This window comes from Streptomyces sp. NBC_00029 (assembly GCF_045160505.1).
GTDB lineage: Bacteria > Actinomycetota > Actinomycetes > Streptomycetales > Streptomycetaceae > Streptomyces.
Window position 1 is genome coordinate 3,969,228 of record NZ_CP108292.1, and the last position, 55,926, is coordinate 4,025,153.

Sequence of the window (55,926 nt, forward strand, 5' to 3'; positions counted from 1 at the left end):
TCTCCTGGACGGGGCCCATGCTCGCCCCTCCGTTCGGTGTGCCCATGTCATGCCGTGGGGCGGTGACGGTAGCAGCCATGTCCGGACGGCCTCCCTTCACGGAGCGGGGACGGCGGATCCGGCCGGACCGCCGGAGGCGGTCAGTACGCCGGCACCCGCCGTCCGGCCGAGCGAGCCGGCCAGTGCGGCCGCGGAGGTCTCCAGTCCCGCGGACAGCACCGGCCGCCAGTTGACCGTCGGCCGGATCCGCCTGCCCGGGTTCTCGGCGTTGTACGCGGCGACCAGGTCGGCGTCCCGCCCGTTCACGAGGTTCCCGGTGCCCGCCAGCGCGCCGGTTCCGTCGCCGGTCAGCAGCCGGGAAACCTTCCCGTCTCCGGGAAGCGTCCAGTGGTTGTACTCGGCCACCACCTGGGCCCGCGCCCGGGAGCTGACGGAGTAGCTGAAGGCGTAGCCGTTGCGCGTGGTCGTGTCGAAGAGGTTGTTGTACAGGTGCACCTGTCCGACGCGGGCCAGCGGCGCACGCTGGACGGTCCCCCGGAAGATGTTGTGGTGCAGGGTGACCCGCAGCTTGCTGTCCTTGTCGCTGCTGCCGATGAGCATCGTCTTGTCGTGGTCGGCGAACCGGTTGTACGAGACGGTGACCAGGTCGGAGGCGTTGGTGATGTCGAGCGACCCGTCGTGGACCTGGTACTCGCGCCCGAAATGGGTGGGGTTGCCGCTGTCGAAGCGGGGGGCGTCGGTGAACGTGTTGTGGTCGGCCCAGACATGGGTGGCCCCCCTCAGGGAGACCGCGTCGTAGGCGGAGTTCCAGTTGCCGTCCGAACCGTCCGTGGGATCCCACTGGGGGAAGCAGTCGCGGACGTCGGCGAAGGCGAGGTTGCGGATGATGACGTTGTCCACGTTCTTGACCTGGAGGCTGCCGCCCGTCAGCCCCGCGCCGGTCCCGGGCACGCCGACGATCGTGGTGTTCGCCGGCACCGCGAACACGATCCGCGCCGCCTGCTTCTTCTGCGCGGCGGCCCGGGCCGACTCCTGCGCCCCGGAGGGCACTTGGGAGCGTCCCCGGACGGCCGGGTCGTACGCCTTCAGGTAGGAGGCGAGCGAATAGCCCGTGCCCTTGGCGTAGTCCTCGCAGCGCAGGGAGCGGCCGTCGTCGTCGGTGTTCGCATCGATGAGGCCCTTGACGCGAATGATGCGCGGCTCCGTCCTGGAGCCGCTGCTCAGCGCCTTGGCCAGCTCGGCCCGGGTGGAGACGGTGAACACCCGGGACGCGACGGCCGCCGAGCCGCCGGTGGTGCCCTTGCCGCTCGCCGCCCACCCGTCGCGTGCGGGGAGTACGGCGTGCGCCAGATCGGGGGCCGCGTGCGCACTCATCGTCAGGGGGAGGGCGCTGAGCGCACCCGCGACGGCGACGGAGGCGGCGGCGAGGACTGCCGTACGGCGGGTACGGGGGCGCCGGTGCGAGGGATCGGACATGGTGAGGTCGTTCCTTGCCTGGAGGGAGAGGGGGGAGGGTGCGGGAAGAGGTGCCGGGGGTGCGGCGGCAGGGTCGGTCCACGTTCACCGAGTAGGCGGTGGTGTCCAGCTGCGCCTTGCCGGTGAAGACCTCCGTGCCGGCCTCGACTCCGCTGAGGCAATCGGCCTCGCACGCCCGGCCGGGGAGCCCACGGTGCAGGCGACCGCTGCGGCGGTGGATCGCCGGCGGGTGAGTCGGTGCCGTCCTGGAGCTGTCATGGGGGTGGGCCTTTCCCTCGGTGACCTTGCACCCCTCAGTTGCCGCCCGCGCCCGATGCGTTGCCGTGATCCACACCACTCCCCTCCGGAAGACAAGCAGCCGGACTCCTCGACAATGCATGTGAGTTGACCCATTTCCGGGTGCGGTGGGGCGCCGGGGCGCGGTCGATCGGTTCGCGCAGGCCGGCCGGATGGTCGACGGGGAGATGCCGACGGCCCGGATGCGGGAGCGGCAGAAGGCGCGCCGGACGCCGGATGGGAACGGCCCGGGAAACGCCGAGATCCCGCCCGGTCTTTCGACCGGACGGGATCTCGTGACGTTCACGAGAGCTACTCGCGAACTGTCGTCTGTGGACCTGTGGGGATTTGAACCCCAGACCCCCTCGATGCGAACGAGGTGCGCTACCAGACTGCGCCACAGGCCCTTGCGACGTGTGAAACATTAGCATCCCCGCGCGGGTGCTCCAAAACCGATATCCCGGAGCGTCCGCGCAGGTCACCGATCATTCGTTCGCAGCGCGGGGGCGGTCCTCGCCCTCGTACTGGTCGAACAGCGGCGTGCGGCCCCTGCCCTGGCCGCGCGGGTGCGGGGTGGTGGCCTGGGGCTTCGGGTCCGGCTTGGGCGGGCCGGGCTGGGCGCGCAGGCGGGGTTCCGTCGGCTCGGCCGTGCTGGAGCGGGTCGCGCTCCAGGAGTCCGGGGCCGCGGGGCCCGTGGCGCGGGGGGCCACCGGGGCCGTCACGTACGTGGGCAGCGGGACCGGGACCGGCTCCCAGCTGTCACCGCGGGCGGGGCCGCGTTCGCGCTCGCGCTGCTGGTCCACCCACTCGGCGTGGTCGGTCTGCTCGACCAGCGCGCGCCGTCCGGCTTCCTGCGGGGACACCGGTGGAGCAGGGTCCGGTTCGCCGCCGGACGCGGCCTCGGGCTCACGACGGCTCGGACGGCTCTCCCTCAGCTGCCGCGCGGCCGCCTCGGCGCGCCGCCGGTCCATCGTGAACTCGTAGCGCCGCCGTTCCTGGACCCGCAGGTGCACGATGTACGTGCTCAGCAGGAGGGCGGGGACGGCCGGGGCCCACAGGAAGCGCAGGCCGCCCACCGCGGCGACGACGGCGCCGAGGGTGAAGACCAGGAAGAGGAGTGCGGTGGTGCGCCGGCGGCGCGCGAGGACCTGGAGGCGCTGCTCGCGCCGGGCCCGCTCCGCGCGCTGCTCCCGTTCGACGGTGGCCGGTCTCGGCTCCGCCCTGGTCGGGGGCACGACAAAGGCCCGGGCGTCGGCGTCGACGGAATCAACCGTTTCCGTCGCGGCGTCCGGGTCCGCGTGGGGCTGGGGCTCCGCCTGCTCGTCACCGCGCTCACGCAGCCCCTTGGCGTAACGGCGCTCCATTCCCGCCCGGCCGGAAAGCAGCCGAATGGCAGTGGAGAAGCGTTCCGTCGGACGGGCTTCGTTCAGCTCGTCCTGCCTCCGGAGCCACATGGGCACCAAGTAGGCGGCCCAGGCCCCGACAATGACTGCGTAGATGAGGCCGCTGCTGCTCACACCTCACACCGTAGAGGGGCGCGGCCGAGGGGATCGGCCAATTGAGCCGGTGTGTCGCACGATCTCGCTGATATCACGGACTTTTTTTGTGATTCTTCGGATCAGGTTATGGGCGAATCGGTTACCCGAGGCCATTAATTCGAACAGATATTCGTTTATCGCGGTTCGGCACGGCCCCGGACCGGCGCCCCGCTATTTCGGCGGGGACGGCGAGTGCCGTGCCCGGTGCCAGCGGCGCAGCAGCCCCTCCGGCACCTCCTCCACCGTGACCGCGTAGACGAGGTGGTCGCGCCAGGCCCCGTCGATGTGCAGATAACGCGGCCGCAGTCCCTCCTCGCGCAGACCCAGCTTCTCCACGACCCGCCGGCTCGGGATGTTCTCGGGCCGGATGCACACCTCGATCCGGTGCAGGCCGACCTTTCCGAAGCAGTGGTCCACCGCCAGCGCGACCGCCGTCGGCATCACACCGCGGCCCGCCACCTCGCGGTCCACCCAGTAGCCGATGTGACCCGCGCACATCGAGCCCCAGGTGATCCCGGCGACCGTCAGCTGGCCCACCAGCCGGCCCTGGTACTCGATGACGAAGGGCAGCATCCGTCCCGCGTTCGCCTCCGCCCGCAGATGGCGGACCATCTGGCGGTACGTGGGCCGCTGGATCACCGGCCCCCACGGCGCGGGCGGCGGGATCGTCGCCTCCCACGGCCGGAGCCAGTCGCGGTTGCGCCGGTTGACCTCGCGCCAGGCCTTCTGGTCCCGCAGCTTTATCGGCCGGAGCGTGACATCGCCGTCCGCCAGGACCACCGGCCAGGTCGGGCCGTTCAGCTCGTGCTCCCGGAGGGTGCCGCCGGTCTGGGGTGGTCGCCGCCCCGCATCTGGTCCACCGCGTGCGGCAGGACGCGGGACAGGACGGCGAGACCGTCGCGCACCCCGCCCGTCGAGCCGGGGAGGTTGACGATGAGGGTCCGCCCGGCCACGCCCGCCAGGCCCCGGGACAGGGCCGCGGTGGGCACCTTCGCCAGGCCTTCGGCTCGGATCGCCTGCGGGATGCCGGGGATCTCGTAGTCCAGCACGCGCGCGGTGGCGTCCGGGGTGCGGTCGGTCGGCGAGATGCCGGTGCCGCCGGTGGTCAGGATGACGTCGTACGCGGCGGCCACGCCCTCGCGCAGCGCCTGCTCCACGGGATCGCCGTCCGGGACGACCTGCGGGCCGTCCACCGTGAAGCCGAGCTTCTCCAGCGCCTCGGCCAGCAGCGGGCCGCCCTTGTCCGCGTACACGCCCTGCGAGGCCCGGTTCGAGGCCGTGACGACCAGGGCCCGGCCCAGCGGCTGCACGGAGCCCCCGGTGCCGGCAGGAACGTCGTCGCCATGGCTGTGGCTGTGCACCTCGCCGCCGCGCGGGGCATTCACGAGCGCGCCCAGTCGCCGGACTTGCCGCCGGTCTTCTCCTCCACCCGGACGTCCGTGATGACCGCGCCCTTGTCGACCGCCTTCACCATGTCGATCACGGTGAGGCCGGCGACCGCGACGGCGGTCAGCGCCTCCATCTCGACGCCCGTGCGGTCGGTCGTCTTCACGGTGGCGAGGATCTCGACCGCGTCGTCGGCGACCCGCAGGTCGACCTTGACGCCCGAGACCGCCAGCGGGTGGCACAGCGGGATCAGGTCGGGGGTCTTCTTCGCCCCCATGATCCCGGCGATCCGCGCGGTGGCGAGGGCATCGCCCTTGGGCACGCCCTCGCCGCGCAGCAGCTCGATCACCCGCGGGGCGACGAGCACGCGTCCACTGGCCCGCGCCGTCCGGGTGGTGACGTCCTTCCCGGACACGTCGACCATCCGGGCCGCGCCGGCCTCGTCGATGTGGGTGAGCCTGCTCTCGGTACTCATTGCTGCGCCGCTCCGCTCTGGGCCCCCGAGGAGCCTGTGTGGTGCAACACACGCTACCCGCACCGGCCCGGCTTCAGCTGAGCAGGACCACTTCCAGCTCGGTCCCGGGCTCCACCGAGGTGACGTCCTCCGGTACGACCATCAGGGAGTCCGCGTGCGCCAGCGCGGCGATCAGGTGGGAGCCCGATCCTCCGACCGGGCTGACCGTGCCGCTCTCGGCGTCGTACTTGCCGCGCAGGAACTGGCGGCGGCCGGCCGGGGAGCCGAGCGCCTTGTCCGCCGCAAGCACCGCCCGCACGCTCGGCCGCCGGACCTCGGAGTCCGGCAGCCCCATGAGGGTGCGGATCGCGGGGCGCACGAACAGCTCGAAGGAGACGTACGAGGACACCGGGTTGCCGGGCAGCGCCAGCAGCGGGGTGTGGTCCGGGCCGATCGTGCCGAAGCCCTGCGGCTTGCCGGGCTGCATGGCGAGCTTGCGGAAGTCGATCCCGCCGCCGTCGACGTCCTCGGCATCGGCGTCGCCCGAGCCGACGGACGACAGCGCCTCCTTGACCACGTCGTAGGCGCCGACGCTGACCCCGCCCGTGGTGACCAGCAGGTCGGCCCGGATCAGCTGGTCCTCGATGGTGGAGCGCAGGGTGTCGGCGTCGTCCTCGACGGCGCCGACCCGGTAGGCGATGGCGCCGGCGTCCCGCGCGGCCGCGGCCAGCGCGAAGCTGTTGGAGTCGTAGATGGTGCCCGCGGTGAGCGCCTCGCCGGGCTGGACCAGCTCGCTGCCGGTGGACAGGACCACCACGCGGGGGCGCGGCCGCACCCGTACGGTGCCGCGCCCGATGGCGGCCAGCAGGGCGATCTGCGGCGGCCCGAGGACCGTGCCGGCGGCGAGCGCGAGGTCACCGGCCTGTACGTCGCTGCCGCGCGCGCGGACGTGGGCCCGCGCCTCGGCGGCGCGGTGCACCCGCACCTCGCCGCCCGCGTGCTCCGGGGCGGCGCTCGCCGGGGTCATCCCGGCGGCCGCTCCGCCGCCGGTGCCGCCGTCGGTCCACTCGACCGGTACGACGGCTTCCGCGCCGGGCGGCAGCGGGGCTCCGGTCATGATCCTGGCAGCCTCGCCGGGGCCCACGGTGGGCAGCTCACCGCTGCCCGCCGCGACGTCCCCGACGACGGTGAGCACCGCGGGAAACTCCTCGCTCGCACCCTGGACGTCGGCCGTGCGGACGGCGTAGCCGTCCATGGAGCTGTTGTCGAAGGGCGGGAGGGCGACGGGCACGGTCACGTCCTCGACCAGGACACAGCCCTGGGCATCCAGCAGTTGGAGCTCGATGGGCTCCAACGGCCGGACGGCCGAGAGGACGTCCGCGAGGTGCTCGTCCACGGACCACAGACGGTGGCCGGTGTCCTGCGGTGCGGAACTGCTCAAGGTGCTACATCTCCTCCGTGACGTAACGGTGAAGCCAGGTGCGGAACTCGGGGCCCAGGTCCTCCCGCTCGCACGCGAGGCGGACGATGGCCCGCAGGTAGTCGCCGCGGTCCCCGGTGTCGTAGCGACGGCCCCGGAAGACCACGCCGTGCACCGGACCGCCGATGCTCTCGTCGGCGGCAAGCTTCTGCAGGGCGTCGGTGAGCTGGATCTCCCCACCGCGGCCCGGCTCGGTCTCCCGCAGTATGTCGAAGATCGCGGGGTTGAGGACGTAGCGTCCAATAACCGCGTAATTGCTGGGGGCGTCCTGGGGCTCCGGCTTCTCGACGAGTCCGGTGACGCGGACCACGTCCGCCTCGTCCGTGGCCTCGACGGCGGCGCAGCCGTAGAGGTGGACGCTGGCCGGGTCGACCTCCATCAGCGCGATGACGGTGCCGCCGGTGCGGGCGTAGATGTCGGCCATCTGGCGCAGCAGCGGGTCGCGCGGGTCGATGAGGTCATCGCCGAGGAGGACGGCGAACGGCTCGCGGCCGACGTGCGGCTCGGCGCACAGCACCGCGTGGCCCAGGCCCCGCGGATCGCCCTGGCGGACGTAGTGCATGGTGGCCAGGTCGCTGGACTCCTGGACCTTCTTCAGCCGGTCGTCGTCGCCCTTGGCGATGAGGGCCGACTCCAGCTCGTAGTTCCGGTCGAAGTGGTCTTCCAGGGCACGCTTGTTACGCCCAGTGATCATGAGGACATCGTCGAGTCCGGCGCCGACGGCTTCCTCGACCACGTACTGGATGGCCGGCTTGTCCACAACCGGGAGCATTTCCTTCGGGGTCGCCTTGGTCGCCGGAAGGAACCGAGTACCGAGGCCAGCGGCCGGAATCACGGCCTTCTTGATCACGGGGTGCAACATAGTCATGGCCAGAACGATAGTGGGGTTCTGTCGAACGCCGGACTGGATCGCAGCAGGTAGATACAGATATGACCCGATTCGGAAGGATATTTGATTTCGTCGTGGCAGAGAACCCGCCCACCGCCTCCGCCAAGGCCGGGCTGCGCCGAGAACTGCTCGCCGCACGCCGAGCCTTGTCCCCCGAAACCTGCCGTACGGCGGCCGCCGCACTCGCCGTCAGGGCCTTCGAACTGCCCGAACTGGCCGATGCCCGCACGGTGGCGGCGTACGTCTCGATCGGCACCGAACCGGGCACCCGGGAGCTCCTCAACGCCCTGCGCGCGGCCGGCAAGCAGGTCCTGCTCCCCCAGCTGCTGCCGGACAACGACCTCGACTGGGCCGCGTACGAGGGCCCGGGAAGCCTGGCCGAGGCCGCCCACCCGGGGAAGATGCGGCTGCTGGAGCCGGCCGGCCCCGCGCTCGGGCCGGACGCGGTCACCGGGGCCGACGCCGTGCTGCTGCCCGGGCTCGCGGTGGACGGCCGCGGCATGCGGCTGGGCCGCGGCGGGGGCAGTTACGACCGGGTGCTGGAGCGGCTGGAGCGCGCCGGGGCCCATCCGGCGCTGGTCGTGCTCCTCTACGACGAAGAGGTGGTCGCGCGGGTCCCGGAGGAACCGCACGACCACCCCGTTCAGGCGGTGGCGACCCCGTCAGGGGTGCGCCGCTTCCGTACGTGAAGACCTGATCCCGGCCCCGGGCCCTACGAGCCCGCGGGCTTGAGGGTCAGGGTGTCGACCGTGGCCTTCTCGACGGCGTCCTTGCCGAAGGGCCACTCCAGCAGTTCGCCCTTGGCCCACATCGTCGTCTGGTCCGTGTAGTGCGCGTTGTACGCGTGCCCGGAGGCACCCGTCAGGTTGATCCAGCGCGACTTGTCCAGGTCATTGAGGTTCACGACCATCCGCATCGACGGCACCCAGGTGACCCCGTAGCCGCTGGAGGCGTTCCAGCCGGTCGCGTTGACCGTGGCCTCGCCGCCGCCCACGTCCCACGGGCCGCGGTTGAGGAGCCACTGCATGAAGCCCGGGCCCTCGGTGCCGATCGTCTGGTTCTTCAGCGTCAGCTGGTGCAGCCGGCCCCAGCTCCAGGTGGACTGGTCCTTGCCGAGCTTGGCGGTCAGCTCCCAGCGGGCGTCGGCCATGGCCCGCGCGAACAGCTCGTCGCGGGTGGTGGTGGCCGGCTTGTTCAGGCCCTTGGCGGGCGCGCTCCACCACTGCGACTTCTCGTCCTTGACCAGGCGGCGGACCACCTCGAACCAGCGGTCGCCGCCGTCGGGCTGCGCCGAGTCCGCGTCGCGGGTGCCGCACTCACGGACCGTCTTGGCCAGGTCGTCGGCCGGGCCGGTGCCGTTGCCGAGGACGTTCATGCAGCTGCCCTCGAGCCGCAGTTCCTTGGGCATCTTGTCGCCGAAGGACAGCTTGAGGATGTTGCGCCAGACCGCGTTGAAGTAGGCCGCGGCGGCCGAGTCGGGCTCCTGCGTGTAGTTCCAGCCGTCCAGCAGCTTCTGCGCGGCGCGCACACCCGGGTCCGAGATCTCGATCTTCGCGAGCATCGGGGTCAGCAGCGCGGCGATCTCGCTGCTGTTGTCCATCTGCATGGTGCGCATGTCGTCGGTCGAGATCCGGCCGCCGTCCTTGATCTTCGCCTCGATGAGGTCGTTGATCCGCTGGCTGCGGGCGCCGTAGCCCCAGTCGGTGGTCAGCAGGTACGGGTACTTGCCCGCGCCGGTCCCGCTCTCCACCACGGCCTGGTTGGCGGTGACGATGTAGCCGCGGGACGGGTTGTACTCCCAGGGCATCTCGTTCTGCGGGATGTAGCCGGTGTTGCCGTCCTTGCCGCCCTTCCAGGCGTACTTGGAGTCCCAGCCCGGGGCGGGCATCCGGCCGTCGCCCTGGCCGCGGACCGGGATGCGGCCCGGGGCCTGGTAGCCGATGTTGCCCTTGGTGTCGGCGTAGATCAGGTTCTGCGAGGGGACCTCGAAGTCGGCGGCCGCCTTGCGGAACTCCTCGAAGGACTTGGCCCTGTCGAGCTTGAAGACCGCGTCCATGGACTTGCCCGGGTCCAGCGCCGTCCAGCGCAGTGCCACCGCGTAACCGTCACCGCGGTCGGGGGCGGAGCTGGCGACGGGGGCGCGGGTGCCGACCGTGGCGAGCTCCTCGCTGCGGTCGGAGACGAGCGGGCCGTTGTTGGTGGTGCGGACGGTGATCTTCTTGCTGGCACCGCCCGCGACCTTGATGACCTCTTCACGGGTGGCGAAGGGGAGCACCTTGTTGTCGAAGACGTAGCCCTCGGGCTTGACCTGCTCCAGGTAGAGGTCGGTGACGTCGGCACCGAGGTTGGTCATGCCCCAGGCGATGTCGGCGTTGTGGCCGATGATCACGCCGGGCATGCCGGAGAAGGTGTAGCCGGCCACGTCGTACTGGCACTGGGCCGAGACAGCGCGGCAGTGCAGGCCCATCTGGTACCAGACCGAGGGCAGCTGCGGGGACAGGTGCGGGTCGTTCGCGAGCAGCGGCTTGCCGGTGGTCGTGTACTTGCCGGCGACGACCCAGGAGTTCGAGCCGATGCCGCTGCCGTTGGGGCCGAGTATCGCGGGGATCTTGTCCAGGGAGTCCGCGAGGGCGCTCAGCTGGGTGCGCAGGCCCACGGTCGCGCCCTGGGCGGTGGCGTTGCCGGCCAGGCCGGTGGCGTTGCCGTTGCCGCTGCCCGTGGCGGTCGAGGTCTGGGTGCCGATGGTGTTCGCACCGCCCGAACCGGAACCGCTACCGGTTCCGCTGCCCTGACCGCTGCCCGCGGAGCCGCCCTGCGGGGTGTACTTTCCGCCCTCGACCTTGCCGCCCTCGACGATCGGCTTGTTCCGGTCGAAGGGGTACGGCGGGTAGAGCTCGTCGATCTGCGCCTGCGAGAGCTTGCTCGACATCAGCGCGCGGTCGATCTCGTCCTGCATGTTGCCGCGCAGGTCCCACGCCATCGCCTTGAGCCAGGCCACCGAGTCCACCGGCGACCACTGCTCGGGCCGGTAGTCGTCGCTGAGCTTCAGGGCGGCGTGCTCGACGGAGAGGTCCTTGCCGGACTTCCCCTTCAGGTACGCGTTGACCCCGTCGGCGTAGGCCTGCAGATACTTCTTGGTCTCCGGCGAGAGCTTGGTGTCGTACTCGGCCTGCGCGACCTGGCGCCAGCCGAGCGTGCGCAGGAAGGCGTCGGTCTCGACCTGGCCGGAGCCGAACATCTCCGAGAGCCGGCCGGACGTCATGTGACGCCGTACGTCCATCTCCCAGAACCGGTCCTGCGCGTGCACGAAGCCCTGCGCGCGGAAGAGGTCGTCGTCGTTGTCTGCGTAGAGCTGGGGAATGCCTCGGGCATCGCGCTTGACGTCGACGGCCCCGGTCAGGCCGGGTACGTCGAGGGAGCCGGTCGTCTGGGGGAAGGAGGCGCGCACGCTGTCCACGCTCCAGTACGCCCCGTAGCCGAGGCCCGCGAAGAGCGCCAGGACCAGGACGAGCACGATCAGACGGGCGCGTCGTCCCTTCTTCTTGACGGGAGGAGCGGTTTCGTTGGCGGGCATCGCTGTCCTTAGAGGGGCAGGGTGGTCCTGGGAGTGCTGGGAGCAACCATAGGCGCAGGACCGACTTCGTTGATCCGCCAGGGGTGGAGCTGACGAGGACAGGGGCGAACAGGCGTTTCACAATGTGGTTATCGCGTAAAGGGCGCGTCAAAGATTAGGTAAGGTAACGAACTACTTGCCGAACTTGTCGCCGGGAGGATCGATCCGCCGGGCGCATTGAGGAGGGCCGCCCGCTGACTGTCCACACGCTCAATGAGCTTTTGCTGGTCTGCTCGCTCGTGCTGCTCGTCGCCGTGGCGGCGGTACGCATCTCTTCACGCAGCGGCCTCCCCAGCCTGCTCATCTACCTCGGCATAGGCATCGCGATAGGCCAGGACGGCATCGGCAACGTCGTATTCGACAATGCCGAGCTGACCCAGGTCATCGGCTATGCCGCGCTGGTCGTGATCCTCGCCGAGGGCGGTCTGGGCACGAAGTGGAAAGAGATCAAGCCGGCCCTGCCGGCCGCGGTCGTGCTTTCACTGGTGGGCGTCGCGGTGAGCGTGGGCGTGACGGCGGCGGGGGCGCACTACCTCGTCGGGCTGGAATGGCGCCAGGCCCTGCTGATCGGCGCGGTCGTCTCCTCCACCGACGCCGCGGCGGTCTTCTCCGTGCTGCGCAAGGTTCCGCTGCCTTCCCGGATCACGGGCGTCCTGGAGGCCGAGTCCGGATTCAACGACGCCCCGGTCGTCATCCTCGTCGTGGCCTTCTCGACCGTCGGCCCGGTGGACGAGTGGTACGTCCTGATCGGCAAGATCGCCCTGGAGCTGGCGATCGGCATGGCGATCGGCCTGACCGTGGGCTTCCTGGGCGCCTACGGCCTGCGGCACGTAGCGCTGCCCGCCTCCGGCCTCTACCCGATCGCCGTGATGGCCATCGCCATCGTGGCGTACGCGGCCGGCGCGATCGCGCACGGCTCCGGCTTCCTCGCGGTGTACCTGGCGGCGATGGTGCTCGGGAACGCCCGGCTCCCGCACTGGCCCGCCACGCGCGGATTCGCCGACGGGCTCGGCTGGATCGCGCAGATCGGCATGTTCGTGCTGCTGGGCCTGCTGGTCACCCCGCACGAGCTGGTCCGCGACTTCTGGCCCGCCGTGGTCATCGGGCTGGTGCTGACGATGGTGGCCCGGCCCCTGGAGGTCTTCATCAGCCTGCTGCCCTTCCGGATCACCTGGCAGGAGCAGGTGCTGATGTCGTGGGCGGGTCTGCGCGGAGCCGTGCCCATCATTCTGGCGACGATCCCGATGGTGTCCGGGATCGAGGGCAGCGACCGGGTCTTCAACATCGTCTTCGTTCTGGTCGTCGTCTACACCCTGGTGCAGGGGCCGACGCTGCCCTGGCTCGCGCGCAAGCTGAACCTCGGCAACGGGGACGAGGGCGCCTCCGACCTCGGGATCGAGTCGGCGCCGCTGGAGAAACTGCGCGGACACCTGCTCTCCTTCTCGATCCCGCCGGCCTCGCGGATGCACGGCGTCGAGGTGAGCGAGCTGCGGCTGCCGCCGGGGGCCTCGGTCACGCTGGTGGTCCGGGACGCGAAGAGTTTCGTACCGGCGCCGTCGACGGTGCTGCGGCACGGGGACGAGCTGCTCGTGGTGGCCACGGACCCGGTCCGGGACGCCGCGGAGGCGCGGCTGCGCGCGGTGGCCCGGGGCGGCAAGCTGGCCGGCTGGCTTGGTACGGGCGGATCCGCTCCTCATTAGAGCGGCGTTCTAATTCAGCCAATTTCGCTGAGCTATGTCCGACTTTGCCCGCTTTCCCGGGCTCTTTGCGCGTGAAGCGGCCGTTAATCCCAGGTGAAGGCACCCCTTGTCACCGAATTCACAGGGCGTGGTAGTGCAATTCCCTGTACGATGAAGGCACACCAGATCGAACCAACTCTGCCTGACGCAGAGCTGGCGCGACCGCAAAGCGGCCGTGGCACCACCCGCAGTGGGCGCCCAGGTATCACTCGGTTCTGCGCAAGAGGACAGCTCTCGGGGCTCCCACATGTACGGGTGCGGTCGCTCACAAGGCGAAGCACCGTCCGCAGACGGGGACGCTCTACCAGGCAGCGGAAAGGCAAGGCCGTGACATCCGCGGTCACGACCGACACGTCCGCCCGCCCCGGATACGGGCAGCTCCTGCGCACTCCCGGCGCCCTCGGCTTCGTACTCCCCGGCTTCGCAGCACGACTCCCCTTCGGCATGCTGACGATCAGCATCCTGCTGCTGGTCCAGCACACCACCGGTTCCTACGCCAGCGCCGGCGTCGTCGCCGCCGTCACCGGCATCTCCATGGCGCTGTCCGCGCCGCTGATGGGCATCTTCACCGACCGCTTCGGCCAGACCGCCGTCCTGCTGCCCGTGGTCCTCGCGCACTCCGCCGCCGTCACCGGCCTGGCCGCGCTCGCCCTGGCGGGCTCGCCGGTCTGGCTGCTCGCGCTGGCCGCCGTACCCACCGGCGCCTCGGTGCCGCAGGTCGGTCCGATGGTCCGGGCGCGCTGGGCCGCCAAGCTGGAGGGTTCGCCGCTGCTGCCGACGGCCGCCGCCTTCGAGTCCGTCACCGACGAGTTCACCTTCGTCGTCGGCCCGGTCCTCGCCACCGCGCTGTGCACCGGCGTCCACCCGGCGGCCGGCCTGGTCACCGAAGCCACGCTGACCCTGCTCGGCGGCCTGCTCTTCGCGGCCCAGCGAGCCAGCCAGCCCAAGACGCACGCCCCGTCGCTCACCGGCGAGAAGCGCGCCTTCGCGCTGTCCTTCCCGGGCCTGCGCGTCCTGATCTTCGCCTTCCTCGGGATCGGCGCCGTCTTCGGCGGCATGCAGGTCTCGCTCGCCGCCTTCTCCAACGAGATCGGCAACCCCGGCGCCAACGGCCTGCTCTACGGCGTCTTCGCCGCGGGCAACATGATCGCCGGCATCGCCATGGGCGCCATCGCCTGGAAGATCGGCCCGCGCCGCCGGCTCATCCTCGGCTACATCGGCCTCACCGCCGCCGCGTCCGTCCTGTGGGCTGCGCACTCGATGATCCTGCTGGGCGCGCTCGGCCTGGTCGTCGGCCTGTTCATCGCCCCGGCGCTGATCACCGGCTACACGATGGTCGAGCAGCTGGTCCCCGCCAATGCCCGGACCGAGGCCTTCACCTGGCTGACCGGCTCGATCGCCTTCGGGCAGGCCGTCGCGGTCATCCTGGCCGGCCGCCTGACGGACGCGCACGGATCCTCGTTCGGCTTCCTGGTGCCCATGGGCGCCACCGCGCTCGCGCTGACCGCGCTGCTGGCGCTGCGCGCGAAGCTGGCACCGAAGGCCCCGAGCCGGATCGTGAACGCGTCCGCGCAGGAGGCCGCGCCCGCGGCCCCGGCGAAGACGCAGGCCAAGGCCCCGGCGACGGGGCGGACGACCACTCGCACCACCGCCGCACCGGCCTCCCGTAACCGGGTGAACGAGCGTGGGATGGGTCACCGCGTGCCGGTGACGGTGGACTGATCGCCCGGAATACGTCACCATGGAGCGTCGTTAGCACTCATTGAGTCAGAGTGCCAGGAGGAAATTCGTGCCGACCTACCAGTACCAGTGCACCGAGTGCGGTGAGGGCCTTGAGGCCGTGCAGAAGTTCACCGATGACGCACTGACCGTGTGCCCGAGCTGCGACGGACGCCTGAAGAAGGTGTTCTCCGCGGTCGGCATCGTCTTCAAGGGCTCCGGTTTCTACCGGAACGACAGCCGTGGCGCGTCGTCGAGCAGCACGCCCGCCTCGAAGCCGTCGTCCAGCTCCTCGACGTCGACCGCTGCCGCCGCTCCTGCCGCCTCGTCCTCCTCGACGTCGTCGAGCTCGTCGAGCAGCAGCAGCTCCACGTCGGCCGCCTGATCACTTTTCCCTGAGGCCCCGCCCGCCCCGACCGGGCAGCGGGGCCTTCGGCATGCCCCGTTAGGGTGGGCCGCATGGTGAACGCAGAGATCGGTGTCATCGGCGGATCGGGCTTCTACTCCTTCCTGGAGGACGTCTCCGAGATCCAGGTGGAGACCCCGTACGGACCCCCGAGCGACTCCCTGTACATGGGCGAGCTGGGCGGGCGCCAGGTGGCCTTCCTGCCCCGGCACGGGCGCAGTCACACCGTCCCGCCACACAAGATCAATTACCGGGCCAACCTGTGGGCCCTTCGCTCGGTCGGTGTCCGCCAGGTCCTGGGCCCGTGCGCGGTCGGCGGCCTGCGGGCCGAGTACGGGCCGGGCACGCTGCTCGTTCCCGACCAGCTGGTCGACCGTACGAAGTCCCGTGCCCAGACCTTCTTCGACGGCGAGCCGCTGCCGGACGGCAGCGTTCCGAACGTCGTGCACACCACCTTCGCCGACCCGTACTGCCCGGTGGGCCGGTCCGTGGCGCTGGCGGCGGCCCGCGGGCGGGACTGGGAGCCGGTGGACGGCGGCACCATGGTCGTCATCGAGGGGCCGCGGTTCTCGACGCGCGCGGAGTCGCGGTGGCACGCGGCGGCGGGCTGGTCGGTGGTCGGCATGACCGGGCACCCGGAGGCGGTGCTCGCCCGCGAGCTGGGGCTCTGCTACACCTCGATGGCCCTGGTCACGGACCTGGACGCAGGCGCGGAGACCGGTGAGGGCGTCTCCCACACGGAGGTCCTGAAGGTGTTCGGCGAGAACGTCGGCCGGCTGCGCGACGTGCTCTTCGACGCGGTGGCCGCCCTGCCGGCCACGGAGGCCAGGGACTGCCTGTGCACGCACGCGCACGACGGCTGGGACCTGGGCATCGAGCTTCCGTAACCCCTCCCGCAGCCCCATCCGGGTGCGCCCCCGGCGGCATTGTCGGTGACAGCCTTCAGGGGTGTCTTGTCGATCGACAAGACACCCCTGGAAAATCCCCTGGCGGCTGTCACATCCGGCGCGGCTGTCCGGTCCTCCCTCATGAAGGCGGAACACGAAGACCGCCCCTGCCAGGGAGATGACTGTCATGCCGCGTATCTCGCTCACCCCGCCCCGCACCCTCCTCATGCGCATCGGGGCCTGGTACTCGCGCCGCACCTACGGCAAGGTGCTCGACCCCGGGCAGGCCTACGGGCACCACTCGCGCGTGCTCTTCTCCTACGTCCGGCTGGAGCAGAGCGCGGCGAAGTGGCACGCGCTCGACGCCGGGCTGAAGCACCTTGCCGTGATGGCCGCGGCGTCCCGCATCAACTGCTCGTGGTGCATGGACTTCGGCTACTGGGAGGGCCACGAGCTGGGCGTGCCGACGGAGAAGATCGAGTGGGTGCCGCGGTGGCGGGAGGCTCCTGAGGTGTTCACCGAGCTGGAACTGCTGGTCATGGAGTACTCCGAGGCCATGACGGAGACCGAGCCGACGGTCACGGACGAGCTCGCGCGGGAGCTGATCGCACGGCTCGGCGAGGAGGCGTTCGTCGAGCTCACCGCGATGGTCGCGCTGGAGAACTGGCGCTCGCGCGTCAACAGCGCCTTCGGCCTGACCAGTCAGGGCTTCTCGGAGGCCTGCCAGGTCCCCGGCCGGACGGTGGGCTCGACAATGGCGGAGTGAACGCCACCCTCCCCCTCGCCGACCACAGGGTCATCGTCGCCCTCGACTTCGACAACCGCCGGGACGCCGAGGCGCTGGTCGAGCGCCTCGGCGACGCGTGCGGCTCCTACAAGATCGGCCTGGAACTGCTGACCGCCGCAGGCCCCTCACTCGCGCGGGACCTCGTCGGCCGCGGGCACGAGGTCTTCCTCGACCTGAAGCTCTTCGAGATCCCCCACTCCGTCGCCGGCGCCGTCCGGGCCGCAGGCTCCCTGGGCGCCTCCATGGTGACCGTGCACAGCATGGGCGGTACGGGGATCATGGCCGCGGCGGTGGAGGCCGCGCGGGAGTTCCCGCGGCTGCGGGTGCTCGCGCTGACGGTGGTCACCAGCATGACCGGGAGCGACCTCGCGGACATCGGCGTCGCCGCGGACACCGAGGAGCAGGTGCTGCGGCTGGCGCGGCTGGCGGTGGGCGCGGGGTGCGACGGCGTCATCGCCTCGCCGCGGGAGGCCGGGGCGCTGCGCGAACTGCTGGGGCCGGACCGGCTGATCGTCACGCCGGGGGTGACCCTGGGGCCGGACGACGCGGCGGGCGGGCACGCCCGGCCGGGGACGCCGCGGGCCGCCTTCGCGGCCGGGGCCTCGCACGTCGTGGTGGGCCGGTCGATCGCCCGGGCCGCGGACCCGGTGGCCGCGCTGCGGCGGGTACGCGCGGGCGGCTGACCCCTTCGGGTGACAGGGTTTTCCACAAGCTGGGGATTGTCCACAGGCCCCGGCGGGATTCTCCGGGGGGCCGGATCGTGGGAGGTGTCCGGGCGACGGGTCCGGGCACAGCAGCTCACCCGGTCTGGTGGTGTTCGTCATGTCCCGTTGTCCGACGGCCTCTTCGGCGCTCTCTTCGACGCTCTCCTCGGCGCCCTCTTCGACGCCCTCTTCGGCCTTTTCTTCAACGCTCTCTTCGACTTCTTCCGCATGTCCGCCCGCGCGCCCTGTCCCGCCCTTCCCGCCGCTTCGCGTCGGGCGGGGCGGAGACCGGCTGCGCCGGGCCGTGCGCCGCAGGCGGCGGGCCGCCTCGGCCGCGCTGGCCGTCGTGGCGGCGGCCCTGGCGGTGGGCGGGACGGAGGCACAGGCCTCGCGGGGCGGCGCGCCGCCCGCGGCGCGGGCTTCTCAGAGTGCGGCTCCACCGGCCGTGGTGCGGATGGTGTCGGCCCCGGTGCGCATCGCGGACGCGGCGACGGTGCGGCTGCTGCGGCCCGGGGACCGGGTGGACGTGGTCGCGGCGGAACGCAGCGGGCCGCCCCGGGTGGTGGCCGCGGGGGCTCGCGTTGCCGAAGTTCCCGATCCGGAGAAGGGTGTTGCGGACGGCGGGGCGCTGGTGGTGCTGTCCGTGCCGCGGGACACCGCGCGGGTTCTCGTGGGGGTCGGCGCCATGACCCGACTGGCGGTGACGTTGTGTTGATTCGTACGCACGAGCAGTCAAGTCACCTCAAGATGGGGGCCGATTGGACACGCCGCGCCCGGACTGCCGTAGCTTTCGGAACCGTTGGCTCCGTGTTCGGTACATGTGAAGAAAGGCTCAGTGGTGAGCGAGAAGAAGAAGGAGAGCGTGCTGGCGGGCTTCAAGGCCTTCCTGATGCGCGGCAACGTGGTCGACCTGGCGGTGGCCGTGGTCATCGGCGCCGCGTTCACGAACATCGTGAACTCTGTGGTCAAGGGGATCATCGGCCCGGTGGTGGGCGCGGTCGGCACGCAGAGCCTGGACGGCTACAAGTCCTGCCTCAAGGCCCCCTGCGGCATCGGCGCGAACGGCCAGCCGACGGGTGTCGAGATCCTCTGGGGCTCGGTGCTGAACGCGACGCTGACCTTCGTGATCACCGCGGCGGTCGTCTACTTCCTCATGGTGCTGCCGATGGCGAAGTACCTCGCCAAGCAGGAAGCCCGCCGCAAGGCTCGCCAGGGCGTGCAGGAGACGATGGAGATCACCGAGCTGGAGGTCCTCAAGGAGATCCGGGACGCCCTCGTCGCGCAGCGCGGTGGCGGCTCGGCACCCACCGGTTCACGCGACGAGTTCTGACCTCTCCGGCCGCCTCGGCCGGTCAGATGTGGTGCGGGGGCTTCTCGTCGAGGAAGCGGGCCAGGTCGGCCGTGCTTCCGCCGGCGGGCGGCCGCTCGCCCCAGCCTCGGTCGGTGTCGTCCGAGGACTGCTGGTCCAACGGGTCGTCGAAGACCAGCCTGGGCTTCGGCCGGGGCTTGTCGGCCCCGGTGGCGGGCGTCGCGGGCTGCGGGTCGGGGGCGGGGGTGCTGCTCATAGCTCCAGGGTACGGCCGCCCCGGCCCCCGCCCCGGCCCTCGTCCCCGGCCCGGCCCGGCCGGGCTCCTCGGTTCCGCCCGCGCCGCGACGCCCTTGTCCCCGGCCTCCCGTACCTCCGGGCTGCGGAAACCCGTTGTTCGCCCGCGGGGAGGCGGAGCTCGCGTCGCCGATGACCCGGGTCATCGGTCCTTCGGGTCCAGCAGCCACAGTGCGATCACGACGAGGAAGGACAGGACCAGGAATCCCGCTCCCCACCAGGCCGTGCCCGCGTCGCCCTTCATCCACTCGTTGACGGTGACGGTCAGCGCCCAGAGCTGTCCGACGACGACGGTCAGGGCCAGGGTCAGGCGGGCGTTCAGCTTCGAGGACCGCTCCGGCTCCTGCTCGCCGCCGGCTCCCGGGCCGGGGCCCGTGTGCCGGATCCGCGGGTCTCCGTAGCCGCTGGTGGAGCGGATCTGCGGATACCGCTCCCGCACCGGACGGTTCAGCCGGGGCCTGGCACTGCCCGGCCGGTAGTCCGGGCGCGGAGGGATCTGTGCCCCGCTCATGTCCGCCCCCGCTCGGTCCTGGCGCCGCCGTTCGCGCCCGGGCACTCCAGCTGCCGGGTCACCGCGGGGCGGGAGTCGCCGAACTGCCGGCAGAGCGCCTCCCGGGCCGACTCTCCCGACCGGGCGGTGGCGATGGCCCAGACACTGCCGTCGGCCCGCTCGGTCAGGAAGATCCTGGGGAGGGGACGGGGCGGCGGGCCCGCGGTCACCTCTCCGGTGCGGGCGTCGAAGACTCCCTCGTGGCAAGGGCAGTACAGCTCCCCGTCGGCGCCCCGGTCCTCGCGCCACAGCACGGCGCAGGCCAGATGGGTGCAGACGGCGGAGTAGCCGACGAGGGAACCGTCGGTCAGCCGCACGGCGAGGGCCCGGTCCTCGTCGCCGGGGAACCGGAAGGCCGCCGACCGGCCGGGCGCCAGCTGGTCGGTGACCAGCCGGGGCTCGGGCAGTGTCTCGCTGTCGCCGTGCCGGTGCAGGATGCCGGCGGCGACGCCGATGCCGCCGACGGCCAGGCCGCCGGAGACGGTGGCGACGATCCGCAGGTAGTCGCGGCGGGTGGTGAGGGAGTCGGCGCTGATCCGTTCGCGCAGCTGCTCGGCGGCGTCGTCGCCGTCGGCCTGCGGACCGGGTCCGGGAGAGGGAGGGGGGTGTTCGGTGAGGCTCATCGGACGTCGACTCCATTCACCTCTACGACGGGCAGCCCGCCGGGGACGGGCCACTGGACCTTGTCGGCGGGGACGACCATCGCCACCCCGGTCGTGACCATCACGTCGCCGAAGGCGAAGGAGTCGGCCACCTGGACGCCGGGACGCTCGGCCTGGAGCTCTTCGAGGGTTCCGTAGAAGAGCGCGCCGGTGGGGCAGACGGTGGCGCACATGGGGGCGAGGCCGTAGGCGGTGCGGTCGTAGCAGAGGTTGCACTTCATCTGGAGCTTCGCCTGGAGGTCGATCTTGGGAACGCCGAAGGGGCAGGCGTTGACGCAGTTGGCGCAGCCGATGCAGCGGGTGGTGTCGGCCTGCTGGACCACGCCGTCGGCGGTCACCAGGATCGCGTCGGCGGGACAGACCTCGGCGCAGGGGGCGACCGGGTCCTCGCAGTGCATGCAGACGGTCGGAAGGGAGGCGACGGACACGCCCGGTTCGGTGTAGTCCAGGTGGATCATCGACTTGCCTCGGTGGGAGTCGCATTCGCGGCAGGCCGAGACGCAGGCCTGGCAGCCGATGCAGCGGCCCGGGTCGATGAAGATCGTGCGGCCCATCATGGCGGGTCAGCTCCTCTCCGCCGTGCCGCGTCCCTGCGAGGACGTGGGGGGCAGGGGGTCGGCACGGGAGACCTGGGTCTCCGGGTAGGCCTCGTGGCCCGGGGCCGTGGGAGGCGCGGGGACCTCGTCGACGCGGTCGGCGGGCTCGATCCGGGCGGCGCACACCTTGTACTCCGGGATCTTCGAGCGGGGGTCGAGGGCGTCGATGGTCAGGGCGTTCGCGGCCGTCGGTACGGGCCAGTGGTAGGGGATGAAGACCGTGTCCGGGCGGATGGCCTCGGTGACCAGGGCCGGGAAGACCTCGCTGCCGCGCCGGGTGACCACCCGCACCGGGTCGCCGTTGTGGTAGCCGTGCGAGGGGTGGACCTCCACCCAGGGACGCGGGGTCTGTTCGACCAGGGCACCCAGGCGGCGGGTCTGGTTGCCGGAGAGGAAGTGCGCGACGGTGCGGCCGGTGGTGAGGGAGAGCGGGTACTCCTCGGTGTAGGGGTCCACGGGCGCGTGCCACTCGACGACCTGCAGGTGGACCTTGCCGTCGGGGTGGTAGGTCCGGCCGCCCTCGAACAGCCTTGGTGTTCCCGGGTGTTCGAGGGAGGGGCAGGGCCACGCGATTCCGCCGGTCTCCTCCAGCCGTTCGTAGGTGATCCCGAAGTAGTCGTTGACCGTGCCGGCGGAGGCGAGGCGCAGCTCGTCGAACACCTCGCGGGAGCCGGCGAAGGCGAACTTGTCACCGGCTCCGAGCCGGCGTGCGAGCTCGCACATCACCCAGGTGTCGGTTCGCACCCCGGCGGGGGGCTCCTGCGCCTTGTTGTGCTTGACCACGCGGGCCTCGGTGTTCGCCATGACGCCCTCGTCCTCCGCCCACACGGTGACCGGGAAGACCACGTGTGCGTTGGCCGCGGTCTCGGAGAGGAAGAAGTCGAACTGCGCGTGGAATTCGAGGGTGTCGTAGCCCTCCTTGACCGTCCGGTAGTTGGGGAGCGACACGAAGGGGTTGTTGCAGATGCCGATCAGACCGCGGATCTCGCTCCGTTTCATCTGCCAGACCATCTCCATCATGGAGGTGCCGGCTTGCGGGAGGTCCGACTCCTCGATGCCCCAGATCCGGGAGATCTGGCGGCGGTGCTCCTCGTTCAGGATGGACCGGCCGCCGGGAAGGAGGTCCGCCTTCTGGCCGTGCTCGCGGCCGCCCTGACCGTTGCCCTGGCCGGTGATGGTGCCGTAGCCGGCTCCCGGTTTGCCGAGGTTTCCGGTGGCCACGCACAGGTTGATGATGGACAGGCAGTTCTCGACGCCCTGCGAGTGGTGTTCCACCCCGCGGGCGTGGAAGGCCATGGCCTTGGCCGCGCGTCCGAAGGTGCGGGCGACCCGGACGATCTGTTCCTCGGGTACGCCGCAGATCTCGGCCGCGCGGGAGGGCGGGTAGCCCTGGACGGCCTCCCGGACCTCGTCCCAGCCCGTGGTGTGCGCCGCCAGGTAGGGCTCGTCGGTCAGGCCCTCGGCGATGATCACGTTCAGCACGGCGTTGAAGAAGGCCGAGTCGGTGCCGGGCCTGAGGGCGACGTGGATGTCGGCGGTGCGGGCGACGGCCGTCTCGCGCGGGTCGATGACGATCAGCGAGGCGCCCCGGTCGCGGGCTCCCCAGACGTACTGGGTCATCACGGGGAAGCACTCGCCCACGTTCGACCCGGCGATCAGCAGGCAGTCGGTGAGGAGGATGTCGGAGAAGGGGTTGCCGGCCCGGTCGATGCCGAAGGCGAGCTTGTTGGCGCCCGCCGCGCTGACCATGCACAGGCGGCCGTTGTAGTCGACGTGCCGGGTCTTCAGCGCGACCCGGGCGAACTTGCCGACCAGGTAGGTCTTCTCGGAGTACAGGCTGGCGCCGCCGAGCAGCCCGAAGGCGTCGTTGCCGTGGGCCCCCTGGATGCGGCGGATCTCGGCGACGGTGAAGTCGAGGGCCTCGTCCCAGGATGCCTCGCGGAACTCCTCGTCCCGGGAGCGCCGCATGAGCGGCGCGGTCAGCCGGTCGGGGTGGTTGACCTGCTGATAGGCGTTGATGCCCTTGGGGCACAGCCGCATCCGGTTGATGTCGTGGTTGCGGGGCTCCACGCCGAAGACCTTGCCGGCCCGGTCCACGCGCAGGTACATCCCGCACTGCACGCCGCAGAAGCAGCAGTGGGTGGGGACGAGGGTCTCGCCGTTCTGGTCGGCGTGCCACTGGTCGGCGGGGATGCCGCCCGCGTCGCGGAAGGTGCGGGTGCCGGGCGGGGCGATCGAAGGGTCCAGGGGCAGCGGGACGGGGCCGGCGGGTTCCGTCGCGGTCACTTGAAGCCCTTCTTGACCTGGGTCAGGTAGGCGTTGCCCCGCAGTACCCGTTTGCAGCGCGGGCAGTATTCGACGAAGGCGTTGAAGTCGAGCTTCAGGTCCTGCATCGTGCCGCGCAGGTTCTCCACGTACGGGGTGGTGTCGACGGGCTCGCCGCACCGCTTGCAGGCGAAGACCTGCTCGTCCTGCCGCGCCGTGTACTTGAACAGCTGCATGCCGACCGCGGCCGGGCGCTGGACGATGTGGAAGAACTTCCCGAACGGGATGTAGATGAGGGTGAACACCACCGACACCATGTGCAGGACGGCCAGGAACTCGTAGCCGCCGCCGTGCAGGAAGATCGACGAGAAGGTCAGCAGCAGCCCCGTCATGGAGATCACGATCAGGCAGATCAGTGGCAGCAGGTCGTAGGCGAAGCGCTGGCCGGTGATGGCGCCCCGGTCCTTCATCCTGCGCCACAGGAAGTACGAGGCACCGGGGATGACCAGCACGGCGGCGATGTCCAGGCCGTGGAACATCAGCTGGCCCACGATGTCCAGCGAGTCGAAGCCGAGGACCTTGAACCCCCAGATCCGCATCTCGTAGCCGGGGCCGGAGCCGCTGTCGGAGGTGAAGGTGAACCAGCCCCAGGTCAGCGGGAAGGTGATGAGCGCCGCCAGGATGCAGCCCCAGAAGATGAGCTGGTGGGCGGCCCAGCGGCCGCGCGAGCGGGCGCCGAGGAACTTCTGGAGGCCGAGGTAGGTGGCGGTCATCTTCGGCAGGGCGGTGGGCGCCCGGCGGAAGTTGTCGGCCGAGAAGAGGCTGCCGAACCCCTTTCTGAAGAGGCGGCGCGCGCCGGGCGCGGAGACCCAGACCGTGTACCGGTGGGCCACGCCGAAGGCCAGGAAGACGGTGGCGACGGCATACGGCAGCAGCGCGGCGTCGAAGTCGCGCAGCATCCGGCTGCCCAGCACGATCGCGGCGACCAGCAGGAGGGAGACGACGGTGCCGGCCAGGGTGGCCCGGGCGGCGACCGACCGCCGGCTGCCCGGGCCGGGATCCGGCGGCGCCGTGGCCGGCGGGCCCTCAGCGGCCTCGGCGGAGCCGGGGCCCCCGGAGGGAGGGTTCGGCGCGGCGGGGGCTTCTGATGGCTCGGGCACAGCCCCACGCTAGGTGATCTGTGAGTATTCAGCCCGCTATGAGGCATTTCCGATGGGGCCGAACGGGGTCACACCACCGGGCCGCCCGCCTCGGAAATCTCCCCGGCCCCGGCCGCCCGCTCCGCCGTTCTCCCTCGCCTCGGCGAGAACCTCCGACCCTCAAGGGCCCGGGACGAGCCCGGGCCCTTGACCGCGGGAACCCGCTCAGCCGCGCCGGGCGCGCCCGAGCCGGAAGGCCGCGTAGAGGGCGGCGGAGGCCAGGGCCAGCACGATGGAGGTTTCGACGAGCTGCGTCAGCCAGTAGTGCGAGATCGGGTGGAAGTCGGTGTACCAGCCGATGACGTTCAGGTCGACGGGGCAGTCCTGCAGGCTGTGGGTCCGCTGGAAGCAGACGTATCCGGGCAGGCGTTCGCCCGTGGCGGTGAGGTATCCCGAATCCACCAGCATGGCCGACCTGGGAATACGCCCCGCCAGTTTCTCGGACAGGGGCCCGGTAATGGTCTCCACGGAAAGGAGCGACCACCGCAGGGCACCGAGGCACAGCAGCACCAGGCCGGTGAGGAGGCCGGTGACCGCCATGGCGACGAGGGTGCGCCGGATCAGCTGCCCCACGAGGGCTCCGACGGCGACGGCGAGCAGGCAGTAGCCGATGAGCACCGGGCCGCCCGCTTCGTACGGTCCGCGATCGGCCCAGTGGAACTGGTAGGAGCCGTACACCCGGGACCAGCCGAGGCGGTAGACCCCGGCCAGCGCGGCCGAACCGAGCACGGCGACCGCCGCGGCCACGACGACCTTCGCGCCGAGCCAGGCCCTCGCCGTGATCGACTGGGAGAGGGCGAGCCGCCACGTGCCGCTCTCCAGCTCACGGGCGATCATCGGGCCGGCCACGAAGGCCCCCACCAGCAGCGGCAGGAACAGCAGTACCCCGCCCGCCCACTCCATACAGATCCGCAGCAGGCTGTACGCGTGGTTCGGGGTCTGCGTCATCACCCCGTCGGCGTCCGGGTCCACGGCCCACACGCGCAGGGCGACCACCGCGGCGAGGCCCGCGACCGCGGCCGAGGGAAGCACCCACAGCACGCGCCGGTGCTGGCGGACCGTGACCCAGTACGGGCCCTTCAGTGCAGGCAGGCTCATGCCGTCACCCCTGCGGTGCCGATGGAGCCGTCGAGGGACCCGTCGGCGGCGAAGGCCGGCGCGTCGGGCGAACGCAGGTGGGCGAGCAGGAGTTCCTCCAGGAAGGGACGTGTCGTCTGCCAGGTCCCGCTGTCGACGGTTCCCCGCGGCCGTACGAGCGCGGTGAGCAGGCGCCCGGTGACGCGGGTCTCGACGACGGTGTGCGCGGCGAGTTCGGCGGAAGCGGCGGCGGGGCCGGTGAGCAGCAGATGGGCCGCCTGGACCTCGTCGATGGGGCCGGAGAGACGGACCCGGCCGCCGTCGACGAGCAGCAGGTGGTCGCAGGCGCCCTCCAGCTCCGTGAGGATGTGCGAGGACATCACGACGGAGGTGCCGTGCTCGGCGGCGTCGGCCATGAGGGTGCCCATGAGCTGGTGCCGGGCGAGCGGGTCGAGGTCGGCCATCGGCTCGTCCAGCAGGAGCAGGTCGGGGCGCTTGCCGAGGGCCAGGGCCAGGGCGACCCGGGTGCGCTGGCCGCCGGAGAGGGTACGGACCCTGGCGCCCTGGTCGAGCGCCCCACCCTCCACGATCCGCTCCGCCGCCTTCGCGTCCCAGCGGCCGGGGTTGAGCTCGCGTCCCATGCGCAGGGTCTCGGCGACGGTGAGCTGCGGGTAGAGGGGCTTGTCCTGGCCCACGTACGCCACTGCCTCGCGGGGCGCCGTGCGGAGCGCGCCCTCCGTGGGCTGCACGAGCCCGGCCGCGATGCTCAGCAGTGTTGATTTTCCGGCGCCGTTGGGACCCACGAGCGCGCACACCCGGCCCTCGGGGAGCCGGAAGGAGCAGTCGCGCAGCGCCCAGCCTCCCCTGCGTCCGTAGCGCAGGCCGAGGCCCTGCGCCTCTATCACCGGTTCGGTCATGAGTCGCCGTCCCCCTTGAAGTGTTGTTCCAGTACGGATGCGAAGAGCGCGGCCACGTCGTCCCGTTCCATCCCGGCCTCCCGGGCCCGCCCCGCCCAGTCGGCGAGTTCACCGGCCAGCGGAGAGTCGGTCCGGGCGTCGCCCAGGGACTTCCGGATGAAGGTGCCGAGGCCCCGCCTGGCCTCGACGAGCCCTTCGCGCTCCAGCTCGCGGTACGCCTTGAGGACGGTGTTCGGGTTGATGGCGGTGGCTTCCACGACCTCGCGTGCGGTCGGCAGTTTGTCGCCGGGCTCCAGCAGCCCCAGGCGCAGAGCCTGCTTGGTCTGCTGGACGATCTGCAGGTACGTGGCGATGCCGCTGCGACGGTCGATCCGGTATGCGAGCACGACAACACCACCCTTTCACTAGGTAAGTAGTGAAAGGGTGGTGCAGGGCGGCGCCCCTGTCAACCGATCCGGGCGACAAGATCAGGAAGAGCCCCCCACGCCCCCCTGGCGGGGCACGGTGGCGGGCGGGCGGCGTCCCGGGCGGGAGTCCGCCGGGCGGCCGGTGTTCCCGCGCATCCGCCCGGGGCACACGGGCCCCGCGGGCAGCGCGTCCGGCCGGCCGGAGGTCTTCGCCTCTGGTCTCCTGGCCGGTATGGCCTACTCCCCCATGACCGCCCGCAGCCCCGGCGAGCTCCACCGGGCCGCCACCCCGCTGGAGCTGTTCTTCGACCTCTGCTTCGTCGTCGCCATCGCGCAGGCGGGCGCCCGGCTGGTGCACTCGCTCGCGGAGGGCCATCCCGGCGCCGGGGTCGTCGGCTACTTCTTCGTCTTCTTCGGCGTGTGGTGGGCCTGGATGAACTTCACCTGGTTCGCCTCGGCGTACGACGTGGACGACGTCCCGTACCGGATCGCGACGCTCATGCAGATCGCGGGCGTGCTCGTGTACGCGGCCGGGGTGAGCCGGGCCTTCGACGACAACGACTGGGCGGTCGCCGTCACCGGCTACATCATCATGCGCGTCGCCCTGACGGCCCAGTGGCTGCGGGCCGCCTCCGGGGAACAGGGCGAGGCCCGGGCGGCAGCGCTGAAGTACGCGGCCGGGCTGGTGATCTGTCAGCTGGGCTGGATCGGCCTGCTGTTCGTCCCCGACGACCTCAAGCGCTGGACGTTCCTCGTCCTGCTCGTCGCCGAGCTGGCGGTTCCGGTCATCGCCGAGCGCGGGCACCAGACGCCCTGGCACGCGCACCACATCGTGGAGCGGTACGGCCTGTTCACCATCATCGTGCTCGGCGAGACGATCGCCGCGGCCACGGTGGCCGTCAAGTCCGGGATCGACGAACACGAGGCGCTGGACCGGCTGCTGCCCATCGCCGCGGGCGGTCTGCTGATCGTCTTCGCCGCGTGGTGGATCTACTTCGCCGTACCGATGCACGAGCACCTGAGGTCCAACCGCGAGGCCATCCCGTGGGGCTACGGGCACCTGCTGATCTTCGCCTCGGGCGCGGCGATCGGCGCCGGCATCGAGGTCGCCGTCGAGCACGCGGTCGGCAAGGCGCACATCTCCCAGGTCGCCGCGAACGCCTCCGTCATGGTCCCGACCGCGCTGTTCCTGCTGATGGTGTGGCTGCTGCACTCCCGCCACTTCAAGCGCGGCCCCGCCCAGCAGCTGGTCCTGCCGGTGTCGGCCCTCGTGACGCTCGCCTGCACCTGGACGGGCACCCACGCCGTGCTGTGGGCGGGTCTGGTCGGGGTGCTGACGGTGACGGCCGGCCTGCTCCTCTCCACACGGTCCGGGGCCGCCTCCGCCGCCTGACTCCCTCCTCGTTCCTCCCGCGCGCCCGCGCACCGCCCACCCCGCACCGCGCACCGCGCGCACCGCACCCCGAACCCGCCGAACCGTCACTCCCGCGCCCCCGCCGCCGTTCTCCAGCGCAGAACGACGCGCACCGACTGGAGGCCCTGCCATGACACTCCCGGCACAACGCCACGGCACCGACCCCGGCAGGGAGCTGGCCGAGCCAGGCTTCTGGCAGCAGCCCCCCGCCCACCGCCTCGCCGCCTTCGCCCGGCTGCGCGCCGCCGACGGCCCGGTGCTCGTCCCCGAAGGGAGCGGCCCCGGCCACTGGGCCCTCGTACGCCACGCCCAGGTGCAGGAGGCCAGCCGCCTCCCCAAGGTCTTCGCCAGCGCCCCCGGGGTCACCACCCCCGAGCCGGCCCGCTGGGTCAGGGCCCTCTTCGGGGACTCGATGGTCAATCTGGACGGCCCCGACCACGCCCAGCTGCGCAAGATCGTCCAGCGCGCCTTCACGCCCCGCCTTCTGGCGGCCGCCGAGGAGGACATCCACGCCGTGGCCGCCCGCATCGTGGACGACGTACTGGATGAGCAGCCCGACGAGTTCGTCTCCGCCGTGGCCTCCCGGCTGCCCCTGGAGGTCATCTGCAACATGATGGGCATCCCGGAGCACTACCGCGCCGAGATCGCCGACCGCGTCAACCACGCCTCCGAGAACATCGGCGTGGAGCGGGGCCTGGCCTCCCGGCTGCGGATGCCGGGGCGCGGGCTGCGTGCGCTCGCCCGTATGCAGCGGATGGTGGCGGGCATCGGGCGGGAGCGGCGCAAGAACCCCACCGACGACCTGATCTCGGCGCTGGTCTGCGCGAACGTCGACGGCCAGGCCCTCGGGGCCCGCCAGCTCGGCGCCTTCTTCTCGCTGTTGATGGTCGCGGGGGTGGAGACCACCCGCAACGCCATCACCCACGGCCTGACCCTGCTGACCGACCATGCGGACCAGCGGGACCTGCTGCTCTCGGACTTCGAGAAGTACGCGGACGGCGCGGTGGACGAGATGATCCGCCACTCGACGCCGATCATCCAGTTCCGCCGAACGGTGGCCGCCGAACACACGATGGACGGGCACGTGTTCCGGCCGGGCGACAAGGTGGTCCTGTACTACGCCTCCGCCAACCGCGACGAGGCGGTCTTCCCCGACCCCGATGCCTTCGTCATCACCCGATCGCCCAATCCGCACCTGGGGTTCGGCGGCGGCGGCCCGCACTTCTGCCTGGGCGCGCACCTGGCCCGGGTGGAGATGAAGGCCCTCTTCCGCGAACTGCTCACCCGGCCGGTCGGGCTGCGGGCCGTGGGGCTGCCCGACCTGGCGGGGTCGAACTTCGACAACCGGGTCCGCTCGCTGAAGTTCGCCTTCGAGCGGCCCTGACGGCGCGGAGCCGGCCGGGAGACCGGCCACCGGGCAGGCTGGGAGCCCGGCGGCCGGAGCGGGTGGTGGCGCCCGGCCCCCTGGCTACCGCTGCACGCGCCGCACGGCGAGCACGCAGTGGGCGCTGCTGGTGAGCACCGACTCGTCGCCCGCGAAGGCCTGCAGGGTCTCCGGCGCGACCGGCCGGCCCGGGACCGCCTCCGGCCAGGCGCGGGTGGCGAAGAGGAAGTACGCCTGCCCGCTCTCGTCCGCCGCGGCCACCCACTCGTCGGGGGCGGTGCAGCGCGCGTTCATCCCGGGCAGGGTGAGCGCGATCTGGTTGCCCTCCAGCAGGATCTGCACGGGGAAGGTGGCCGCCTTGAGGGTGCCGTCCATGACCACGTCGCCGATGGGCAGGCCGATCTCCTCCAGCAGTCCGCGGGCCGCCGCCTCCCCGGCCTCCCGGCCCTGCGGTCCGTCACCCAGGGTGTAGGCGAGGAGGTAGGGGATGTCGTGCGCCTCTTCGGGGTCTCCGATCCAGGCGAGCACCGAAAGAGTGCCGAGCTGGGACCGGTCGATTTCGGCTTGAGTAGAAGTCATGCGCGCACCCTAGTGGTCCCGCTGCCGGGCCTTTCACGGCCCTTCACCCGGGCGGGCTAGACGGCCCAGAATCCCTCTCCGGAATTCGTCTGCATGTTCGCGTCCTGGTACTCCAGCCGCACAATGCGCGCGCTTTCCGGAATTTCGAACACCACCCACCCCTCGGCCCGCTCACCGACCTCCAGGGAATCAAAAACGATCGGTTTGCCGGTCGTCAGCTCGCCGGTCTTCACCACCGGGTGACGCTGCCCCGCGCTGTCGTGCGCCCACATGCGTCCGAGCGCCCCGTACGAGGCTCCGCCCACGTTGACGAACGACATCGAGGCGGCCACCCAGCGCTTCCCGGCGGGCGGGACGAAGTTCTTCTCCACGCTGACCGCAGGGTCCACGAACGCCCCGAGGTCGACCTGCAGGTGCCGTCCGACCTGCCTGCCGTGCACCCGTACGGGGTCACCCACATGGGCATCCTTCACCCCGGGCCGCCCGGGTTCGGCCCCCGCAGCGCCCGGCGGCGCCCCGTCGTCCACCGGGATCGCGGGCGCTGCGGCGGGAGCGAGCGCGTCTCCCTCGGGAGCGCTCTGGCAGGCGGCGGCACCGAACAGCAGGAGCGGGAGCAGGGCGAGGGCGGGGAGGGCGGGCTGGCGCATGCAAGATCCCTTCGGGGACGTATTGCGGCCAGTTTCACGCCCCCGGACAGGAAATTGGGCACAACGACACGAGCGCACGGAGCAAGTGCGTACGCCCGGCTGCCAGCACAATGCGTTCCGGCGGAATCCCGCCGCCCGCACCATCTGGAGGAAGAATGCGCATCTCCGCCCGCCGAATGACCCTGACGGCCTTCTCCGCCCTGGCCGCCAGCACGCTCTTCACCGCCCCCGCCGGCGCCACCGTTTTCAATCAGGCGATTTCCGTGCACCACGACGCCTACGTCGCCGAGGACGGCTCCGTCACCCTTTCCGGGATGTACCACTGCGAGCAGGCGTCACCCATGGGGGCGATGCAGATCAAGGCGACCCTCGCGCAGGGTGACGGCGGCCGGCTGAGCATCGGCGCGGAGCAGATCGTCTGCGACGGCCAGGAGCGGCGCTGGGTCGCCAACGCGCCGGGCGCCTTCGTGAACGTGCGCCCGGGCCGCGCGGTGGTCACCGCGGAGCTCCAGGAGGTCCGGCTCTCCGGCCTGATGCCCAAGTCGGTCGCCACCGTCGCCCAGGACCGGCAGGACGTCGAGATCCGCAGGCACTGAGCGGTGCGGGAACCCGGCACGCGCCCGTCCGGTGGCCGCCGCTACCGGCAGTCGGGAGCGACGTCCGTCATCGACATGAAGGCCACCGACTGGCACGCGGGGTCCGCGTGCGGCCGCCCCGTCGCCCAGTCGACAACGGCCGGCACCCCGGCCACGAGCAGCAGCACGGCCAGGGCGCCCGTCACGGCGGCCTTGGTCAGCCCGCGCACAACACGATCCGTTCCATGGCTCGCATCATCGCCCCGCCCCCGGCGCCCCACAACCCGGGGTGACCGGCCGGTCACCCCGCGCTCCGGGGGCTGCCGCCGGCGTCGAACTCGCACCACACGGCCTTGCCGTCGCCGCGGGACTCCACGCCCCAGTGCGTGGCAAGCGCGTCCACCAGCAGCAGCCCGCGCCCCGTGGTGGCCGCCTCGCCCGGGGAGCGCCGGCGCGGCCACACGCTGGAGCGGTCCTTGACCCACAGCCGGATCCGCCGGACCGGCTCCGGCAGCACCTCCATCGTCAGCACCGCCCCGCCGTCGGTGTGCAGCAGGGCGTTGACCAGCAGTTCCCCGGCTGCCACCTCCACATCGTCGGCGAGTTCCGGCATGCCCCAGTCGCGCAGGGCCTGGCGCAGGGCATAGCGGGCCTCGGACAGGCCCTCCGGGTCGGCCTGGTGGACGTACTGGTGGATGCGCGGCGCCCGGTGGGTGCCCGGGTCGGGGGCCCGGCGCAGCACCAGCAGGGCCACGTCGTCCCCGGATCCCCAGCGCTCCCAGAGCCGGTCCGAGAGGTGGTCGGCGAGCGCCCCGGCGCCCTGGGGGCCGCTGCGCACCGCCTGGGCGAGGGCGTCCATCCCGGCGGTGATGGTGGTGCCCGGCTCCTCCACCAGGCCGTCCGTGCACAGCACCATCGTCTCCCCGGGGACCAGGTCGAGCCGGGTCTCGGGGAACTCCTCGTGCTCGAAGAACGAAGCCAGCCCGAGCGGCAGGCCGCCGCGCACATTGGGCCAGCCCGTACGCCCGTCCGTGTGCCGGATCAACGGCCCGAGGTGGCCCGCGCGGACCGCCCGTACGCCTCCGGTCTCCAGGTCCACCTGTGCGTACATGCAGGTGGCGAAGCGTTCCGTGTCCAGTTCGGCGAGGAAGCGCGAGGCCCGGGCCAGCACGGTGGACGGGGGATGGCCCTCCCCCGCGTACGCCCGCAGCGCGATCCGCAGCTGGCCCATGATGGCGGCCGCGTGCGTGTCGTGGCCCTGGACGTCGCCCACCACGACGCCGACGCGGTCGCGGGGCAGCGCGATCACGTCGTACCAGTCACCGCCGACCTCCCGGCCGCTCCAGGCGGCGTGGTAGCGGACCGCGATCTCCCCGCCGCTGATCTCCGGGATCCGGCGCGGCAGCATGGAGGCCTGCAGCCCGGTCGCGAACTCCCGCTCCTGGTCGAAGAGGAGCGCCCGCTGGAGGGACTGGGCCACGATGCCGGCGAGGCCCAGGCAGAGGTTGCGCTCCTCCGGGCTGAACTCGGTGCGCTGCCGGTAGAAGAGGACCAGCCCGCCGATGGCCTTGGCCTGCGCGATCAGCGGCAGATAGGCCGCCGCGTCGAACCGGATCCGGTGCAGGTAGTCCGCGAGGAGCGGGAACTCGCCGCCGAGCTCGGTGAGCGAGGTGACGAAACGTGCCTGCCGGGTGAGCACCGTGTGCGAGAGCGGCAGCGAACCGTCCAGCCGGGTGAACCGCCGCTCGCTGAGGATCTCCAGCGACTCCCCGCTCAGCGCGATGATCTTGATGGTGCCGCCCTCGACCAGCCCCAGGGCCAGCCCGTCCGCACCCAGCCGCTCCAGCGCGCCCGCCCCGGTCAGCGCGGCCGTGACGTCGTCGACCGTCACCGCCCGCGACAGGGCCTCCGTGGTCCGCTGCACGATCGTCGCCTGCTGGGCGCGCGCCGCCTCCAGCTTGCGCAGCAGCGTCGCGTGGGCCAGCTCCGCCGTCGCGTCCCGGACGATCCCCACGATCCGCTCCGGCTGCCCCTCGCCGTCCCGGAGCACCCGGCCCGAGGTGTGCGTCCACTGGTCGCGCCCGTCGCGGCGCTGCACCATGAAGTACGCGCCGTAGGTGTCCCCGCCGCCCGCCAGGACCCCGTCGATGATCTCGCCGAGCCGGCCCGCGTCCTCGGGCGGGATGCGCAGTCCGAGACCGGACACGGTGCCGTCGAACTCCTCCGGCCCCAGGTCCAGGACCTCCAGGGCGGACTCGTCCAGCACCACCGACCCGGCACCCAGGTCCCATTCGAGGCTGCCCATGCCGTTGAGCGCGAACCGCTCGCCCGGCACGGTCACCGGGGACGGCCGGACCGGCTCGGGTCCGTCGCGTTCCGCCGCTGCCACGTTCCACACCACCTAACGGCCGGGCCAGCACGGCTGGGAGATCAGCCGCTCCCACTCCTCGTCAGGATGCCCCGGAAGGGTGCGCCCGGCCTCCCGCCAGCGCTTGACCAGGGAGAGGTAGATCGTGGGCTGGTCGGCGGGGGAGGCCGTCGCGTAGGGACCTGCGTACGGGCCCGCGTACGGGGGACGGTCGTGCCCGGCGGCCCTGGCCCTGGCGGGCTGTTCCCCACGACTGGCGGGAATGCGCACCCAGCCGCGGCCCTGCGCTCGCTCCTCGCTCATCACGGACCCCTCTCACCGCGGATCTCACCGCAGAAACGTCTTCGGATGCCCTGGGGGTACCCCCGGAAGGGATCCGGGGGAAGCAGCCCGGCCCGGCCGGGCGGCACCGGGGGAACCCGGCCTCGGACCCCGGGCGCCGAGACGCCTCCGGACTCCTCTCACCAGTCTCCCCGCCGTGAAGCCCGCGCCGTGCACGAATCGCATGGAAGGGCCGAATGAGGGAGCCGTCAGCAGCCCCGCGAAGAACAGACCGGGCCACGAGGACTCGAACCCGGGGGTCAGCTCCGGGGCCCCGCTCTGCCCCACGGTCTCCAGCGCGGACCGCAGCCCCGCGTCGAGCAGCCCCAGCCGCGCCAGCTCCGGGACGAAACCGGTGGCCGCGATGACGTGCGAGGCGTCCAGCACCACGGATGTGCCCGCCGGGTCGGTCAGCCCGAGCCGGGTCCGCCCGCCCACAGCCACCGCCCGGTGCAGCCGGTGCCCGAGCAATGCGGGGACGCGCCGCTCGAAGCGGTCCCGCAGCCACCAGGCGCCGGCCGGACCCAGCGCGGTCGCCGCGATCCGCTCGCGGGTGGGCGCGGGCAGCCGGCGCACCGCCCCGGGCAGCTCCGACCACACCCAGCTGCGCCAGCCGGTGCCGAGGCCGCTGTGCGGATCGCGCAGGGCGCGCAGCGGGGGCCGGTCCAGCGGCTGCGGGACGCTGTTCCAGTTCAGCCGGGAGCGCCGGGCGACCAGGCAGGGCCGGGCACCCTGCTCGGCCAGCAGGGCGGCGGTCTCCAGGGCCGCCTGCCCGGCCCCGAGCACCGCGACCTCGTGGCCCTCGAACCGGCTCAGGTCCCGGTGGCCACTGCTGTGCGAGTAGTGGGCGGGCGGCAGCTCCCGCAGCGCCTCGGGGTGGCGGACGAAGGGCATCACCCCGACCGCGAGGGCCACCGTACGCGCGAGCAGGGGCGGTCCCTCGGCGGTGCGGACGAGGAAGCCGTCGCCCTGCGGGGTCACCTCCAGGACGGTCACCTCCTCCACCTCGGGCGCGGCCTGCCGGGCGAACCACATCCCGTACGCGCTGAACGTGCCGATCGGCAGCGGAGTGCCGTGTTCCGCGGTCATTCCGCGGGTGGCGCAGTATTCGGCCAGCGTGTGCCGCCCGTCCGGCGCGGACAGGTTGGACGACCAGGGCTCCGACTTCAGGTACATGCCGTCGGGCATGTGGTCGCGCCACGAGGCCATGGGCCGCCCCAGCAGCCGTACGTCGAGCCCCGCGGCCGCCGCGTGCGCGGCGATCGACAGTCCGTACGGGCCCGCGCCGATCACCACGAGATCGTCCATCCGCGTCAAGGCCGCTCCTCCAGTTCGATGGTCACCGGCCCGTACCGGTCCGCCGCGCCGGGTTCTCTCAACGGGTCACCAGCTCGTCGGGCTCGGCCGGGGCCTCCGGCGGCACGGGACGGGAGGCCGCCGCGGCGGAACCGTCGGCCGACTGGCCACTGCCGCGCTGCCGGGGCGTACGGACGACCGCGCGCGCCGTGCGGCGGCCCTGTTCCGGAACCCCGCGCAGGGCCCGCACCCCCTTCCCCGCTCCGCGCCCCAGCAGGGCGCCGAGCATCGCGAGGAAGGGCAGCAGGTCGTCGGCGGCGAACCAGGCCGTCTCCACCCGCCCCCGCTCGGCGAACCGCTTCGGGGCCGCGCCCCGGCCCTCCCGGTCCGCGCCCGCCCCGGCCGTCCGGGCCGGCCCGGACGACTTGTACGGCTCGGACGGTCCCGGCGCCGCCGGCGACCCCGCCGGATCCGGGGGACCCGCGGGACCCTCGGGACGACCCGCCACCGGGCGGCGCGGCAGCGACCCGCCCCGGACCGTCGCCAGCAGCGCGTAGTTCTCGGCGACGAACACCCGGCCCGGACCGCCCGAGGGGCGCGGGACCTGCTGGCCCGTCAGGTCCAGGTACATCGCCTGTACGACGTCCAGCCCGGCCTCGTCGGCGAACAGCCGGAACTGCGCGCCCGGCCGGGGGTTGAAGTCCACCAGCCGGAAGCAGCCCCGCTCGTCGCGGCGGAAGTCCAGGTCCAGGATCCCCTGGTAACCGAGCCGTTCGGCGAGCCGCAGCCCGGCCTCCTCCACCGCCGGATCCGGCAGCCAGCGGCCCACGGCCGTCAGCCCCGTCCGCACCGGCCAGGACAGCTCCTTGCGGCCCGAGCCCGCGAGCAGCGGACGCCCGCCGCGCGCGAAGGCGCCGTGGAAGAACCAGTCGGTGTCCGGCCCGGCGGGCAGGAACCGCTGGAGCAGCAGCCGGCTCCCCGCCTCGGCGGAGCGCTCGTAGAGCCGGCGCGCCTCGGCGGTGGTGTGCACGAGCATGGTGCTGCGCAGCCCGTCCGCACCGGCGGGCAGCAGCCAGGGCCGGCTCCACTTGGCGACCACCGGCAGGCCGAGCCGCCAGGCCGCCTCGGCGGCCTCGGCCCCGCTCGCCGGGATCACGGTCTCCGGGTGCGGGACGTCCCACCGCGCGCAGAGCCGCGACAGTTCGGCCTTGTCGGCCACCCGGGCGGGCAGGTTGTCGGGCTGGTGGGGGATCCGGAACCGCTCGCGCAGCATCGGCGCGACCCGGGACACGGCGATGGCACTCAGATCGTCCATGGCGATGAGCACGGCCGGACGCCCGATCCGCTCCGACACCCCGTTCAGGCAGTCCAGCAGCGCCTCGGGCGCCTCGGGGTCCAGCCCGCCCGCCGGACCGGGGTGCGCGGCGCGCAGATACCGCGAACGCACCATGGGGCCTCCCCCGGCCTCGACGACGGCATGGACCTCCACGCCCTTGCGGCCAAGAGATCTGACGGCGCCGAGGGTTCCGTGGTGGAACGGATTCCGATCGAGTCTGAGCACAACGGCGGGCACATGGCTGAGATACGCGGGCATGGAAACGGTGTCTTTCACCTAGTCGGACCAAGCGGGGGTGGTGTGCACCTGCTAATGGCCTACGCGGCGGTCACCGGACAGGCCATTCGTCAGATCTGATGCCTAACGTCTTTGGTAAGCACACCGATTCAGGAAAGCTCGGGAGACGCCATGCCCAGACCACGCCGCCGACTGGCGAGCACCTGCATCGGTACGGTCACGGCCGGACTGCTGGCCACGGGGGCCGCACTCGCGGCGCCCGAGGATGACCGGCCCGAGGGCTCCGACATCGCCATGGGCGCCTATCTCGACTACGGGCCGCCCGGGGTGGCCCGGATCCCGTACCTGTCGAGCTGGCTGGGCGGCAAGGAGATCCGGGTCGGCCACACCTATCTCCCCGGGGACAAGTGGGCGGGCATCGAGGGCCGGGTCTCCTTCCTGGAGGACTGGGCCGAGTGGCGCCGGGCCGACGACGACCGGCTGTTCGTCCTCAACGTGCCCATGCAGGAGCGCAACGAGGGCCGGGTGCCGGACTACCAGGTGGCCCAGCTGATCAGGGCGGGCGCGCAGGGCAACTACGACCGGCACTTCCAGCGGCTCGCCGAGCGGCTGGTGTCGCTGGGCGTCCCGGACACGGTGATCGTGCTCGGCTGGGAGATGAACGGCATCACGTACACCCACCGCTGCGCACCGGACCCGGAGAACTGGAAGGCGTACTGGAAGCGCATCGTCCGCACGATGCGCTCCGTGCCCGGGCAGGAGTTCAAGTTCGACTTCGCGCCGAACCGGGGTACGGACGCGATCGGCTGGACGAAGTGCTACCCCGGCGACGACGTGGTCGACATCATCGGAATGGATTCGTACGACCAGGGTCCCGGCCAGACCTTCGACGACCAGATCACCCAGCCGTACGGACTCCAGCACCACGTCGACTTCGCGAAGGCACACGGGAAGTCGATCTCCTACCCGGAGTGGGGCCTGTACCGGCGCGGGGACAACCCGGAGTACATGCGGCGCATGCTGAAGTGGATCCAGCAGCACAAGCCGCTCTACCACACCATCACCGACTACTGCCCGCACGGCGTCTGGCAGTGCAAGGACAACCCGCAGTCCGCGAAGGCCTTCCGTGACGCGCTCACGCCCGAGCGGCCCGGCCCGGTGGTCCCGACCCCGGTGGTTCCCACGCCCGTGGTCCCGACCCCGGTGGTCCCGACCCCCGTCGTGCCCACGCCGGTCGTCCCGACCCCGCAGGTCCCGACACCCGCGGTCCCGACCCCGCAGGTGCCGACACCCGCGGTCCCGACGCCACAGGTCCCGACGCCCGCGGTCCCGACCCCGCAGGTGCCGACGCCCGCGGTCCCGACGCCACAGGTCCCCGAGCCCACACCGGCGGTCCCGACGCCCGTGGTCCCCAAGCCCTCGCCCGTCACCCCGACCCCGGCCGTGCCCACGCCGGTCGCCCCGAGCCCGGTCGCCCCGAGCCCGGAGGTACCGCTGCCGGTCACTCCCAGTCCGCTCGTCCCGGCACCCGAGGTCCCCGAGCCCGAGCCCACACCGGCGGTCCCGACGCCGCAGGTCCCGACGCCCTCCCCCGTGGCCCCGACGCCCGTGGCCCCCAAGCCCTCGCCCGTCACCCCGACCCCGGCCGTGCCGAAGCCCGAGCCCACACCGCCGAAGCCCCTGCCGCAGCCGACGACACCGCCCGTCAACAGCCAGCAGTGGTGCGTGCCGCTCAACTTCGGCGAGTGGCTCTCCAAGCTGGTCGGCACGCAGTCGGTCTGCTTCAAGCTGGACCTCGGCAAGGACTCCGGCTTCTGGCCCTTCTAGACGGGTCATCGCACCCGCAGTTCGTTGAGCCGCGCCCGCCAGTCCCTGGCGGCCGGCAGCGCCTCCCGCAGCGCGTCCACCGCCCGCTCGCGCCCCGTCACCTGCGATTCGTGTACGCGCATCAGGGGCGCGAGCGCCGTCGTGGCCAGCAGGAAACGCTGGTTGACGACCGTCTCGGGCCGCCAGTGGTTCTTGTACGGCTCGTTGCCGCGCAGGAAGCTCACCACCGGGCGGCCCTCGGCGAGCGCCCGCCCTGCCTCGTAGCGCAGCAGCAGCGTCGCCACGTCCACCTTGCGGGTGCGCAGGTCCGGGTCGGCCCCGTACAGGTAGCCGCCGCTGAGCCCGGACGACAGCAGCGTGACGTTGGCCGCCACCACCTTCCCGTCCAGCCGGAACTCCGTCAGCCGGCTCTCCCCGGCCCGCACCATGCGCCGGGTGGCCCGGGTGAGGTGCTCGGCGAAGCGGGGCCGCAGGTGCTCGGGGGTCACCCCGCGGCCGCGCCACTGCTTCTCGTGCAGCCGCAGCAGGGTCCGTACGGCGCGGGGCACTTCCTGCTCGGTGACCTCGTGCTCCTCGATCCCGGCCGCGTCGGTCTTGCGCAGCTTTGCCCGCACCCGCTGGGCGCCGGAGGCCGGCATCCGCTTGACCAGTTCGTCGAACGGCAGCGTGGGCAGCTCCATGCACGTGGAGTCGGCGAGCCGGCTGGAGACCCCCGGCCACTGCCGGTACAGCTCCTCGGCGGCGGCCCCGGGACGCACTTCCCGCAGGTCCACGACGGCCCCGCGGGCGGCCCGGTGCAGCCCGCGGGCCAGCGCCGGAACGACCTGGGCGGCGTGTTCCGCGGCCACGAGCACGTCGAAGTAGTCGGTGATGGGACCGCCGAGCGGCACCAGCAGCGGCATCGGCCGGTGTACGAGCATCAGCGGGGCCACGCCGACCAGCTCGTCGCCGCGCCGGACGAGGACGATCCGGAGCCGGCCGTCCTTGCCGTACGACAGCCACCAGGAGTGCAGCCAGGCGTGACTCTGGAAGGGGGTGGCGGTGGGGCAGCCGCGGAAGAGCCTGTTCCACGACTCCTCCAGCGCGGCGAACTGCCGGGGGTCGCGGCACAGCGTCACCGACAGGGCCCCGGCGGAGCCCGGACTCATCGAACGGACTCCTTCTCCTTGGCCGAGGCCGGCTCGCCCTGGGCGGGCAGCGAGGCGTACTCCTCGACCGGGGACGGGGCTGCGGACTCCACCGGGAAGCCGGGCGCGGAGACGTCCGTGCTCTCGTCGGAGCGCCGCGCGCGGCCGGGCCGGGCGAGCAGCCACAGCCCGCCCAGCAGTCCGCCGGCACACAGGCCGACGGCCCCGCTGATGGCGGCGGACGGGGATGCGGGCTCGGACGGGGCGACGGCCTGGTTGAAGAGGAGCAGCTGGACGCCGGTGTTCTTGGCGGCTTGATTGCTGCTCAGGGACAGGGCGTCGGCGACCGCGTTGGCGATGTCGGCGGCCTCGGCGGGGCTCTTCGAGGTGCCCGTGATGGCGATCATCGGGGACTCGGGCGAGGTCTCGGCCCGTACTTGGGTACGCAGCTTCGCGGCGCCGATGCCCGCGCGGGGCTGGGCGTAGGCGAGGGTGGAACTGCTGGTCGCGATACGGGCGTAGGCCTGCGCGAAGCCGAGGGCGGTGGCCGGCTCGGTGGTGTCGTCGGGCACCGCGACGACATAGCTGGTGGCGGCGTACTCGGGGGCCTTGAGCACCCCGTACGCCCCGCCCGCGGCCAGCCCCAGCAGGGCGCAGGCGGGCAGCGGCCACCACAGCGGCACCGAGAGCCGGCGGCGACGTGTCCTGCGCCCGGAGCGGCGGTCCGGCCTCCGCTCGGACCGGCTCTCGGACCGGCTCTCGGACCGGCTGTCGGACCTGCCCTCGGACCTGCCCTCCGGCCGGCTCTCCGAGCTGCTCTCGGACCTGCCCTCGGGCCTGCTCTCGGCCTTCTTGTCGGACTTCTTGTGGTCGGCGGTATCGGCCATGGACGTGCTCGCTTCCTGGGTGGAGGGGAGTTCATTCGGGTCCCGTCGGGACCCCTTCGGGGAGGGGAGGGATCAGCCGGTGCCGGTCGGCTCCGCCGGTCCGGGCCCGACGGGTTCGCGCCGGGCGCCGATGACGCTCCCGGAGCCGGCACCGGAGCCGGCTCCGGATCCAGCACCGGATCCCGCACCGGTCTCGGGCACCGGGCCGGTGACGGCGCCGCGGCCCCGGGCCGACCCGCCGGCACCCGGCGCGGCCGAGAGCGCGAGGTCGTACACGTCGAGCAGCTGCTGTGCGCTGCGGGCGATGTCGTAGCGGCGGACCACCGGCGGCGGGGGCAGCCGGCGCGCGCCCGCCTCCATGTGGCCGCGCAGCGCCGCGACCAGTTCCTCCGTGCCGGTGCCGATGCGGCGGGCCCCGGGGGCCTGCGCGGCGGGCAGGTCGTCGATGGCGGGGCAGGTCACGTGCAGGACGGGGAGTCCGGCGGCCAGGGCCTCCACGACCGCGAGCCCGAAGGCCTCCTCCCGCGACGGGGAGACGAAGACGTCCATGGCGGCCAGCAGCGCCGGGATCCCGGGAGTACGGCCGTCCGCGCTGTCGCCCAGCGGATCCCGCTCCCCCAGCAGGTGGATCCGGCTCTGCGCGCCGAGCTCGGCGGCCAGCCGGCGCAGCCCGGCCCGCTCCGGCCCGTCCCCGGCCAGCAGCAGGTGGGCCCCCGGCAGCGCGGCGACGGCCCGCACCAGGACGTCGAACCGCTTGCCCGGGACCAGCCGGCCGACCCCGCCGACCACGAAGGCCCGCTCGGGGAGCCCGGTCCGGGCCCGGGTGGCCCGCCGGACGCCCTCGTCGAAGCGGAAACGGACGGCTTCGATCCCGTTGGGTACGACGTGCACCCGCGCGGCCGGCACCCCCCAGCCCTCCAGCCGGGCGGCCACGGTGTCGGACACGGCCACAGTGGCCGCGCCCAGGCGTTCACTGGCCAGGTAGAGCGTGCGCACACCGCCCGACAGCGGCCTGCCCTCGATCTCGCCCTCGCCGAGGGAGTGTTCGGTGGCCACGGTGGCCCCGGTCCCCGCCAGGCGGGCCGCGAGGCGCCCGTACACGCAGGCCCGGTAGAGGTGCGTGTGCACGAGGTCGTACCGGCCGCGCCGGATGAACTTCACCAGCCGGGGCAGCGCCCCCAGGTCCCGGTTGCCCCGCATGCCCAGGTTCACGACCCGGACCCCGTCGGCGCGCAGCCCCTCGGCCACGGGCCCGGGGTTGGTCAGCGTCAGTACGTCGCACTGCATGGGCATGTGCCGCAGCAGGAGGCGCAGTTGCTGCTCGGCCCCGCCGACGCCGAGCCCGGTGATGATGTGCAGTGCCCTGACCGACTGGAGCGTCTTCACCGCTGCACCCCCCGCCGCAGCTCCCGCACCTGGTGGCGGAGCTGCTTGATCCGCAGCCGGGCGCCGCCGTCGGCCTGGCTGATGTGCGTGCGCGGCAGGGCGTGCGGGCCCGCGAGCCGTCCGGGGTCGATGGCGCAGGCGTAGCCGTATCCGGCGGCCCGTGTGGCGTCGACGACCCGGGCGTCGAGGTGCCCGTACGGGTAGCAGAACCCCTCGGGCAGGGTGCCGGTCAGCTCGCGGAGCAGGTCGCGGCTGCCCCGCAGTTCCTGCTGGAGGATGTCGTCGGCGGTCGCGGTGAGGTCCTGGTGGAGCAGTCCGTGCGAGCCGATCTCCTGTCCGGCGTCGGCGACCTCGCGGATGCCCTCGGCCGTGAGCAGGGATTTGCGCGGGCCCAGCGGGTCCCACACGTTGTCCACGCCGAGCCGTCCGGGCAGTACGAAGAGGGTGGAGGTGCAGTCGTGGCGGCGCAGCAGCGGCAGCGCGTGGGTCAGGTAGTCGGTGTAGCCGTCGTCGAAGGTCAGCCCGACCAGTCCGGCTCCGCGTCCGGCCGCGCGGGCCCGCAGCAGTTCGCCGACGGACACCCCGCGCAGCCCGCGGGAGCGCAGCCACCGCAGCTGGGCCTCCAGGGCGAGGGGGGTGACGGTGATCCCGTACGGGTCTTCCGCGGGGTCGGTGAACTCGGCGACCGAGTGGTACATCAGGACCCACGGCGAAGCGGCCCGTCGGGCGGGGACCACCACGGCGGCGGGGGCCGTGTCGGTGTCAGCGGACATTGCGGAACCTCTGCGTGAGCTGGGAGATCTGACCGGGCAGGGCGGTGATTTCGAGCGCGCGTATGGCCGTCCCGGTGGCCCCGAACATGGCCGGGACCAGCAGGCAGCCGAGGGCGGCGCTGAGCATCGGGTCGGGGATCATGGGGCCGGCGATCCAGCCGGTGGCACCGGCGGCGACGGCGGCCACGGCGAGCCGGCCGATGCTGCCGGCGACCCGGCGGACCTGGATCGCGATGATCCGGGAGCCGAGGCCGGTGAGCAGCAGGGCGGCGGTGGTGGAAATGCCGGCGGCGTTGGCGGCGGCGATGCCGTAGATGCCCCACCAGCCGACGGCGAAGGCTCCGGCCACGATGTTGACGAGCAGCCCGGCGCCCATCGCGAGCGCCGGGAACCAGATGGGCCGGGCGGTCGAGAAGAAGGGCCGGGAGAGTGCTCCGACGAGGCAGTGGCCGAGGAGTCCGACGGCGTAGACCCGCATGACGGAGGCGGTGGCGAGGGTGTCCTTGTGGGTGAAGGCGCCGCGTTCGAAGAGGACCTGGATGATCTGGGGCGCGTAACCGACGACGAGTGCGGTGCCCACCAGAACGGCGAGCGCGGCCAGCGCGAGGTCCTGCTCCACCCGCTGCCGGGCCTTCTCCCGTTCTCCCCCGGCCATGGCCTGGGCGACGACGGGGAAGGTGACGGTGCAGATCATCAGCGAGAGCACCATCGGCATCTGCGCGACCTTCTGCGCGTAGTTGAGGTGCGAGATCGCCCCGGAGGGCAGGGATGCGGCCAGGAACCGCTCGACGAGCACCTGCGACTGCCGAAAGACGGCGAAGAGGATCACGGGGGCGATGACACCGAAGGCGATGAGGGTCGGACGGTCCCGGTCGCGCTGGCTGCGCGGGGCCGTCCTCTTCGCGCGGGGCGGGCGGAAGCCCACGTTGCGCACGAAGGCGGGCAGTTGGACCAGGGCCATCAGCAGACCGCCGACGGCGACTCCCGCGGCGGCGGCCCGGACGCCCCACACGGCGTGCAGGGCCAGCATCGTGCCGATGATGCCGACGTTGTACGACACGTAGATCGCGGCGGGCGGCAGGAAGGACCGGTGCGCCCGCAGCGCGGCGCTGAAGTATCCGGCGACGCCGAAGGAGAGCACGGTCAGTGCCGTGAGGCGGGTGCACTCGACGGCCAGCCGGGGATCGGGCAGGCCGGGGGCGAGCACGGCGACGACGGCCGGGGCCGCCACGATGAGCACGGAGGCGACGGCGGCCAGGAGGAGCACGAGGCGCGGCAGGGTCGCCCCCACCAGGAGCCGTACGGGGTCCTGGAGGCGGGCCTCCTGGCGGGTGAGACCGGCCCTGCCGGCGGCACGCCGGGCCAGGGCGTGGCTGAAGGCGGGCACCATCAGCAGCGCCATGGCGTCCTCGATCAGCAGCGTCGAGGCCATCTCGGGCACGGTCCAGGCGATCAGGAAGGCATCGCTGTCGTGCCCGGCCCCGAAGAGGTGCGCGATGGTCTGGTCGCGCACGAGGCCGAACACCGCGCCGACGGCGGTGAGTCCGGCGGTGACGGCGGCGGCCTTGGCCAGGAAGCGTCCGAGCGGCTGGCTCCCGCCTCCGGCGGGTGCGGAGGACTCGCCGGACCCGCCCCCGTCGGGGGCGGCGGACCTCGCCACGGCGCGGCGGCCCTGGCGGAGCCGTCCGCTTCCGCCGGGGGCGGCCGGCGCGGACGGCTCGCCCGCGCGGCGGGCATGGCGCGCCGGGGCGCCGTCCGCGCCGGTGGAGCCGCGTATGGCCCGCGCCGCCACCGGCACGCTGTGCCGGCCCGATGCGCCGCCCGGATACCCGGCGGAGCCGAACACGGGCCCCCGCGCACCCGCTTCACCGCCCGGGAGCCCCCCGGCGACGAACCCGGGATCCGTGGCTCCCGGCGCGCCGGGGTCTGTGCCGGACCGCCCGGAGACGGGGGCGCTCCGCGCGCGGACGGCGAAGCCGGGGTCGGCCGGGACCGGCGCGTCTCCGGCTCCGGCCGGGCGTCCGGCCACGGACACGGTCGCGGTCCGCGGGTAGCGGGCCCCGCCGGGAGCTGCGCTCCGGTTCGGGCCGTCGGCGGGGCGCCCGGCGAAGCCGGGGTCCGTCGGGAACCGCGACGGGCCGGAGTCGGGGGCGCCCGGGACACGGGCGTGGCCCGCCCCGGCCGGGAGGCCGGAGGCGGGCCGCCAGGGCGTGGTGTCCGTCACGGGCGCGCCGCAACCCCGGGGGACCTACCCCGTGAACCCGCACCGCCGACGCCTGCGGACTCGGCGGCCGTCCCGCGCAGGGGACCCGCACCGGCGGCGGCCCCGGGACCTGCAGTCCCGCGGGAGGGCAGCGCCCACCAGGCCGCCAGGCCAATGATCACTCCGGTCAGCACGGTGGACGGCCCCCCGATGTCCGCGTAGAGGAAGTCGGTCAGCTGCCACACGAACAGCCCGATCGCGATCAGCCCGCAGTCCCTGGCTCCGCCGCCGGAGGCGAGCCTGCGCAGCCCCGCGACCAGCAGGGCCGCCCAGCCGCCCACGAGCGCGAGCAGCCCGATCAGGCCCTGCTCGCTCAGGATCAGCAGGTACATGTTGTGCGGGGAGAGCAGGGGCTGGCGCAGGTACGCCTGCCCCGCGCCGGCGGTGTCGCTGCCCGAGGACAGGCCCAGCGAGGCGTGCCCGTCGCGGTGGGCCGGGAAGCCCTTGAGCCCCACCCCCACCGCGGGCCGCTCCCGCCACATCGACTCGGCCGCGGCCCACATCGTGTAGCGGTCGGTCACCGACTGGTCGGGGGCGCTGGAGACCTGGGTGATGGAGGTCAGCCGCTCGGCGACCATCTCCGAGCCGACCCCGAACCCGCCGACCAGGACCACTCCGGCGGCGGCGAGCGCGGCGACCACCTTCAGCGCCCGTTCGATCCCGGCCAGTGCCATCACCAGCACCGCCGCGCCGAAGGTGGCGATCCACGCACCCCGGCTGAAGGACAGCACCAGCGGCAGCACCAGCGCCAGGGCGCACCCGGCGGCGATCCGCCGCAGGCGCCGCGGCAGCCCCGGAGCGAGCCCGGCGGCGGTCGCCACGATCAGCCCGTACGCCACGACGGTGGCCATACCCATGACGTCACCGGGGCCGAAGGTGCCGACGGCGCGGACGTCCTCGCCCTGGTACGAGGCCCCGGTGTGGGTGGCGTACTGAACGACCCCCACCGCGCCCTGCACCAGCGCCAGGACCACGAAGCATCCGGCGGCGAGCCGGAACTCCCCGGCGTCGCGCACCAGCAGCACCACGGCCGCCGGGACGAGGACGAAGACCTGGAGGTAGCGCACGAAGCCCGGCAGGGCGGCGTACGGATCACCCGCGGTCATCGTGGCGACCGCGAGGCCCGCGGCCGGCATCCCCAGGACGAGCACGCCCAGCGGGTTCAGCGGCCGCACCCGGCCGCGCAGCGCCTGCACCGCGCAGGCGAGGACGAGCAGCAGCGAGGCGGCGTCGGCCGGGCCGACCTTCCCGGAGGCGGTCGCGTCCCCGGCCGGGAGCGGGGCGAGGAGGAACAGCACGGTCGCGGCGAGCGGCAGCAGCGGCCAGTGCCGGCGCAGCAGACCCGGCAGGCCGGGCCGGGTCCACGGCCCGGGGAGGGCGAGGCTCATCAGCTGCCCCCCAGCCGGAAGCGGAAGAAGGAGGCCGCGGTGCGGGCGAGGATCCACAGGTCCTGCCACAGCGACCAGGTGTCGATGTAGTGGTTGTCGAAGCGGGCCCGGTCCTCGATGGAGGTGTCCCCGCGCAGGCCGTTGATCTGGGCGAGCCCGGTGATGCCGACGGGCATTCGGTGCCGGGCCTCGTAGCCGGGGTGGACGGTGGAGAACTTGGCGACGAAGAAGGGCCGTTCGGGGCGCGGGCCGACCAGGGCCATGTCACCGCGAACGACGTTCCACAGCTGCGGCAGCTCGTCCAGCGAGGACTTGCGCAGGAAGGAGCCGACCGGGCTCATCCCGCGATCGCCCGCCACCGTCCAGCGGGTGGCGGCCTCGTGCGCGTCGGCGCGCAGGGTACGGAACTTCAGCAGGGTGAAGGGGCGCCCGTACAGGCCGACCCGCTCCTGCCGGAAGATCACTCCCGGCCCGTCCCAGACCCGCACGGCCAGCGCGCACAGGCCCATCACGGGCGCGGCGGCGAGGAGCGCGATCAGGGCGAGCACGGTGTCGATGCCCCGCTTGGCCCAGCGCTCCAGCGGCCGGGCCGGGCGCGGCAGCAGCGGCTGCACGGCGTACCCCCACAGCTGGTCGGCGGGGTGCGCCACCCGCATGCCGGTGACCTTGGCGGTGCCGGCCGGGTCCGCGAGCCACAGCCGGCAGCCGTGGTCGTGGAAGAGCCGGACCAGGGAGGCGGTGCGCTCGTCGGCCTCCGGGGGGCGGGTGAACACGGCGTGCCCGACGGAGTTCTGGATGACCGCGCGCCGGATGTCCTCGTGGGTGGAGAGCAGCGGCAGGGTGCCGTCGCCCTCGGCGGGCGCGTAGCCCACGACGGGATCCGCAAGTCCGACCGGGCGCAGCCCGAACTCGGGGCGGCCGTGCAGGGCGGCGGCGACCGCGCTCGCCCCGGCGCCGGGTCCGACGACGAGGGCGGAGGCGGGCCACCGCAGCGCCGCACGGCGCTGGAGCTGGTTGGCGAGGCCACGGCCCGCGCACGCCAGTACGACCTGGAGGCAGACGGCGGTGAGCAGCGCGCTCCAGCCCATGGCCCGGGCCGGGTCCACGGCGGCCGTGACGGCGGCGACCGAGCACCACAGGACGGCGGACCGTCCGGCCAGCACGGGCAGTTCGTGGAGCGCGGAGGGTGCGAGCCGCGGCCGGTAGAGCCCGGCCTGTGCGTGCAGCGCGGCGAGCAGGAGGGGGGCCGCGGACAGGACGGGCAGCGCCGCTGCGGGCAGGGTCGTCGCGGTGAGTACGGCCGCCAGCGCGTCGGCGGTGAGCAGCGGGAGCACGCGCCCGCGGCGGCGGACCCGCCGCGGGCGCAGGGCGGTGCGGGCCTGGCCGGTCCTGGGCCCGCGCGGGGGGTGGATGGCGGTCGCCGAACGGCGGGCCGCCGCGGGGTGCACGGGCGCGAAGGCGCTGCCACCGGTGGGCCCCGTACCGCCCTGCCCGGTGTGCCGGGCGGGTGCGCTGTCCATCGTCATCGGCTGATGCGCTCCTGGTTCAAGGGCCGGGGCCTGCCCAGCAGTTCGTGGTACAGGCCGGTGACCGCGTCCGTGGTCCGCTGCACGTCGAAGTCGGTCCGGGCGTGCTGCCTGGCCTGCTCACCGAGTTCGGCGAGGAGCCGCGGTTCGGCGAGCAGCCGTCGCAGGGACTCGGCCAGGGCCGTCGGGTCCTCCGGCGGCACCAGGCACAGGCGTCCCTGGCCGGGCGGCAGGCTCTCCCTGGCACCGCTGACGTCGGAGACCAGGACCGGGCGGCCACAGGCCATGGCTTCGAGCGGGGCGAGCGCCATGCCTTCCCACCGCGACGGCAGTACAACGAGATCGGCGGCCCGAAGCCACGGTCGGATGTCGTCGGCGGCGCCGGCGAAGAGCACTCCGGGCGGCGCGGCGCGGCGCAGCCGTTCGGCGTCGGGGCCGTCCCCGACGAGGGCGAGGCGGGCCCCGGGCACGGCGGCCCGCAGCTCCGGCCAGGCCCTGAGCAGGATGTCCTGCCCCTTCTGGGGGCAGATCCGGCCCACGCACACGGCGAGCGGCGTGCCGGCGGGGAGCCCGGCGAGCAGCGGCAGTTCGGCGCGTGCCCGGGCCCGGTCCCGGTCGGGGTCCGGGCCGCCGGGGCGGAAGTGGTCGAGGTCCACACCGTTGCGGATCACCGACCAGCGGGCGGTGATCCCCCCGGTCTCGCCCGCGCGGCGTTCCGCGTCGCTGACGCAGAGCACCCGGTCGGCCCAACGGGCCCCGTAGCGCTCCCAGCGCAGCGCGAGCGCCGCGGTGGCGCCGCCGACCGCGTCGAAGGACCAGGCGTGGGGCTGGAAGACGGTGGGTACGGTGCCCCGGGCGGCGAGCCGTCCGGCCAGTCCGGCCTTGGCGCTGTGGGTGTGCAGGAGGTCGGGCCGCACCTGGCGGATCATCTTCCGGGTGCCGATGATCTCTGCGGGCAGGGCGGGCCCGGGGGCCCGCCCGGCGCGCCAGGTGAGCACCTCGGCCCCGGCCGCCCGCGCGGTGTCGCCGAGCGTGCCGCCGGGCGGACATCCGACGACGGCGCGCAGGCCTTCGGCGGTCTGTGCGCGGACGAGGTCGGTGACGACCCTGGCCACACCGCCGTCGACGGGCTGTACGAGATGGAGGACGGTCGGGGGCTGTGCCGCCCGAGGTTGACTGGGCACGTGGAGTGGTCTCCTGCGTTCAGCGGCGCGCGTCTGTCTGAACGAAGAGCACACCGAGGAAATGACCCTGACTTTCACCCGTGAACCTGAAGCTCAGGCTGCGGGCACCACCGGACAGGGCGGGACTCAGGTCGAACACGTCCGCGTCATATCCGAGATTATTCATATGTTCGGGCTGTCGCACGAACGACTGATCGCCGAATTCCGTGATCGTGGAATTCATAACATCATTAAAAGGATTTTCTCCGTCACTGAGACTCACCCGACGCCCACTGTCGGCCGTCACGGTGAGTGAGTCCCCGAGGGTGCCGCGGTCCCCGTCGTACGCGACGACCCCGGCCCGGCCCGCGGATCCGGCCGGGGCGTCCAGCCCCTCGATCTCGACCGTTCCGTCACCGGCACGGGCGGCGAGCGACTCGAAGCCGTCCCACACCGAGACCCGGCGCAGCGGCTCCTGCGGGTGCTCGTAGGCGACGACCAGCGTCCAGCCGCCCCAGGCCCCCACCTCGGAATGGCCCATGGCGATGTTGAGCTGGGCCACCGTCCACATGCCGGCGCCGCCCTTGCGGACCAGCGGGGTCACATCGGCGGAGGCCTGGTAGGCATCACTGCCCGCGTCCGTGCGGTGGCCCATCACCGTGTCGGCCAGGACCTCCTTGTACGCGCCGCCGGGCTCGGCGACCAGCACCCGGCCGTTGTCCTGCGGCGGCTTCTGCTCGCCCACCCGCAGGTTCCCGCCCCAGTAGAGACGGGCGTACGAGACCTTCGCGCCCTGCGGGACCTTGAGCTCGGCCCGGGTGGAGTTGTAGGTGTCCGGATCCTTGTCGACCTCGCTGTAGAACATCTCGAAGTCGCTGTTGACCCCGGCCGCGCCCTTCTTGACCTCGGCGCACGGCTCGGCCTGCGGGGACTGCTCCTTGCGGCAGCTGATTCCGGAGTTGGAGGCACGCACCAGCCCGCCGTGCTGCACGGCCTGGTAACGCTGGGTGAACGGGACCCGGGGCAGTTCCCTGGGGGCGGGAGCCGCCGCCCATGCCGCCGGGGCGTTCACGGAAAGGGTGAGGCAGGACAGCAGACCGAGCGTGCCGAGGATTCTGCGGGAGGAACCCATGACCCTGTCTCCATTTTCGATCAAGGGGACAAAACAGGAGTGAACTTTGTCAGAACTCGGGCCGGAAATCACGTCGGACTCGCTCGTACGGCCTTTTGGGCGATAACACGCACCCTCGTACTGGGCGGGTCGTTATCGGATGCACCATTGTTCGAACCGAAAGGAAATACGGAGATGAAGAAGGGGCTGGTACGCGGCACCACCGTCGCCGTCGCGGGCGCCGCAGTGCTGATGGGCGGCGCGGGCCTCGCCTCCGCGCACGGCGGGGACGGCGCGACGGCGCACGGCATCACCGCCGGGTCCCCCGGCGTCCTGAGCGGCAACCTGCTCCAGGTGCCCGTCGACGTCCCGGTGAACGCCTGCGGCCTCACCGTGAACGTGATCGCCCTGCTGAACCCCTCGTTCGGCAACACCTGCATCAACGCCTGACGTCAACCGTGCTGCCCGAAACGCCCGCATCCGAGTGAAGCCACGCAACCCGAACCGGGACCGCGGCGTTGATCCGGGTGCTCCACTACCGGGCAATCCTGCAAAAAAGGGACGACAATGATCAAGAAGATGATGGCCTCGGCCGCGGTTGCCGCCTCGGTCGTGGGCATCGGTGCCGCCATGGCGCCGCAGGCGATGGCCATCGGGAACGACAACGGCATCAACACCGCCAACGGCAACAACGCCGCGCAGATCTACGGCAACCAGGCGACCTACGGCAACATGAGCCCGCAGATGGCGCTGATCCAGGGCTCGTTCAACAAGCCCTGCATCGCCCTGCCCGCGAAGGCCAACGTGCAGTCCGTGCTGGCCCTGATCAACGTCGGCGTCCAGGACATCCCGGTCCTGTCCAGCCCGCAGAACCAGCAGTGCACCGAGAACTCCACCCAGGCCAAGGGCGACGAGGCTCTCTCGCACATCCTCAGCAACATCCCGGTCCTCTCCGGCAACGTCTCGAACGGCAGCTGACCGAGGCCCGCGCCAGCGAGGCCGTCGCACCCTCCGGGTCGCGGCGGCCTCGCCGCATGTAAGGCCGGGAAGCTCCCCGGCCACCGGAATTGTCGATATGAATACGTCGGCACCCAGAATTCGGACCGGACTTCGGTACGAGCATCGGGGTGAATTACCGACAGGCCGTCGAAATTACGCGGTTTCTTTTCCCCGGACCGCTCGTTGTTAATTCTGCAGTGGACACGCCTCTGCGGGAAGGAAATAAATCAAATGACGTACAAGAAGGCAGTGGTGCTGGCCGCCGGCGCTCTGATGCTCGCCGGTGCCGCCTCCCCCGCCATGGCCGACGCGGCCGCCGACGGAAAGGCCGTGGGTTCCCCCGGCGTCCTGTCTGGCAACCTGCTCCAGGTTCCGGTCCACGTCCCGGTCAACGTCTGCGGCAACACCGTGAACGTCATCGCGCTCCTCAACCCGGCGTTCGGCAACACCTGCGTCAACGCCTGACGAAGCGCTTGTGCCCGCGAGGGCAAGCCTCCTCGGAGTGGCCTCGGAGTGCACGGCGGTGCACTCCGAGGCCACCTCCGATTCCACACCGGCCCTGGCGCCGGTAGACAGGGAAGGACCCATGCGACAGGTACTGAGCCGACAGGTACTGGGCAAGGGGATGCTCACAGCGGCAGCCGCGTCGAGTCTGCTGTCGATCGCGACCGGCGCGGCCTACGCGCACCCCGGGGCGACGGCCGAAGCCTCGCACTCTCCGGGCGTGCTGGCCGGAAACAGCGTCTCGGTACCGATCACCTTCGCACCGAACGTGTGCGGCAACAGCGTGGACGGTGGTGCGGCGCTCAACCCTGCGATGGGGAATACGTGCGCCACCAGCACCGGCTCGCACACGGACGACGGCCACGACTACGGGCGCTACCTCAGCCCCGAGAACGCCGAGGCCCTGGAGCGCTACCTCGAGGAGCGCGAGGGCCGCCGCGCGGTGCCGGCGCAGCGCCACGAGTCGCCGCGCCACGCGGGCGGGTACGAGCAGCCCCGGCAGGAACAGGCCGGGCACGATCGGCCCCGGCGCGAGGGACCGCGGCACGCGAAGCCCCGCCAGGAGGAGCCGCGCCACGAGGGCGGTTACGGCGGTCCCGGCGAGGAGCGCGGCAAGGAGGAGGAGTGCGACGACCACCCCGGGTCCGCTCCGCCGCCCCCGCCGGCGCACCACGCTCCGCCCGCGCCCGAGCAGCCGCACCCCATGCCGGAACCGGTGGACGAGCACCCGGCCCCGCTGCCCGCCCCGGAACCGGTCCAGGAGGTGGAGGCACCTCCCGCACCTCCTGCTCCGCAGCCCCCGACCGAGGAGGCCCCGGTTCCGCTCCCTGCCCCGGAGCCCGCCCCGGCACCGGCCGAGGAGCCCGCGCACACGCTGCCGGCCCCCGCCCCCGGCCCTGCCCCCGTGATGGAGGAGGGCCCCGCGCCCGGGCCGCCGCACGGGAGCCTGCCCGTGGAGCACCCGGCTCCGGCGCCCGCGCCCGAGGTCGTACAGCCTCCGGCCGACCAGCCGCCCGCCCCTCCCGCGGGTGACACCCCGGTCGAGCTCCCCCCGGCGCCGACCCCCGCCCCGGCCCCGGGGCCCGCTCCCGCGCCGCCGGCGGCCCCCGCTCCGGCGCACGTGACGGGGCCCATGCTGGCCGAGACCGGCGCGGGCCAGCCCGCGGCCGCGGCGGCCCTCGCCACCGCCCTGATCCTGGGTGGCGCCATTCTGTACCGGCGGTCGCGCATCTCCTGACCGGCAATACCGGTAATCAGAAGAAATATCGGCCGGAGAATCCTCGTCGGATTCTCCGGCCGCTGTCATGCCCCCGTCCTTAACCGCGTGCGCGTTCGCGTTTCCGCAGCGGCCGGGAATCGTTACCCAGGGCGAAAGTGGCGCGACGGTCGCCACTGACGCCTCTGTCAACGAAAGAAGAGGATTTCGATTATGAAGCTCACGAAGGTCGCCGCTGTCGTCGTCGGCTCCGTCGCCGCGCTCGGCGCCTCCACCACCGCCTTCGCCGCCGAGCCCACGGCCGCGATGCCCCCCATGAGCCTGACCGGAGGGGTGACCGAGACGCTGAACGCCGTCGGGCCCGTCTCCGAGTCCCTCCCGCAGACCGTGGGCAACGGGCTGGCCGAGCAGGGCGACACCGTCAACAAGGTCGTGGGCACCGCCCAGAAGGTCAACAAGGTCCGCAACGACGTACCGGGCACCGTGCTCGGCCTCGCGAACGGCGCCACCCAGTCGTCCCCCATGCTCGGCGGCGTGAAGCTCAACGGCGGCCAGGGCTGAGCCGTCCCGGCTGACCACCCGCCGACACGACTGTGGGCGCCACCGGCAAGGCCGGGGCGCCCACAGTCGGTTGTTCGGCCGACCTCAGTGGTTGAGGCAGACGTTGCCGAACGCGGGGTTCAGCAGGCCGATCACGTTCACGGTGTTGCCGCAGACGTTGACCGGGATGTGCACCGGCACCTGGGCCAGGTTGCCGGACAGGACGCCGGGGGAACCCACGGCCGCACCCTCGGCCGACGAGTCGGCGACGGCGGAGCCGGCGGCGCCGGCCGCGGCGAGACCAGCGGTGGCCAGGACCAGGGCGGCCTTCTTGGCAGAGTTCATGGGAAGTGCACCTTCTGTTCGATGTTCTGCCCCGAACCGGGGCTCACACCGAGCGAAACGGTCCAGCTTCCCAGACGACACGGCCACGCGCACGATGAGACCTGTTCGGCTCAATTGTCGTAACCATCCGACGGGTTCGAGGCTGCTACTGCCCCTTCGGAAGGCTGGGAATGTCCGGGATACCGGGAATCACGGGGATGTCCGGGATGGCCGGGGTGTTCGGCACCTCGGGCAGGCCGTCCACCGGCGGGACCACCGAGTCGATCGGCGGGAGTTCCACCGGCGGCAGCTGGGGGATGAGCCCGGACAGGTCGGGGAGGTTCAGGTCCGGCAGCTTCGGCAGCTCGATCGGCGGCAGCTTCACCCCGTCGGGCAGCAGGCCACCGAGCGACGCGAGCAGGCCCTCCAGGGTCTTGGTGAGGCCGGCCAGGAGGTCGTCGATGGGACCGGCGGCCGCCGCGCGCTGCTCGATCTTCTCGACCTGCTGCTGAACGGAGGCCACGCGCCCGGTGAGGGCCGCGGAGCCCTCGCCGTCCGCAGCGCCCGCGGGGGCGGCCGCGCCGGACAGTATGACGACGGCGAGAGCCGAGGGGACGAGGAGACGGGCGGCGCGGGACGGCTTCGTGCGGTGCATGGATGTTCCTTCTCGGGTGGGGACATGGAAACGGACCCGAACGATCCGCTTCCTCACCCACCGTGCGAACACCTCGCACGGAGCGCAACCGGAGCCCGCGTGGATGCGGGCTGCGTACGGGCTTCGCGCACGCGTCCGGAGGCCACTCACCCGGGCCGGGGAAAACCTCGACACGCGCAGGCCGTTTGAGTGAAGCAGCGGAACCAACCCCCGGACGGGGCAGTTGACCAGGGCGCTCCATCAGCGGGCACTCGTGCGACAGAAGGATCAAGATGTTCAAGAAGTTCATGACCGCCGCCGCGGTCTCCGCCGTTGCGATCGGCGCGGGCGCTGCCGCCGCGGCCCCGGCCATGGCCATCGGCAACGACAACGGGGTCAACACCGTCAACGGCAACGGTGCCCAGCAGATCTACGGCAACCAGAAGACCGCCGGCGACATGAGCCCGCAGCTCAGCCTGGTCCAGGGGACCCTCAACAAGCCCTGCATCGGCCTGCCGGCGAAGGTCAACGCCCAGTCGCTCATCGCCGCGCTCAACATCGGCGTCCAGGACATCAACGTCCTGTCCAACCCGCAGAACCAGCAGTGCACCGAGAACTCCACCCAGGCCAAGGGCGACGAGCCGCTCTCGCACATCCTGGACAACATCCCGGTCCTCTCGGGCAACCTCTCGGCCGGCAGCTGAGCTCCGGTTCCTGCGCCTTCGGGCGATCGCGGGCCGCTGAGCCTGTGGAGTGAATGACGAGGGCCCCGGCGGCGTCCAGCCGCCGGGGCCCTCTGCGTACCCCGCCCCGCTCGCCGCTCCCGGCGGTCAGCCGGTCCAGAAGTCCCACCAGCGGGTGAGGATCAGCATGCCGATCACTCCGATGTGCAGGGCGGGCGGCGCCCAGCCGAACTCGGCGAAGAAGCCCCGCAGCGGGGCGGGGGCGGGCAGGACCCGGGTACGGACGTTGTGCGCGGTGACCGCCCAGAACATCAGCAGGGTCGCCACCCAGGCCAGGCAGCACCACAGGCAGAGCGCGTTGATCTCGTAGAGCGACTGGACCATCAGCCAGCTGCAGAAGCCGACGCCGAAGAGGGTGCCGGCGTTCAGTCCGAGCCAGAACCAGCCGCGGTAGCGGGCGCCGGCCAGCAGGCCCGCGCCGACGCAGACCACGACGCCGTACGCGACGAGCCCCAGCATCGGGTTGGGGAAGCCGAAGGCCGCCGCCTGATCGCTCGCCATCACGCTGCCGCACGAGACGACCGGGTTGAGACTGCACGCAGGTTTGAAGTCCGGGTCCTCCAGCAGGAGGAACTTGTCGAGGGTGATCACCCAGGAGGCCAGCAGCCCGGCCGCCCCGGTGACGGCCAGCAGCCACGCCAGGCCCTTCGGAGCCGCGTTCTGTTCGCCCTCGGGTCCACTGCGGGGCCGTACCTGCTGGCGCGGGAGGCCCACTGTATTCGTTGCCA

Annotated in this window: 56 protein-coding genes and 1 tRNA gene (2 of these 57 running past the window's edge); 19 read left to right on the top strand and 38 right to left on the bottom strand. The window is 72.5% G+C overall.

What is annotated here, in order from left to right; all coding sequences use genetic code 11:
* The 9 genes from OG753_RS18560 to galU form a co-directional block, all read right to left on the bottom strand.
* Positions 1–19, bottom strand: partial view of a SigE family RNA polymerase sigma factor gene (locus OG753_RS18560; RefSeq protein WP_327262881.1) — the 5' portion only. 524 nt of this gene lie to the left of the window's left edge; only the first 19 of its 543 coding nucleotides appear in the window; the start codon lies at positions 17–19; its stop codon lies off the left edge, out of view.
* 77 nt (positions 20–96) lie between these two features.
* The gene (locus tag OG753_RS18565) at positions 97–1,476 is read right to left on the bottom strand and encodes a polysaccharide lyase family 1 protein (protein WP_405789248.1); all 1,380 of its coding nucleotides are present in this window, start codon (positions 1,474–1,476) and stop codon (positions 97–99) included.
* 609 nt (positions 1,477–2,085) lie between these two features.
* Positions 2,086–2,159 (bottom strand) — tRNA-Ala (locus tag OG753_RS18570).
* A 78-nt stretch (positions 2,160–2,237) separates the two neighbouring features.
* A complete protein-coding gene (locus tag OG753_RS18575; protein ID WP_327262883.1) occupies positions 2,238–3,269 on the bottom strand; it encodes a hypothetical protein in 1,032 nt (343 codons plus the stop codon).
* 192 nt (positions 3,270–3,461) lie between these two features.
* Positions 3,462–4,070 (bottom strand): GNAT family protein, encoded by a 609-nt coding sequence (locus OG753_RS18580; RefSeq protein WP_327262884.1) that lies wholly within the window; start codon positions 4,068–4,070, stop codon positions 3,462–3,464.
* Between the two features lie 17 nt (positions 4,071–4,087).
* Positions 4,088–4,600 (bottom strand): MogA/MoaB family molybdenum cofactor biosynthesis protein, encoded by a 513-nt coding sequence (locus tag OG753_RS18585; protein WP_327266809.1) that lies wholly within the window; start codon positions 4,598–4,600, stop codon positions 4,088–4,090.
* Between the two features lie 71 nt (positions 4,601–4,671).
* On the bottom strand, positions 4,672–5,151 hold the full coding sequence (moaC, locus tag OG753_RS18590; RefSeq protein ID WP_030012065.1) for a cyclic pyranopterin monophosphate synthase MoaC: 480 nt from the start codon (positions 5,149–5,151) through the stop codon (positions 4,672–4,674).
* A 73-nt stretch (positions 5,152–5,224) separates the two neighbouring features.
* Positions 5,225–6,571 carry a gephyrin-like molybdotransferase Glp gene (gene glp, locus OG753_RS18595; RefSeq protein ID WP_327262885.1) on the bottom strand — a complete coding sequence of 449 codons (1,347 nt, stop codon included), beginning with the start codon at positions 6,569–6,571 and terminating at the stop codon, positions 5,225–5,227.
* A 4-nt stretch (positions 6,572–6,575) separates the two neighbouring features.
* Positions 6,576–7,478 (bottom strand): UTP--glucose-1-phosphate uridylyltransferase GalU, encoded by a 903-nt coding sequence (galU, locus tag OG753_RS18600; protein WP_327262886.1) that lies wholly within the window; start codon positions 7,476–7,478, stop codon positions 6,576–6,578.
* 95 nt (positions 7,479–7,573) lie between these two features.
* Between galU and OG753_RS18605 the strand changes: the two genes are divergently transcribed.
* A complete protein-coding gene (locus OG753_RS18605) occupies positions 7,574–8,188 on the top strand; it encodes a 5-formyltetrahydrofolate cyclo-ligase (protein ID WP_405789250.1) in 615 nt (204 codons plus the stop codon).
* 23 nt (positions 8,189–8,211) lie between these two features.
* Here OG753_RS18605 and OG753_RS18610 read toward each other — a convergent pair whose 3' ends face one another.
* Positions 8,212–11,073 carry a penicillin acylase family protein gene (locus OG753_RS18610; RefSeq protein ID WP_405789252.1) on the bottom strand — a complete coding sequence of 954 codons (2,862 nt, stop codon included), beginning with the start codon at positions 11,071–11,073 and terminating at the stop codon, positions 8,212–8,214.
* Between the two features lie 278 nt (positions 11,074–11,351).
* Between OG753_RS18610 and OG753_RS18615 the strand changes: the two genes are divergently transcribed.
* The 8 genes from OG753_RS18615 to mscL all read left to right on the top strand — a co-directional run bounded on the left by OG753_RS18615 (position 11,352) and on the right by mscL (position 18,684).
* The gene (locus OG753_RS18615) at positions 11,352–12,812 is read left to right on the top strand and encodes a potassium/proton antiporter (RefSeq protein ID WP_405792713.1); all 1,461 of its coding nucleotides are present in this window, start codon (positions 11,352–11,354) and stop codon (positions 12,810–12,812) included.
* Positions 12,813–13,178: 366 nt separating this feature from the next.
* A complete protein-coding gene (locus tag OG753_RS18620) occupies positions 13,179–14,573 on the top strand; it encodes an MFS transporter (protein WP_405789254.1) in 1,395 nt (464 codons plus the stop codon).
* 67 nt (positions 14,574–14,640) lie between these two features.
* Complete coding sequence (locus OG753_RS18625) at positions 14,641–14,955, top strand: FmdB family zinc ribbon protein (RefSeq protein WP_405789256.1); 315 nt, start codon at positions 14,641–14,643, stop codon at positions 14,953–14,955.
* Between the two features lie 74 nt (positions 14,956–15,029).
* Positions 15,030–15,863 (top strand): S-methyl-5'-thioadenosine phosphorylase, encoded by an 834-nt coding sequence (locus OG753_RS18630; protein WP_327262890.1) that lies wholly within the window; start codon positions 15,030–15,032, stop codon positions 15,861–15,863.
* A gap of 187 nt (positions 15,864–16,050) precedes the next feature.
* Complete coding sequence (locus OG753_RS18635) at positions 16,051–16,629, top strand: carboxymuconolactone decarboxylase family protein (RefSeq protein ID WP_405789258.1); 579 nt, start codon at positions 16,051–16,053, stop codon at positions 16,627–16,629.
* Entirely contained in the window at positions 16,626–17,333 is a 708-nt protein-coding gene (pyrF, locus tag OG753_RS18640) for an orotidine-5'-phosphate decarboxylase (RefSeq protein WP_327262892.1), read from the top strand. Before OG753_RS18635 ends, pyrF begins: the two co-directional genes overlap by 4 nt.
* A gap of 325 nt (positions 17,334–17,658) precedes the next feature.
* A complete protein-coding gene (locus tag OG753_RS18645) occupies positions 17,659–18,069 on the top strand; it encodes a hypothetical protein (RefSeq protein WP_401278585.1) in 411 nt (136 codons plus the stop codon).
* A 120-nt stretch (positions 18,070–18,189) separates the two neighbouring features.
* A complete protein-coding gene (gene mscL / locus OG753_RS18650; RefSeq protein WP_401278588.1) occupies positions 18,190–18,684 on the top strand; it encodes a large conductance mechanosensitive channel protein MscL in 495 nt (164 codons plus the stop codon).
* Positions 18,685–18,706: 22 nt separating this feature from the next.
* Here mscL and OG753_RS18655 read toward each other — a convergent pair whose 3' ends face one another.
* The 9 genes from OG753_RS18655 to OG753_RS18695 all read right to left on the bottom strand — a co-directional run bounded on the left by OG753_RS18655 (position 18,707) and on the right by OG753_RS18695 (position 26,609).
* Complete coding sequence (locus OG753_RS18655; protein ID WP_405789261.1) at positions 18,707–18,919, bottom strand: hypothetical protein; 213 nt, start codon at positions 18,917–18,919, stop codon at positions 18,707–18,709.
* A 180-nt stretch (positions 18,920–19,099) separates the two neighbouring features.
* Entirely contained in the window at positions 19,100–19,468 is a 369-nt protein-coding gene (locus tag OG753_RS18660; RefSeq protein WP_327262896.1) for a hypothetical protein, read from the bottom strand.
* A complete protein-coding gene (locus OG753_RS18665; protein ID WP_405789263.1) occupies positions 19,465–20,130 on the bottom strand; it encodes a ubiquinol-cytochrome c reductase iron-sulfur subunit in 666 nt (221 codons plus the stop codon). Before OG753_RS18665 ends, OG753_RS18660 begins: the two co-directional genes overlap by 4 nt.
* Positions 20,127–20,726: a 4Fe-4S dicluster domain-containing protein gene (locus tag OG753_RS18670; RefSeq protein ID WP_327262898.1), complete on the bottom strand. Its 600-nt coding sequence runs from the start codon at positions 20,724–20,726 to the stop codon at positions 20,127–20,129. The genes OG753_RS18665 and OG753_RS18670 overlap by 4 nt, the downstream gene beginning before the upstream one ends.
* 6 nt (positions 20,727–20,732) lie before the next feature.
* Entirely contained in the window at positions 20,733–23,051 is a 2,319-nt protein-coding gene (locus OG753_RS18675; RefSeq protein ID WP_405789264.1) for a molybdopterin oxidoreductase family protein, read from the bottom strand.
* Entirely contained in the window at positions 23,048–24,190 is a 1,143-nt protein-coding gene (locus tag OG753_RS18680; RefSeq protein ID WP_405789265.1) for an MFS transporter, read from the bottom strand. The genes OG753_RS18675 and OG753_RS18680 overlap by 4 nt, the downstream gene beginning before the upstream one ends.
* Positions 24,191–24,394: 204 nt before the next feature.
* On the bottom strand, positions 24,395–25,327 hold the full coding sequence (locus tag OG753_RS18685; protein ID WP_405789266.1) for an ABC transporter permease subunit: 933 nt from the start codon (positions 25,325–25,327) through the stop codon (positions 24,395–24,397).
* Positions 25,324–26,223, bottom strand: a complete 900-nt coding sequence (locus OG753_RS18690) for an ABC transporter ATP-binding protein (RefSeq protein WP_327262902.1) — start codon at positions 26,221–26,223, stop codon at positions 25,324–25,326. The genes OG753_RS18685 and OG753_RS18690 overlap by 4 nt, the downstream gene beginning before the upstream one ends.
* Positions 26,220–26,609, bottom strand: coding sequence for a GntR family transcriptional regulator (locus OG753_RS18695; protein ID WP_327262903.1), 390 nt, complete (start codon positions 26,607–26,609; stop codon positions 26,220–26,222). Before OG753_RS18695 ends, OG753_RS18690 begins: the two co-directional genes overlap by 4 nt.
* 253 nt (positions 26,610–26,862) lie before the next feature.
* Here OG753_RS18695 and OG753_RS18700 point away from each other — a divergent pair, with 253 nt between their 5' ends.
* A complete protein-coding gene (locus OG753_RS18700; RefSeq protein WP_405789267.1) occupies positions 26,863–28,023 on the top strand; it encodes a low temperature requirement protein A in 1,161 nt (386 codons plus the stop codon).
* A gap of 151 nt (positions 28,024–28,174) precedes the next feature.
* Positions 28,175–29,428: a cytochrome P450 gene (locus OG753_RS18705; protein WP_327262905.1), complete on the top strand. Its 1,254-nt coding sequence runs from the start codon at positions 28,175–28,177 to the stop codon at positions 29,426–29,428.
* Positions 29,429–29,512: 84 nt separating this feature from the next.
* On the opposite strand, the gene OG753_RS18710 is transcribed toward OG753_RS18705, so the two are convergent.
* Both OG753_RS18710 and OG753_RS18715 read right to left on the bottom strand, forming a co-directional pair.
* Positions 29,513–30,007: a DUF5949 family protein gene (locus OG753_RS18710; protein WP_052872786.1), complete on the bottom strand. Its 495-nt coding sequence runs from the start codon at positions 30,005–30,007 to the stop codon at positions 29,513–29,515.
* Between the two features lie 56 nt (positions 30,008–30,063).
* Entirely contained in the window at positions 30,064–30,654 is a 591-nt protein-coding gene (locus OG753_RS18715) for a hypothetical protein (protein WP_405789269.1), read from the bottom strand.
* Between the two features lie 155 nt (positions 30,655–30,809).
* Here OG753_RS18715 and OG753_RS18720 point away from each other — a divergent pair, with 155 nt between their 5' ends.
* Entirely contained in the window at positions 30,810–31,250 is a 441-nt protein-coding gene (locus OG753_RS18720; RefSeq protein WP_327262907.1) for a DUF6299 family protein, read from the top strand.
* A 41-nt stretch (positions 31,251–31,291) separates the two neighbouring features.
* Here the strand turns inward: OG753_RS18720 and OG753_RS18725 are convergent, their stop codons facing one another.
* From OG753_RS18725 to OG753_RS18745, 5 genes are all read right to left on the bottom strand, one after another.
* The gene (locus OG753_RS18725; RefSeq protein WP_158780874.1) at positions 31,292–31,459 is read right to left on the bottom strand and encodes a hypothetical protein; all 168 of its coding nucleotides are present in this window, start codon (positions 31,457–31,459) and stop codon (positions 31,292–31,294) included.
* Between the two features lie 71 nt (positions 31,460–31,530).
* Positions 31,531–33,618 (bottom strand): SpoIIE family protein phosphatase, encoded by a 2,088-nt coding sequence (locus OG753_RS18730; protein WP_405789270.1) that lies wholly within the window; start codon positions 33,616–33,618, stop codon positions 31,531–31,533.
* Between the two features lie 12 nt (positions 33,619–33,630).
* Positions 33,631–33,900, bottom strand: coding sequence for a hypothetical protein (locus tag OG753_RS18735; RefSeq protein WP_327262908.1), 270 nt, complete (start codon positions 33,898–33,900; stop codon positions 33,631–33,633).
* 24 nt (positions 33,901–33,924) lie between these two features.
* Positions 33,925–35,226 carry an NAD(P)-binding domain-containing protein gene (locus tag OG753_RS18740; protein WP_405789272.1) on the bottom strand — a complete coding sequence of 434 codons (1,302 nt, stop codon included), beginning with the start codon at positions 35,224–35,226 and terminating at the stop codon, positions 33,925–33,927.
* A gap of 67 nt (positions 35,227–35,293) precedes the next feature.
* On the bottom strand, positions 35,294–36,664 hold the full coding sequence (locus OG753_RS18745; RefSeq protein WP_405789273.1) for an ATP-grasp domain-containing protein: 1,371 nt from the start codon (positions 36,662–36,664) through the stop codon (positions 35,294–35,296).
* A 294-nt stretch (positions 36,665–36,958) separates the two neighbouring features.
* On the opposite strand from OG753_RS18745, the gene OG753_RS18750 reads away from it, so the two are divergent.
* The gene (locus OG753_RS18750; protein ID WP_405789274.1) at positions 36,959–38,614 is read left to right on the top strand and encodes a glycosyl hydrolase; all 1,656 of its coding nucleotides are present in this window, start codon (positions 36,959–36,961) and stop codon (positions 38,612–38,614) included.
* Positions 38,615–38,619: 5 nt separating this feature from the next.
* On the opposite strand, the gene OG753_RS18755 is transcribed toward OG753_RS18750, so the two are convergent.
* The 9 genes from OG753_RS18755 to OG753_RS18795 form a co-directional block, all read right to left on the bottom strand.
* Complete coding sequence (locus OG753_RS18755; RefSeq protein WP_405789276.1) at positions 38,620–39,762, bottom strand: GNAT family N-acetyltransferase; 1,143 nt, start codon at positions 39,760–39,762, stop codon at positions 38,620–38,622.
* Positions 39,759–40,628 carry a lipopolysaccharide biosynthesis protein gene (locus OG753_RS18760; protein ID WP_405789278.1) on the bottom strand — a complete coding sequence of 290 codons (870 nt, stop codon included), beginning with the start codon at positions 40,626–40,628 and terminating at the stop codon, positions 39,759–39,761. Before OG753_RS18760 ends, OG753_RS18755 begins: the two co-directional genes overlap by 4 nt.
* 72 nt (positions 40,629–40,700) lie before the next feature.
* Positions 40,701–42,014 (bottom strand): glycosyltransferase, encoded by a 1,314-nt coding sequence (locus tag OG753_RS18765; protein WP_405789279.1) that lies wholly within the window; start codon positions 42,012–42,014, stop codon positions 40,701–40,703.
* Positions 42,011–42,787, bottom strand: coding sequence for a polysaccharide deacetylase family protein (locus tag OG753_RS18770; protein WP_327262914.1), 777 nt, complete (start codon positions 42,785–42,787; stop codon positions 42,011–42,013). The genes OG753_RS18765 and OG753_RS18770 overlap by 4 nt, the downstream gene beginning before the upstream one ends.
* The gene (gene murJ, locus OG753_RS18775; protein ID WP_405792715.1) at positions 42,777–44,447 is read right to left on the bottom strand and encodes a murein biosynthesis integral membrane protein MurJ; all 1,671 of its coding nucleotides are present in this window, start codon (positions 44,445–44,447) and stop codon (positions 42,777–42,779) included. Before murJ ends, OG753_RS18770 begins: the two co-directional genes overlap by 11 nt.
* Positions 44,448–45,007: 560 nt before the next feature.
* Positions 45,008–46,438: an O-antigen ligase family protein gene (locus tag OG753_RS18780; RefSeq protein WP_405789281.1), complete on the bottom strand. Its 1,431-nt coding sequence runs from the start codon at positions 46,436–46,438 to the stop codon at positions 45,008–45,010.
* A complete protein-coding gene (locus tag OG753_RS18785) occupies positions 46,438–47,964 on the bottom strand; it encodes an exopolysaccharide biosynthesis polyprenyl glycosylphosphotransferase (RefSeq protein WP_405789282.1) in 1,527 nt (508 codons plus the stop codon). Before OG753_RS18785 ends, OG753_RS18780 begins: the two co-directional genes overlap by 1 nt.
* On the bottom strand, positions 47,961–49,148 hold the full coding sequence (locus OG753_RS18790) for a glycosyltransferase (protein ID WP_405789283.1): 1,188 nt from the start codon (positions 49,146–49,148) through the stop codon (positions 47,961–47,963). Before OG753_RS18790 ends, OG753_RS18785 begins: the two co-directional genes overlap by 4 nt.
* Before the next feature lie 19 nt (positions 49,149–49,167).
* Positions 49,168–50,331, bottom strand: coding sequence for a DUF3344 domain-containing protein (locus OG753_RS18795; RefSeq protein ID WP_405789284.1), 1,164 nt, complete (start codon positions 50,329–50,331; stop codon positions 49,168–49,170).
* 102 nt (positions 50,332–50,433) lie between these two features.
* Between OG753_RS18795 and OG753_RS18800 the strand changes: the two genes are divergently transcribed.
* The 5 genes from OG753_RS18800 to OG753_RS18820 all read left to right on the top strand — a co-directional run bounded on the left by OG753_RS18800 (position 50,434) and on the right by OG753_RS18820 (position 53,518).
* A complete protein-coding gene (locus OG753_RS18800; protein ID WP_405789285.1) occupies positions 50,434–50,688 on the top strand; it encodes a chaplin in 255 nt (84 codons plus the stop codon).
* A gap of 117 nt (positions 50,689–50,805) precedes the next feature.
* The gene (locus OG753_RS18805; RefSeq protein WP_327262919.1) at positions 50,806–51,216 is read left to right on the top strand and encodes a rodlin; all 411 of its coding nucleotides are present in this window, start codon (positions 50,806–50,808) and stop codon (positions 51,214–51,216) included.
* A 252-nt stretch (positions 51,217–51,468) separates the two neighbouring features.
* Entirely contained in the window at positions 51,469–51,702 is a 234-nt protein-coding gene (locus tag OG753_RS18810; protein WP_327262920.1) for a chaplin, read from the top strand.
* A gap of 121 nt (positions 51,703–51,823) precedes the next feature.
* Positions 51,824–52,978 (top strand): chaplin, encoded by a 1,155-nt coding sequence (locus OG753_RS18815; protein ID WP_405789287.1) that lies wholly within the window; start codon positions 51,824–51,826, stop codon positions 52,976–52,978.
* Between the two features lie 192 nt (positions 52,979–53,170).
* Complete coding sequence (locus OG753_RS18820; RefSeq protein WP_327262922.1) at positions 53,171–53,518, top strand: hypothetical protein; 348 nt, start codon at positions 53,171–53,173, stop codon at positions 53,516–53,518.
* Between the two features lie 84 nt (positions 53,519–53,602).
* On the opposite strand, the gene OG753_RS18825 is transcribed toward OG753_RS18820, so the two are convergent.
* Positions 53,603–53,842, bottom strand: coding sequence for a chaplin (locus tag OG753_RS18825; protein ID WP_327262923.1), 240 nt, complete (start codon positions 53,840–53,842; stop codon positions 53,603–53,605).
* 145 nt (positions 53,843–53,987) lie between these two features.
* Positions 53,988–54,476 (bottom strand): hypothetical protein, encoded by a 489-nt coding sequence (locus OG753_RS18830; RefSeq protein WP_405789288.1) that lies wholly within the window; start codon positions 54,474–54,476, stop codon positions 53,988–53,990.
* Between the two features lie 272 nt (positions 54,477–54,748).
* On the opposite strand from OG753_RS18830, the gene OG753_RS18835 reads away from it, so the two are divergent.
* Entirely contained in the window at positions 54,749–55,159 is a 411-nt protein-coding gene (locus tag OG753_RS18835) for a rodlin (RefSeq protein ID WP_327262925.1), read from the top strand.
* A 126-nt stretch (positions 55,160–55,285) separates the two neighbouring features.
* Here the strand turns inward: OG753_RS18835 and OG753_RS18840 are convergent, their stop codons facing one another.
* Positions 55,286–55,926, bottom strand: partial view of a vitamin K epoxide reductase family protein gene (locus tag OG753_RS18840; RefSeq protein WP_327262926.1) — the 3' portion only. The gene runs 1 nt beyond the window's last position; only the last 641 of its 642 coding nucleotides appear in the window; its start codon straddles the right edge of the window (only 2 of its three bases are visible, at positions 55,925–55,926); the stop codon is at positions 55,286–55,288.

Excerpts from the sequence above, each read along its gene's own strand:
- OG753_RS18565 (WP_405789248.1), bottom strand. The coding sequence starts at position 1,476 with ATGTCCGATCCCTCGCACCGGCGCCCCCGTACCCGCCGTACGGCAGTC.
- moaC (WP_030012065.1), bottom strand. The coding sequence starts at position 5,151 with ATGAGTACCGAGAGCAGGCTCACCCACATCGACGAGGCCGGCGCGGCC.
- galU (WP_327262886.1), bottom strand. The coding sequence starts at position 7,478 with ATGACTATGTTGCACCCCGTGATCAAGAAGGCCGTGATTCCGGCCGCT.
- OG753_RS18610 (WP_405789252.1), bottom strand. The coding sequence starts at position 11,073 with ATGCCCGCCAACGAAACCGCTCCTCCCGTCAAGAAGAAGGGACGACGC.
- OG753_RS18630 (WP_327262890.1), top strand. The coding sequence starts at position 15,030 with ATGGTGAACGCAGAGATCGGTGTCATCGGCGGATCGGGCTTCTACTCC.
- OG753_RS18635 (WP_405789258.1), top strand. The coding sequence starts at position 16,051 with ATGCCGCGTATCTCGCTCACCCCGCCCCGCACCCTCCTCATGCGCATC.
- OG753_RS18655 (WP_405789261.1), bottom strand. The coding sequence starts at position 18,919 with ATGAGCAGCACCCCCGCCCCCGACCCGCAGCCCGCGACGCCCGCCACC.
- OG753_RS18660 (WP_327262896.1), bottom strand. The coding sequence starts at position 19,468 with ATGAGCGGGGCACAGATCCCTCCGCGCCCGGACTACCGGCCGGGCAGT.
- OG753_RS18665 (WP_405789263.1), bottom strand. The coding sequence starts at position 20,130 with ATGAGCCTCACCGAACACCCCCCTCCCTCTCCCGGACCCGGTCCGCAG.
- OG753_RS18670 (WP_327262898.1), bottom strand. The coding sequence starts at position 20,726 with ATGATGGGCCGCACGATCTTCATCGACCCGGGCCGCTGCATCGGCTGC.
- OG753_RS18685 (WP_405789266.1), bottom strand. The coding sequence starts at position 25,327 with ATGAGCCTGCCTGCACTGAAGGGCCCGTACTGGGTCACGGTCCGCCAG.
- OG753_RS18690 (WP_327262902.1), bottom strand. The coding sequence starts at position 26,223 with ATGACCGAACCGGTGATAGAGGCGCAGGGCCTCGGCCTGCGCTACGGA.
- OG753_RS18700 (WP_405789267.1), top strand. The coding sequence starts at position 26,863 with ATGGCCTACTCCCCCATGACCGCCCGCAGCCCCGGCGAGCTCCACCGG.
- OG753_RS18705 (WP_327262905.1), top strand. The coding sequence starts at position 28,175 with ATGACACTCCCGGCACAACGCCACGGCACCGACCCCGGCAGGGAGCTG.
- OG753_RS18710 (WP_052872786.1), bottom strand. The coding sequence starts at position 30,007 with ATGACTTCTACTCAAGCCGAAATCGACCGGTCCCAGCTCGGCACTCTT.
- OG753_RS18715 (WP_405789269.1), bottom strand. The coding sequence starts at position 30,654 with ATGCGCCAGCCCGCCCTCCCCGCCCTCGCCCTGCTCCCGCTCCTGCTG.
- OG753_RS18720 (WP_327262907.1), top strand. The coding sequence starts at position 30,810 with ATGCGCATCTCCGCCCGCCGAATGACCCTGACGGCCTTCTCCGCCCTG.
- OG753_RS18735 (WP_327262908.1), bottom strand. The coding sequence starts at position 33,900 with ATGAGCGAGGAGCGAGCGCAGGGCCGCGGCTGGGTGCGCATTCCCGCC.
- OG753_RS18740 (WP_405789272.1), bottom strand. The coding sequence starts at position 35,226 with ATGGACGATCTCGTGGTGATCGGCGCGGGCCCGTACGGACTGTCGATC.
- OG753_RS18745 (WP_405789273.1), bottom strand. The coding sequence starts at position 36,664 with ATGGTGCGTTCGCGGTATCTGCGCGCCGCGCACCCCGGTCCGGCGGGC.
- OG753_RS18750 (WP_405789274.1), top strand. The coding sequence starts at position 36,959 with ATGCCCAGACCACGCCGCCGACTGGCGAGCACCTGCATCGGTACGGTC.
- OG753_RS18755 (WP_405789276.1), bottom strand. The coding sequence starts at position 39,762 with ATGAGTCCGGGCTCCGCCGGGGCCCTGTCGGTGACGCTGTGCCGCGAC.
- OG753_RS18760 (WP_405789278.1), bottom strand. The coding sequence starts at position 40,628 with ATGGCCGATACCGCCGACCACAAGAAGTCCGACAAGAAGGCCGAGAGC.
- OG753_RS18770 (WP_327262914.1), bottom strand. The coding sequence starts at position 42,787 with ATGTCCGCTGACACCGACACGGCCCCCGCCGCCGTGGTGGTCCCCGCC.
- OG753_RS18780 (WP_405789281.1), bottom strand. The coding sequence starts at position 46,438 with ATGAGCCTCGCCCTCCCCGGGCCGTGGACCCGGCCCGGCCTGCCGGGT.
- OG753_RS18785 (WP_405789282.1), bottom strand. The coding sequence starts at position 47,964 with ATGACGATGGACAGCGCACCCGCCCGGCACACCGGGCAGGGCGGTACG.
- OG753_RS18800 (WP_405789285.1), top strand. The coding sequence starts at position 50,434 with ATGAAGAAGGGGCTGGTACGCGGCACCACCGTCGCCGTCGCGGGCGCC.
- OG753_RS18805 (WP_327262919.1), top strand. The coding sequence starts at position 50,806 with ATGATCAAGAAGATGATGGCCTCGGCCGCGGTTGCCGCCTCGGTCGTG.
- OG753_RS18810 (WP_327262920.1), top strand. The coding sequence starts at position 51,469 with ATGACGTACAAGAAGGCAGTGGTGCTGGCCGCCGGCGCTCTGATGCTC.
- OG753_RS18815 (WP_405789287.1), top strand. The coding sequence starts at position 51,824 with ATGCGACAGGTACTGAGCCGACAGGTACTGGGCAAGGGGATGCTCACA.
- OG753_RS18820 (WP_327262922.1), top strand. The coding sequence starts at position 53,171 with ATGAAGCTCACGAAGGTCGCCGCTGTCGTCGTCGGCTCCGTCGCCGCG.
- OG753_RS18825 (WP_327262923.1), bottom strand. The coding sequence starts at position 53,842 with ATGAACTCTGCCAAGAAGGCCGCCCTGGTCCTGGCCACCGCTGGTCTC.
- OG753_RS18830 (WP_405789288.1), bottom strand. The coding sequence starts at position 54,476 with ATGCACCGCACGAAGCCGTCCCGCGCCGCCCGTCTCCTCGTCCCCTCG.
- OG753_RS18835 (WP_327262925.1), top strand. The coding sequence starts at position 54,749 with ATGTTCAAGAAGTTCATGACCGCCGCCGCGGTCTCCGCCGTTGCGATC.